Raw genomic sequence first — 50,411 nt, 5'->3', positions numbered from 1 at the left:
CGGCCACCGCGAGATCCTCGGACTGGACGTCGCCACCGCCGAGGACGGCGCCGGCTGGCTGGCGTTTCTGCGCTCGCTGATCGCCCGCGGCCTGTCCGGTGTCCAGCTGGTCGTCTCCGACGCCCACGCCGGCCTGGTCGACGCCATCGGCGCCGTGCTGCCCGGCGCGTCCTGGCAGCGCTGTCGCACGCACTACGCCCGCAACCTGCTGAGCCAGGTTCCGAAATCGGCCCAGCCCTGGGTGGCCACGCTGCTGCGGACCGTTTTCGAACAACCCGACACCGACGCGGTGAAGGCCCAGATGACCCACGTCCTGGACGCACTGGAGGCCAAGTTCCCCAAAGCCGCGGCCCACTTGGACGCCGCTCAGCACGATCTGCTGGCCTTCACTGCCTTCCCGCGTGAGATCTGGCGGCAGATCTGGTCGAACAATCCGCAGGAGCGGCTGAACAAGGAGATCAGACGCCGCACCGACGTGGTCGGCATCTTCCCCGACCGCACCGCCGTGATCCGGCTCGTCGGCGCGGTCCTGGCCGAGCAGAACGACGAGTGGACCGAGGCCCGTCGCTACATGGGCCGTGAGCTACTCACCAAAGCCCGTCTACACCCGATCGAGTCAGAAACCGACGAGACCGTCCTGCCCACCGAACTCACCGCATAGCCTTCAAAACGAGATCACCGAGTGGCCGTCGATACACCACTCCAGCGGACGTGACCAAGCTCGGCAGACGCGTGACAGCATCCGGAACGGCCACCTTGGGCGCATGGCCCAGACAGAGATCTCGCACAACACGTCACCTCCACAAGACGCGGGTGGAGGACGTCAGCCCGGAGGAGATGGAACGCCGTATGGGCGACCCGAAGTAGGCGGAGGCGATGGCTTACGTCCAGGGTGCCGACTTCTTCCCGGAGGCTTCCGGTTCCGGGGGATGACGCACCTCCGTGCGGGTGGCGCCCAGGCCCCGAGCCCCGTACCTGAGCCGCTATGCCGCCCACCGGTGGTCGGCACCACTGCATCCGAGAGGAGCAGGGGCTGCCCAAGAGGCGTCGTGTGACGAACGAGAACCGGGGCACCCTGCTGGGCGCGCCGTATGGGGAGACCGGCGACGAGTTGGTGGCAGACCGGTGGACGGGCAGACCGCCACGCGGTGCGGTCCGTGCCACCGCAGCGAGCCGGGGCCGTGGTCGCCCGTCTGGCGCCGTCCCGGAACTGCGCCACCTGCGCTTCGTCCAGCGGCCGGTGCCCGGGCCCGGACCGCCTGCGGTGATCCCCCACCCCCACCGAACGCGCGCCGGGCCGTGCGAGCGGACGCCCGCACGGCCCCGCATCGGCACCAGCGGCGGGCGTCGGTAGAGGCGACGACCGTCGTCGGGATCGTCAGACGGCGATGATCTGCCGATGCTGCCGCGTCAGTGACGGGTACGGCTGTTGCTCGATGTTGACTCCGTCGGCGGTGCTGCCCTCGTCGACGGCGAGGCAGAGCCCGCTGTAGCGGTTGTTGAGGAAGTAGTAGCCGTCACCCGTGGGCGTGAAGGGCCAGTGCTGCTGGCGGCGTTGGCGTCCCCCCAGATGGCCACGTTGCCGCCGTCGGCGCGGGAGAGACCCGCGGCCTCCAGGAGCTTGCCGCTGCCCAGACCCTTGATCTCGTATTAGCCGTCGCCGGTCTTGGAGAAGGTCCACTTCTCGTTCGCCTTGTTGAGACAGGGCCGCTGCAGGACGTTGGTGCGGTTCGCCGTGCCCCCGCGCTCCACGTCGGCGGACTTGCCGCTGTGCCGCACGAAGCCGACGTTCCGGGCGGGCCATTCGGCCACCTTGAGGGTCTGGTTGCCGGCCCATGTGCCGGAGGCGACCTGGGTGAAAGTTCGTGCCGTCGGTGCTGGTGGAGATGCGAAGGCGTCTTGGAGGTGGCGCAGCCGCTCGGCAGTGAGATCGAGGGCTCCATGTCGGTGCGGCGCTTTTCAGGGCGCGCAGTGCCGTCCTGTCAAGGGCCGACAGGGGCTCGAAGTCGGAGTCTGGGAAGGGATGAGGAACTGCTCGGGCATCTCGGTGCCGGGGTGGAGCGAGGGGGCGTCCCACCCCGGCCGGGTCTCATCGGATGTGCTTCGCCGGCTTGGTGGCGGCGTTGAGAAGGTATTCCAGGGGGCCTCGGCGGAAGAAGCGGGACCAGATCGCGGCGAACACGGTCGCCCCGAGGACGAACATGATCAGCGGCACCCATGATTGCTGGGTGCCGGTCCCGGCGGGCACGGACAGCGCGGACTGGGCGAGGAAGTGGCCGACGTAGGCGGTCAGGGACATGGTGCCCACGGCGATGACCGGCTTCGCCAGGCGGCGCAGTCGCGGCAGGCGGTCCATCGCCACCGTCGCGCCCACGATCACGAGGATCGCGACTCCGACGCTGCCGATGATGTCGAACGTGGTCCCGCTGTGCGGCCCGGCCTTCAGCAGGAACGACGCGGACATCTCGGGGAACGACCCCCCGTCCGGGGGCATCGAACCGCTGGCGGGGGGCATCGAACCGGAGCCGCCGGACGACGACCCGTCTTCCGCCGTGCTCCTCAACGCGCCCGATCCGGCGAGCAGCAGAGACATGCTGTAGGCGGCCGCGGTGAGGGAGGCGCCGAGCGCGGCGAGGCGCTTCTGAACGGTGCCGGAGGACAGGTCGAGGCGGCCCAGCGCCATGCCGGCGATCACGAACGACATCCACGTGAGCGCCGGGTAGAAGCCGGTGAGCAGCAGATCGAGCGCTCCCACCTCACTGAGGCGGCGGAGCGGGTCGTAGGCGTTGATGCTCTCCTGGACCGACGAAGTCAGCAGCGAGGTCAGAACGTACGCCAACTGCGGTGTGACGAGGGCGAACGCGGCCGCGATGATCGCGAGCGTCCCGGCACGCAGTCGCACCAGGGGCAGGGCGAGGAGGAAGTAGACCCCGTAGAAGCCGAGGATGATCACTCCCCCGTACTCCATCGCCAGCACGGTGCCCAGCGCCAGCAGGACCGCGGCGCGGATCGCGATGCGGGCCTTCGCCTGCCGGCCCGCCAGGCCGGTCTTGGGCTCGCGGCGGCCGGCGAGCAGCATCAGCGAGAACCCGGCGAGGGTGGCGAACAGGACCGATGAGTGGCCATCCGCTATGTAGCGGATCCAGCTCGCCACGCCGGTCGTGGCGGACAGCGGGGGGCCGATGTGCACGACGTACATGCCGAACACCGCCAGCGCACGGGCCAGATCCACCCCGACGAGGCGTCCCATCGAGGGACCGGCCGAGGCCGGCACGGCGGACTCGGGGGACGTTCGGGGCGGCGGAGGTGAGTTCTCCGGGAGCGCTGACGTCTCCTGCGGCGGCTGCGTCTGTGTCATACGGCAAACCTCGCGCGGAGCTCAGGGGGCGGGCCATCCGGCAGGCTTCGGTAACGGCCCCGCCGATCGGCGGGTGCCGCCCTGCCGACCGGCGGAACCTCGTCCCCGACCCGGTCCGGTGCGACAGGGCGGTGGTCTTGTCCAGCCACTCGGCGGGGGTGGACCCGACGGTTGCCGGATGGGCGCGGGGCGGCCGGGCTTCCAGGGTGGAGGCATGACACACCGTGCGGGGCACAAGGAGCCCGACACCTCCCTCGCCTCACCAGCCGACGAACCGGGGCGTGACGTGGTCCCTCGCAGGGGCGACTTCCTGGAGTTTTTCGGCCTGGTGCTGGCTGCGGGCGCCCTCGTCCTGGTCGTCGTCCGTCCTGAGGTCTGCGAAGCGTTGGTGCGCGCCCTCTCCTCGAGCACCGGACTCGTCCGCTGAGCCGGCACACGATCACGCCCGGTCCGCCCGGCACCCTAGTTGCGGTGCCGGACGGACCGCAGAAGAAAGCAATGTTGTGAACACCGCATCCGGCCCGACGACGGATGAGACGTCCCACCGCGCCCGTCTTGGCCGGCCCCCTGCGGGAGAAGCTCGTCTTCGCGGCGCCCGGCGCGAGCGACGACGACATCCACGACGTCCTGGCCCGCACGAAGCTCGACACCCTCGTCGACCGACTGCCCCACGGCCTCGACACCCGGTCGGACACCGCGGTTCGAAACTGTCGGGCGGCGAACGGCAGCGCATCGCCATCGCCCGAGCCCTGCTGCGCAAGCCCCGACTGCTGCTCCTCGACGAGGCGTCCTCACAGCTCGACGCCGTCAACGGGCTCGCGCTGCGGGACGTCATCACGGAGGTGGCCCACGAAACCACCGTGCTGGTGGTGGCCCACCGCCTGTCCACGGTGACCGGCGCCGACCGCATCGTCGTCATGGACGCCGGCCGGGTCCGAGCCCTCGGCACCCACGAGGAACTGGTGACCGAGGACCCGCTGTACGCACAACTGGCGGCCACCAGCTCCTGACCCTCGCCCGATGACCCACCACACGCCAGGTCGTCCGGTCGGCCGAGCCCCACCCCGACCGGACAACCACCCACACCCACACCCACGCAGACCAAGACCGCGAAAGGCCCCCCATGTACACCGAGTCCGCCATCGGTCACAGACGTGCAGTATGGAGCTGGCTGGCGCAGCCGACCGCGCTGTTCGGCGGCGTGTACGGGCTGCTGGTGTCGAGTTCGGCCGTCGCCGCGCTCACCCAGTTCGGCGAGACGACTCGAGCGGCACGCATGGACGACGCCCTGTGGGTCCTGTTCACCGCCCTCGCCTCGGCCCTGGCCCATGGTTACGCCCACCAGATTGCCCACCGCGACGCGCACGGACGTCCCGGCGTGCGGGGTGTGGTGCGTGCCGTCCTCGCCGAATGGCCGCTGGTGGTGGCGGCGCTGCCCACCGCACTGCTGCTGTGGGGGGCGGGCCTTGGCTGGTGGCGCTCGGCAGGCATCGAGTACGTCGCCTTCGGCATCAACACCGTCCTGCTGCTGGGCTGGGGCGTGCTGGCTTCCCGGGCCGCGGGCAGCACATGGGGACGAGCTCTCAGGATCGGCTGTGCCGACGCGATCCTTGGAGTGGCCGTCGCCTTGGTCAGCACGCTGCTGAAGTGACGCGGCGACTTGTCACGTGTAGCTCTCGTCGTCCACCGTGGGCGAGGCGGAAACCAGAGCTGTCAGCCTGGTGCCGGGACGTTGACTGTCCGGCCGCAGCACCAGAGACGGTCAGGGCGGGGAGCGGGACGAGCGTGCATGCTCGGCGGAGCGCAGGTCAGGGCGCCAGCGCCCGTTTGCCGGCCGCGGACCATGGCCTCGTGAGCCGACTTCGTCTTCCCACCGCCGCCCTCGCGATCGGGCAGTCGAGGAGAAAGTCATGCTGCTGCAGGAAGAGAACGCCCAGCAACAGCAACCGGTGCATTCACATGCCACGGTCGATCAGGCTCTGCGCGTCCTGATTGCAGTGCACCGGTTGCCGCCCGAGGAAGGGTGGGAGGTGCTGCCGCGGTCTCCCAGCACCTCAACATCAAGCTCCACCTCAGCGCGGACGAGGTCATCGGATGGGCCCTTGGTCGAGCGCGCGACAGGGCGATCTTGGAGAGGCTGGATGCGGAGGTGGAAAAGCACAAGTGCGCTGGCCGTCTGGGCGGCGGGCACCCTCGCACCCGCCCGAACCATCTCGGCGGTGACTCTCGCGCCGTGGCCACGAGGTTCCTCAAGCGCGCCTACGTCTTCCAGGGCACCATGACCGTCGCAGCGATCCGCCTCTGGCTTCCGGGGTAGATCCATTCGTGCGGGGATACACCTTTAGGCTTGCCGGCAACGGACACAACACACTGATCTCATTTGGGAGTTGAGGGTGGCGCACGACGTTGCCGCGCTGGCCGTGGAGCTAACGGACATGGCCGCGGCGGATCACCGGTCCGACGTCCGCGCGAACAGCGACGACACCTGCCGAGCAGCTGGCCTGGCGGCGGCTTACCGCACAGCACGGTGACCGGCTCGGCGAGATCATGGACGAGTATGGCTGGCCGACGGAGGAACTGGTCGGCGAGGAGGCCGCGCGCGCAGCGTGGCTGGTCGCCCAGCACGCTGACCGGCAGCTCGAAATTCAACGACGCGCCCTGAAGCTGATGCGGCAGGCGGTGTCGGCAGGCTCGGCCAGCCCACGCGAGCTGGCCTTCTTGCGCGACCGCACGCTGGACAATGAGGGCCGCAAGCAGATCTACGGCACTCGGATCGCCGGCGTGAAGGACGGGGCACCGGTTCCCTGGCCCTGCGAAGAGCCCGAGCGCATGGACGAACTCCGTGCAGAAGTCGGCATCGAGCCCTTCGACGAGTACGTCGCCGAGTTCGCAGTGGCCTGACGCCTCCGCGCCTTCCGCTTCCGCTTCCGCTTCCGCTTCCGCTTCCGGCGCACCCTGCCCAGGGTTCACCTGCCGTAGGTAATGATCCGCCGGACAGGCCCTGAGTAACAGCTCAGTCCGCGCTGAGCGGGATCCGCAGCCGCACCCGGTAGCCGCCCTCCGTGGTCGGGCCCGCATCCAGGGTGCCGTGCAGGATGTCGGCACGTTCCCGCAGCCCGACGAGGCCTTGCTGGGAGCCGGGGAGGGACAGGGAAGAACGCGTGGATGGGGTGTTGGTGACGGTCACTCCGATGCCCTCGCCGTCCTGCCACAATTCGACGCTGGCCGTGGCGCCAGGTGCGTGTTTGCGGACGTTGGTCAGCGCTTCCTGAACCGTACGGTAGAGGGCACGTTGGGTGGGTGTGCTCACAGTGGGCGGCAGTTCCCCCGTCAGCTGTACGTGAGTGCCGCTCGATTCAACAAGTTTACGCACGTCGGCAAGCGTGGGCTGAGGCGTCAGCTCGGTGGCGTCGCCGCCGGAGGCCCGCAGCAGGGTGACCATGGTGCGCAGTTCGTCGAGCGTGGTGACGCTCAGCGAACGGATCGTGCGAGCGGCCTCCTTGGCGTCCACGTCCCGGGCGGCGACCTGCAACGCCCCGGCCCGTACGGCGATCAGGCTGACCTGATGGGAGACCACGTCGTGCATCTCCCGGGCCAGTTGGGCGCGTTCGCGAGCGAGGACGGCCTGGGCGTGCAGGGTCCGCTCGTGTTCCCTTGCCTCCTCGATCTCGGCCAACCGCCGCGCCAGGTCCCGCTGTGCCTGGAGTAGCTGGCCGAAGAGGACCGGTGCCGCGGCCGTAGCCAGGCCGTACGCGAAGAAGACCAATGTCATGGTCCGGTCGACCTCGGCCAGGGGCCACGGAGTGCTGCTCGCGACGGCGGCCAGGGCGACGCACACGGCGAGGAGACGGCGGTTGCGGGAGCGTTCGGCCAGGGTGAACAGCGCCGCGAGCACAGCGACGGCGACATCCTGCATCAGCGCGACGGGCAGGGTGAGCAGGAACACGACGAGCGGGAACCGGCGCCGGAAGGCCAGCGCGGTGCACCCGACAGCCGCCAGCGCGAGCTCCAGTCGCGTGGGCTCCCAGTTGTTCAGCCGCACGTCCACGGCCGCCGCGGCCACCAGGGCGAGGTCGATGACCGGCGCGGGAACCCGCTGCCACAGGGCGCGTGCACGGCTCATCCGCCGACCTCCGACCGCAGGCGCTCGTCGAGTAGCCCGGCCCGCTGCGCCAGCAGCGCCGCCTGCACCCGGCTCGCCACGCGAAGCTTCGTCAGGATGGCGCTGACGTGGTCCTTCACCGTGCCCGCCCCCAGGTGGATACGCGCCCCGATGTCGGCGTTCGACAGCCCCTCCGCCACCAGGACGAGGACGTCGCGCTCCCGCGCGGTGAGCAGCCGGACCCGCGCGGCCTCCTCGTCGACGGCCCTCCCGGTGCCGGGGTGGCTGTGCAGCAGCGTCCGCGACGCCTTGGGGGACAGCACCACACCGCCCGCGGCCAGGGTGCGCACCAGGTGGGCGAGCTGCTCGGGCTCGGTGTCCTTGAGGAGGAACCCGGCCGCGCCGGAGTGCAGGGCGGTGAGGATGTACTCGTCGGCGTCGAACGTCGTCAGCATCGCCACCACCGGCGGGTCCGGCATCGTGCGCAGTTCCCGGAGCACGGTGAGCCCGTCGACGTCCGGCATCCGGATGTCCAGCAGCACCACGTCGGGCCGCTCCCGGCGGACCGTCTCGACCGCCTCGCCGCCACTCGCGGTCGCGACGACCTCGATGTCCTCGGACGCGCCCAGAATCAGCTGGAAGCCCGAGCGGACCAGAGCCTCGTCGTCGACCACCATTACCCGGATCACGCGCTCCCCCTACCCTTCGTTCATACCGTCCGGCCCATGCCGACTCGACCCTAAAGCCCCGATCGGTCCCGGCGGCCCGCTGAGCTGCAGCTCCAGCCACACGGCGGGGTAGCACCCACCACTCGGCAGGGCCACGGCAGCCATCTGCCGGATGGGCCGTGATCGGCTCGGCCTCCAGTCTGAGGGCCATGACCCATCACCCGGACTCCGCGCTACTCCCCCAGTGCTCCGGCCATAACCACGATCAACGGGCCCGGCCACTGCACGCCGGAGCCATCCCGCCCGCCTGCTGGGAGGGCGGATCCCTGAGGGGCAACGGCCTCACGGCGCCCTCGTGTGCGGAGAGCTGGAAGCCGAGAGGGGCGTCGTCACAGCCCCGCTGATTCAGCAATCACTCGCGAAAGGGAGGAAACTCCATGAGAGAGTGTTGAGTTCTACCCTTGATCACGCTTGTCGCCACCACGCTCGGGGTGACAGCGGCAGGTGTGGCCCCTGTCCTCGTCGCCTCCGACACGCCTTTGCGGGTGATGCCGTTGAAGGGCCGCCCGAGACCTGCCCGCCGGACTCGGACGAGGCCTGCGGCGGTGGAGGTGAGTGCTCCTGCGCAGCCGATTCCTCCTGCGGCGGCTTTATCTGTGTCATACGCAGGATCCTTCGATGCCGTCAGGAAGCGGACCATCCGACAGGCTTCGGCGACCCCCGCCGACCGGCCGGGACTGCCCCGCCGACCGGCGGAACCGCGCCGCGCCGACAGGCCGGCGGGCCCGGCCGGCACACTTCCTCTATTTGATGACGGCGTTGGCCACGACGACCGCCAGCCCGAGCAACGCGTCCACCATGCCGATCTGCAAGGCGGAGTCCCACGTGCGACCGGCGGCGCGGGCCGCGAACAGGCCCATTTTGCCGTGGCCGCGCATGAGGAGAGGACCCCCACCGTCGAGACCGTGGCTCTCTGCCACCCGGGGCCGTCGTAGGCCGTCGGCCCCGGGTCGGAGCGGCTTCGCCGAGTCGGAGGATCAGTGGCCGTTGACGGTGCCGGACAGTTCGTTCGTGCTCTTGGGCAGGGTCACAGAGGTGACCTTCTTGCCCGATTCGATGTCGATGGCGTGCAGTTGGCGCTTGCCCGGCTCGGAGACGTACGCGGTGTTGTCGCGGACGAAGAGGGTGGGCCGGGGCTGCTGCCAGTCCAGGGGCTCCTGCCACTCGCCGACGACGGGGATCTTCTTGTCGACCTTGCCCGTTTCCGGGTCGATGACGTGGAGGGCACCGTTGGTGCCGAGGACGAGGGCCTCGCCGTGGGGTCCGCGGCCGAGTGAGCGGAAGGAGTAGCTGGTGCCCAGGTCGACCAGGCGTAGTTTCGCGGTCTCGGTGTTGATGAGGGAGATGTGGGTGGGCCGCTCCAGTTCGGCCTCCGGGTCGGTCTTGTAGTCGCCCAGGAGGATGGGCGAGGTGTCGCTGCCGCGCTGGTTGCCGATGCGGCCGTAGTCGTCGGGGGCGTCGACCTTGGTGAACTTGCCGTCCTTGTAGATCAGGAGGCCGTCCTCGCAGCCGATGCCGATGGCCTCGTCCTTGGCGGCGGCCTCGCCGTGGACGCCGGGGCAGTTCTCGTTGCGCTTGATCTCCTTGTTGTTCTTGTCCAGGACGAGGGCGCCGGTGCGCTTCTCCTCGGTCCCGAGAGTGGTGAGGAGTTCACCGTTGGTCAGTTCGATGGCGACGCCGTGGTGCGGTTCGGCGGAGGTGTAGGTGCGGCCTTCCGGCTTCTTGCCGCCCTTGAGGTCGGCGGGGTCGAAGACGTTGACCTCGCCGGTGCCGTCGGTGAACAGGACCGTCTTGCCGGCGTGCTGGACGACGTGGCCGGGCTTGGCGCCCTCGTACTCGACGCTGGTGAGGGTCTGCTCGGCGGCGTTCAGGACGCGGAAGCCGGCGTCGGTGGAGACCATGACGTGGGAGTCGTCGCCGGCGGGGTTGAGGCGGTTGAAGCCCGGCAGTTCGATGGTGTTGGCCAGCTTCAGGCTTTCGCCGTCCAGGACGTACAGTCCGCCGTCGAAGGTGGCGACCACCGGGTCCTTGACCGCAACGGCCTTCGTGCTCGGCGCCGCCTTGGCCTGCGTGTCGGACGAGGGGGTGTCCTCTCCTCCGCAGGCGGTCAGGACCGCGGAAGCCGCCAGGGCGAGGGCCGTGCCCGTGAAGGCTCGGTTGCGTATCGGCTTGTTCACCGGTGTGTTCCTTTCTGTGCCGCGTGAGCGCGGCGTGGGGTGGTGAGTGTGGGATGGCCGTGGTCGGCCGGTGTGCAGGTCAGGGGCGCTGGTTCAGGCGCCGTTCAGGCCGTCGGTCATGGCGGTGGTGTTGGCACGCATCATCTGCAGGTAGGTGCCGGCGCCCTTGCCCTTCACTGTCAGGGACTCGGAGTAGAGCTCGACGACGCGCACCTGGCCGCCCAGTTCGGTACGCAGGACCTCGGCCAGGCGCGTGGGCTGGGAGGAGTCCGCGAACACGGTCTGGACGCCTGCCTTCCGCATCGCCTCGGAGAGCGAGCGCAGGTCTGAGGAGCTGGGAGAGGCCAGCGTCGTGCCGCTAGGGATCACCGCGCCGATCACCCGGAAGCCGAAGCGTTCGGCGAGGTATCCGAAGACGTGGTGGTTGGTCACCAACGCGCGCCGCTTCTCGGGTATGCGGTCGAAGGACTTCTCCATCGAGGCGGTCAGGTCGGCGAGTTGTGCGTCGTAGCGGTCGGCGTTGGCGTGGATCGTCTTCTCGTCAACGCCGTCCACGTGCTCGACGACCTGGTCGGCGATCAGGCCGGCGGCCTTGCGGACGCGGTCGGGATCGGTCCAGAAGTGCGGATCGGGCTGCCCGGCCTCCTCCTCGGGGCCGGCGTCGCCATGCGCCTGGAAGGTGAGCGGGTCGACCGCCTTGCCGGCCTCGAAGGTGGCCACCCCCGCCTCGCGAGCGGCGTCCACGTGCCGCAGCACGTTCTCCTCCAGACCCAGCCCGTTGAAGACCACCAGGTCCGCGCGCTCCAACTCGGCGGCCTGCAAGGCCGACAGGCCGAAGGAGTGCGGGTCGGCGTTCGGCTTCATCAGCACGGTGACGTCGGCCTCGTCGCCGACGATCTCCTGGGTGATGTCGCCCAGGATGTTGGTCGTCACGACCACCCGGGGCCGGTCGTCGCTGCTCGTACAACCGGTGCCCGCGCCGGCAAGGGCGAGGGCCAGCGGGACCAGCGGGAGGGTGCCCAGTCGCCGCGCCCCTCGCGTCCGTGTGGTCATCGTCCGGTCTCCACCATCAGGGCCGGCTCGATGTCCAGGGCGAAGGTGCGCGCGATGCGCAGGTTGTCGTTGTAGTCGATCTCGTACACACATTTGCCTTTGGGGTCGTTGAGGTAGGCGCGGCTGCGGTCCACTTCGATGACCGGTCCCGCCTGGCTGCCTTCGCGGCCGGCGTCGGGGGCGCCCGTCAGAAGCCGCTTCGTTCTGGAGACCTGCTTGCCGGTGGCGATGTCGTAGCCGTGGAGTGCTCCGTCGGTTTCAAGGACGATCAGGATGGAGCCTTCGCCGGCGGTGTTGGCGGAGACGACAGGGCCGGTCCTGACCCGTGTCCACGTGCGCTCGCTGACGTCCAGGACCCACACGGCCCGCTTCCCGGCCGGTGCCGTGAGCGTGTCGCTGCCGGGCCGGTGCCGGAAGGCCGTGGCCCGTTCCGCTTCGGATACGTCGCTGCCGTACGGGATTTTCTCGGCGGTGAAGGTGCCGTCGTCCTCACGGACGAGCAGGGCGCCGTCGGCGCAGCCGAGGACGACGCCGCGCCGGGTGACGGCGTCGCCCCGCGCCTCCTCGCAGGCGTCCGGCGACGCAGCTCGCTCGCCCTCGCGGTCGTACACCGCGACCTTCCCGTCGTCCGTGACGCCGAGCAGGTGCTCCGCGTACGGCACGACAGCTCCCGCGTGCGTCCCGGGAAGCATGCGGGCGGTGCCGACCTTGCCCTTCGCCAGACCGGCCCGGCGGTAGATCCTGGCGCGGCCGTCCTCGTCGGTCACCGCTGTCACGGCGGCATCGCTGCGGACGCGGCTGCCCGGCCCTCCGGGCACCCGGCCCACGTCACGTATCGCCGCGCTGTAGTAGTGGACGTGGTCGCCGTGGTCCACCATCCAGGCGCCGCCGTCCAGGACACGTGTGCCGCCCGCGGTGTGGAAGTAGCCGAAGCGGCCATCGGTGGTGAGTCCGGTGGTGCCCGTCGTCCGAGACACCTCGTGCGTCTTGCCGGTGATCAGATCGAGTACCCGGGTGTCGCCGGTGGCCGGGTCGTTGAGCAGCAGCCGCGACTGCTGCTCGGCCTTTTCCTGGGCCCCCTCGATGTAACCGTGCGGAGCCGAGGCCGAGGCGGTGGTCCGCGGGGCGGACGCGGTGTCGTCGTGGCTCGCGCAACCCGTGGTGAGCAGGGAGATCGTCACGAGCGCGGCGGGCGCCCAGGGCATGACGTTACTTCGGACGGACAAAGGGATCGCCTCAGGTTCTTTCAGTCGGTCGCCGTGGCGTGAGCGCCGAGGGAGCGCGCACGGCTGCGGTGGCGGAGGCCGGATGCCAGGTGGGAGAGGAAGAACAGGCTCACCGCGAGGGCCGAGATGGTCGCGCCGGCCGCGGTGCTCAGGTGCCAGGACAGCAGCAGGCCGCCGAAGGTGGCGATGATGCCGAGGAGCGCCGCGAGGGCCATGACGCCCCGCACACTGCGCGCCCAGGGCAGCGCTGCGGCCGGCGGGGCGATGAGCAGGCCCAGCACCAGCAACGTGCCCACGATGTGGAAGGAGGCGACGATGGCCAGTGCCAGCAAGCCGAGCAGCACGGCGTGGGCCAGGCGGGGCCGCAGGCCGAGCGTCTGGGCCTTGCGTGAGTCGAAAGCCAGGGCGAGGAAGGCCCGGTGGCCGAGGAGCGAGACGGCCAGTGCCAGCAGCAGCGCCCCACACAGCAGCAGCAGGTCCTGCTCGCGGACGGCGAGGACGTCACCGAAGAGGAACCCGGTCAGGTCGACCGCGAAGGACTGCGACCGCGACACGATGATGACACCGAGCGACAGCATCCCCACGAACAGCAGCCCGATCCCGGTGTCCTGGGACAGCTTCGGGGCGCGGCCGAGAACCGTGACGCCGGCCGTCATGACGGCCGCGCTCAGCAGCGCCCCCACCAGCAGGTTGCCGCCGAACAGCGCGGCGAGCGCGATTCCCGGCAGCAGCCCGTGCGACATGGCGTCACCGAGGAAGGCCATCCCCCTGAGCACCACCCAGGTGCCGGCCAGGGCACAGATCGCCGACACCAGCATCCCGCCCCACAGGGCCCTCTGCACGAAGGTCACCTCGAAGGGACCCGTCAACCACTCCATGTAAACGCACTATAATGAAAACCATGTTCAAAACACAGGGGCCCCCTCCCGCCGTCGCCGAGATCCGGACGCCCCGCGTCCGCTTCGCGGAGCTCTCCGCCGGATATCCGGGCCGCCGCGTTCTGCATCAACTCGACGCGGAGATACCGGCGTTGGCGATCACGGCACTCGTCGGCCCGAACGGAAGCGGGAAATCCACCCTGCTCGGGGTCATGGCCGGAGTGATCAAACCCACATCAGGCCGGCTCCACCACGCCGGCGACCGGCCGCCGGCGTTCGTCCCGCAGCGCAGCTCCGTCGCCGACGCACTGCCGCTCACGGTCAGGCAGACAGTGGAGATGGGACGCTGGAGCGACCGCGGGCCATGGCGCCGACTGACCCGGCAGGACCAAGCCACCGTGGACCAGGCCATGGAGAGGCTCGCCATCACCGACCTCGCCACCCGCCAACTCGGAGAACTCTCCGGCGGACAACGGCAACGCGCCCTGATCGCCCAAGGACTCGCCCAGGAATCGGACCTCCTCCTCCTGGACGAGCCGACCACGGGCCTGGACCCGGAAGCAAGGGACCGGATCGCCGCGCTGCTGACGGAGCTGGTCGCCGACGGAGTCACCGTCGTCCAAGCCACCCACGACCTGGAAGCCGCACGCTCGGCGGACGCGTGCCTCCTGCTCCGCGACGGTCAACTGGCGGGGCGGGGACACCCCGAGGACGTTCTCACCGCCGCAACGCTCGCCCGGATCTGGCAACCGGTGTGAGGCGCCGGCACCGGCGCCCTTCGAGCGCACTCGCCCAGTCCCGCATCGAATCAGTTCACCGAAGTGGTGGCTAGGGGTGGGCACTAGCGGGCCGCCTGGAACGTACGCCGGTACGCCTGGGATGAGATGCCGATCGCCGCGTGCAGGTGCTGGCGCAGGGAGGTGCTCCTGGGGAAGCCGAACCCGGTCGGCGATCTGGTCCACCGACAGGTCGCTCGGCTCCAGCAGGTCCCGGGCTCGGGCTACACGCTGCTGCGACGACCGCGGTGGCCGTGGCCAGGAGTTCAGGGCCACTGCACGGCGAGCTGGAGGTCATCGGCCGGTTGGGCTTTGGACACCGTTTCCCTTCGTGGACTGCGTCGGTGGGCACGCGATCGGCCGACCCGGTGGCTCCGGTCAACGAGGCATGTGCTGCCCGAGCTCCCGTGCCTTCTCGCACAGTCCCGCACCCCAGGCACGCCCTTCGACCGGAGCGGACATCCCTGTGGCTGCGGAAATCTGCGCACCTTCGAGTGCGCCATCCGGGGCGGATCCGAACTCTGCCCAGTCCACCCTGACCCCGGAGCGCTCCGCGAGAACCAGCACGGTGGCGGTGAACCCCTCGGAGAGCGCAAGCACTATGGCATGGCTCGTTCTTCGGTGCTGCGCCAGTAGGGCGTTGACGAAGATCTCGAAGATGGCCGGGTCGATCTGGCACTCGTCGTTCTCCATCGGACCGATGCCGGATGAGATCTCCAACTCCGCCTCGAAGACCGACACTTGGCGGCGGAACAGACGGGAAGCCCCGTTGGACGGGTTCCACACAGTCTCATCGCCTATATCGAAGTACTGGCTCAACACGGCACCTTTCGGCTGGTCATGACAGGCGAGCGTATCCAGCCGGATCACCGCTGTCGTCGCTGTTACGTCCTGGCCAGAGGCCGGTGACAGATGAGGGCTGCGGCTATTCCGACGAAGGCGAGAAAGTGCCCGGCCTTGCGTTCGTAGCGACGGTGAAGCCGACGGCAGCCGGCCAGCCAGGACACTGTCCGCTCGGCGACCCAACGGTGGCGGCCCAGCCGCTGCGAGGACTCGATGCCTTTGCGGGCGATGCGATGACGGATGCCCCGCTTGCGGAGCCATCGGCGCAGGTGGTCGTAGTCGTATCCCTTGTCGGCGTGGAGCTTGGCCGGTCGCCGGCGACGCGGGCCGCGCCGGGAGCGGATCGGCGGTATCCCGCGTACCAGTGGCTTCAGGCCAAGGCTGTCGCGCAGGTTGGCGCCGGAGATGCCCAACGACAGGGGCAGACCGTTCCGGTCCGTGATCAGGTGGATTTTCGATCCGCTCTTGCCGCGGTCGGTCGGATTCGGTCCGGTCGGGGGCCCCCTTTTGCGGCCCTGAGGCTGACGGAGTCGATCGCGCACCGCGACCAGTCCAGCTCGCCGCGGGCGCCGAGCTCGTCGAGGACGACTCTGTGGAGCCTGGCCCAGACCCGGTCCCGGCTCCACTGCGCGAAGCGCCGGTAGACCGTGGGCCAGGCCGGGCCGAACACCGGGGGCAACTGCCGCCAAGTACAACCCGAGGTCGCCACGAAGATGATCGCCGCCAGGCATTCGCGGTCACCCGCCCGCCGTCGGCCGCCGCCCTGCGGACCTATGACCTCCGTCGGCGGCACCACCCGCCGGAACAGCGTCCATAACTCATCCGGCACCAACCGCTCAATCAGACCCGTCATGCACCGCTCAACGAACGATCAAGCCAAAGGAAACGGCGACTAAGGCCCTCCGACGTGAGGCTACCCATCTGCTTCAGTGGCGCCCTCGACGTTGTCCAGGTAGAACCGCACCGACGCCAGCCGCCCGTCGCGGAGGCCATGGATGGCCGCACCACGAGCCAGGTACGGCACTCCAGACTGCGTATTCCCGCGAATCTCCCACTCGCTCCAGATCTGATCACCGTCCACAACGGACTGCAGGACAGTCCCCACGAGGTCCGGAACGTGCGCGAAGAGTCCACCCCAGTTCTTCCGGACGGTCGCGCGACCGACGAAATTCCGCTGGGGATGGAGGGGAATCTCCGAGACGAAGTCTTCAGTGAAGCAGTCGACAAATTCGTCCAAGTCGTGCGCGTTCATTGCCTTTTCCATGCGCTGCAGGATTTCCGTACTGCTCACCGAGTTCACCGTCTCCATCAATGGGGAATGGCACTGCAGGGGCCGGTTTGACTCCTGGCACGCGCCTTGGCGCCGACCGGCTCACCTTGTCGCTCAAGGATGGCAGCTCGTCTCCGGGGTTAGCCTGGGCCAAACTGTCACACCTTTGAAGTCGGCCCCAGCCCAGAACCGTTGACGAGCTCGCTGAGCCGGTCGGCGTCGCAGGAACCCGGCTGTGCAGTGAAGACCATGGCCCGCAGGTCGCTGTCACGAACCGTCAACAGGTCGCAGTCCAGAACAATGTCACCCGCGTCGGGATGACTGAGTACGGAACGGTCATCATGGTGGGTAGCGGCCCCCGCCCTACTCCACAAGGTGGAGAACGAAGGACTCGTGCTCCGCAGCTCATCGATCAGGGCGGCGAGGGCGTCGTCCGCGGGGTAGCGCAGTGACGCGGTCCGAAGCTCCGCCGCAAGCATCGCTTCGAATCTGGCTGCCTGTTCGGCAGACCTGCGGACGCGACCGGAATCCGGGTTGAATGCCCGCCACGCGATGTTCCGATCCCAGATGTGTGACGTCTGTTCCCCGCACTGCAGCGCCTCCCATGCACTGTTCCAGGCGACCACCGTCCACGTTGCATCGCAGATGCACACCGCCGTGCCCTCAAGACGCTCAAGCAGCCGTTGCGCGCCCGGACCTAGGTCACGAGGGACCGGTCCGTCAGCAGGGGCGTGCCCCGCCAGCGCACAGAAATGCTCGTACTCCGCCCGGTCCACGCGTAACGCGCGGGCGAGGGAGTTCACGACACTGGCCGACGGGTGGCTCCAGCCCTGCTCGAGCCGCCTGATGTAGTCCGCCGAGATGCCGGCCAGGTCGGCAAGCTCCTCTCTGCGCAGTCCGCGAGTGCGACGTCGGCCCCCTGTGGTGAGCGCAATCGCGGCAGGGTCGGTGCTTTTACGCCGCTCCCGAAGTGCGGCGCCGAAGAGATTGGGCTGCCTCATGGACCAAGTGTGGCTCACGAACGCTGCATCACAGTACGGGCGTTCGGCGCGTTCGGCTCGAAGCCCTGACCTCGCAGTGCCCAGCGCGGGGCATCTGTGATCCACTCACCGATCGCAGCCAGGGAGCGGGCGTCGCCAACACACTCGCTGCTGCCGCGGACAGCAGACGATCCCTCTTGACATACGCTCGGATCAGGCGGGAGCCCGTACACCACTTCCTAGGACGCAACCTCGTCTGCCTGCGTGTCTTCCTCGGAGGCTGTTCAGCGGGTATGACATCACGGACCCGAGTTGTCGGCCACGACGACCTCGAGCGACTGTCCGACGACGCACCATCGACTGCCCGCCCGGGAGACGACCACTGCGGCCTGCCCATGGCCCGCCAGGCCCTGCAGCGCCTGAGCCGTGGGCTCTTGGGACTTCAGGCACCGCGGGCCTCACACCGGCGCTCAGGACGGGGCTCGCAACGCCTCGACGGGTTCCATTCGGGAAGCCCGCAGCGACGGGTACACCCCCGCGAGCAGCCCGACCAGTGCGCCGGCGACCGGTGCGCCGAGGGCAAGGCGGCCGTCCAGTACGGGAGTCCAGTCCTTGAGCGCCGACACGGACACCACGACAACCATGCCCAGGGCGGCGCCGATGACGCCGCCCAGCAGGCCGATTGTGGTCGACTCCATGAGGAACTGTCCGGCGATCTGCCGACGCGAGGCGCCCAGGGCACGCCGCAGCCCGATCTCGCCGACCCGTTCCATCACGGTCACCAGCGTGACATTGGCGATACCGATGGCACCCACGATCAGCGAGACCAGCCCCAGCACCAGGAACAGGCCGTTGACATCTCCCTGAACACCTTTGCGGGCCTTCGACAGATCGGGCGGCGCGAGCACGGTGAGCGCCTTCGCGTTGTTGGGCGAGAGAGCTGTGGGCGACTGCCTGGCGACCTGCTGCGCGGCACCGAGTGAGGTGTTGATCAGGACACGGTTCACCAGATCCAGGCCGAGGCGGTCCTTCGCTGTTGTGGGAGGCAGGATCACCGAGGTGGAAAGGCGCTGTTCACGCTCGAATCGGCCGAGGATCCCGATCACGGTGAAAGAGTGTCCGTCGAAGAAGACCGCGGGCGCGTCCTCCACCCCTTTGATGCCGAGGAGGTGAGCGGCCTGGTCTCCGAGTACCGCCACCCGGTCGTGCCTGTCGATGTCTCCGGTGTCGTAGAACCGGCCCGCGGTGACGTCACCGCGCACCGCCGCGGGCAGGGAGGACGAGGCAGCGACGACGGCCAGCGTCTGGCCGGACACGCCACCGGGTGTGACCACATCGTTGGCGCGTACCTGCACAGCAGCCGTCTTGTCGGATTCCGCGAGCGCGGCGGACGACTCCACACCGGCCAGCCGGTCCACGGCGTCGATGCCCTGCCAGTCCACCAGGGGGAGGGCGTCGGACGATGGGGGTGGAGGCGGCACCACCACGGAGACCGAGGTGGCGGTGAGGGCGTCGAACCGGCCCACGATCTGGTTGGCGGCCGTCGACGCCACCCCGATCGTGATGACCAGCGTGCCGATGCCCAGCACCGTGCCCAGAGTGGTGAGCGCGGATCGGACCGGGCGGGCCAGTACGCCCGACAGCGCCTCGGCCCACAGGTCTCTGGGAGAGATCCAGGGACGCTCGACTCCCTTGTCGTGCCCCTCAGCGGAGCGGAGCCATGGACGCCGACTGCGCTGTGGCCTGATCAGCTGCTCCTGGCGGGATGCGGCCGGTCCCAGGTCCGGAGCAGCGGTACGGTGACGGGACTTCATGCGACCTCCTGGCTGAGCCGCCCGTCACGGATGCGGACGCGTCGGCTCGCACGCCTGCTGACCGCATCGTCATGGGTGATCACGGCCAGCGTCAGGCCCTGGGCGCAGAGCTGGTCGAAGAGCTCCAGGACCGAGAGGGTGTTCTCGCTGTCGAGGTTGCCGGTGGGTTCGTCGCACAGCAGAAGAGCCGGTTCGCTCATCAGAGCCCGGGCGATGGCCACGCGCTGGCGTTCACCGCCGGACAGGCGATCGGGCTTGAAGCCGTGCCGGTGTGACAGCCCCACCCGGTCCAGGGCTGCTCTGGCCCGTTCGCCACGGTTCCGCCGCCGCCTGCCTGGACGGGGTTTGCGGTAGAGCTCCGCCAGCATGACGTTCTCTTCCACAGTCCGGTAGGGAAGCAGGTGGAAGGACTGGAAGACGAAGCCGATGCGGCTTCCGCGCAGCGCGGTGCGCTGACGGTCGGCCAGGGCGCCGGTCTTCACTCCGTCGAGCCAGTAGTCGCCCGAGCTCGGCCTGTCCAGCAGCCCCAATATGTTCAGCAGGGTGGACTTCCCGGAACCGGACGGTCCGACAATCGACAGGTGCTCCCCTCGCCGGATCGTCATGTTCACATCCCGCAGTGCGTGCACGGGCGGTTCCGAGTCGAAGGTGCGATTGACCCCGGTCAGCTTGATGACGTGGCCTTCGTGCGGCGTGTCACCGTGTGGGAGTGATTCGGTCACAGCCCGACCACCACAAGGTCGCCCTCCTTGAGCGCGCTGCCCGTTGACTTCACAGCGACGAGCCCGTCGGCGGAGATCCCGAGGTCGACATCGACACTCACCACCTGCTTGCCCCGCTGGACACGCACGCGCGCCTGACCGCCCGCCGAGGTCTGGATCGCGGCGACAGGCACGGCCAGGACCTTGCCGTCCGAGTCGCCCACCTTTATGGTCACCGTCGCCGCGCCGTCCGCCCCAGCGCCTGCCAGCGGTCCGGGTTCCGGAATGGAGACTCTCAGTGGCACAGGCGCGGATGCCCCACCACTGGAACCTGTGGCTGCCTCGGCCTCCCCACCGGTCCCGTCATTCTCCGCGGGACCTTCCGGACCTGCGCCTGAACCACCGATCTCGCCGAGGACACCCTTGGCTTCCTTGCCGTCCGGTGTGGTGACCTGCACCGGCATCCCCTTCCTCAGCGAACCGGCGTCCGTGCCGGGCACCACCGCCTCCACCACGACGTCGGCGCTCGTCACGGTGGCGACTTCCCCGTCCGGAGCGTCGCCCGCGCGCACCTTGGTCTTGTCGACCCGGACCGGAAGCTTCGGAAGGAAGATCACCTCTCCCGCCGGGACCTTGGTTCCGTAGCCGGACTTGAAGGCGCTCAGAGCGGAGTTCGCCAACTCAAGCTGTTTTTCCGCCGACTTGATCTGCAAAGCCCGCGCTTCAGCCGATTCCGGTACGGACCCGCCGTCGCCCTGCTCGTTCTGTGTTCCCTCGCCGGAGCTTTGAGCGGTGAGCAGCGCGAGCTGTGCGTCGGACACCGCGGACTCGAGTTGTCCCAGCTGCTGCCGGTCGGCGGTGCTGGGTTCCTGCGCCGTGTACCCCTTGCTGCGGTACCAGCGGCTGACCGCGGACGCGGTGCCCTGTCCGTAAGTCCCTGTGACGCCGCCGGTCGTGAAGCCCAGCCTGTTCAGGGCGTTCTGCAGCTGTCTGACGTCGTCCCCCGACGAACCGGGGCCGATGGTCCGGTACATCGGTACCGATCCGCGCAGCACCATCACCGGCCTGCCGCTCACCTGCATGAGGACACTGCCCTCCTTCAGTTCGCTTCCGCGGATTGGTGCCTTGGTGACCCGCTGGACCGCGGCATTGCCCTCGCCGCCCTCCTCAGAAACGCCGACGGCGCCGGCCAGGGTGAGACTCCTCGGAGAGCCGTACTCCAGGCTTCCCTGGGCCACCACAGTGGCGGTCAGCGCCCGCTGCTCCACGGGGACGGTCACCGGACCCGCCTTGGGCGGCTGGTGCGCGGCCGCGGCGTCTGCGGGCGACTCCATCCGGGTGCCGGCGAACCAGCCGCCCGCCCCGACCAGAGCGACCACGCCGACGATCACGCCCAGTCGCGTCGTACGACTGCTCTGGCGCTTCTTGTCTCGCTTCACCCGTTGTTCCCTACGAAGGGGTTCTTCTTGTACTTGGGCCAGTACGCGGCCCTGAAGTTCTTGCCGCACTCAAGGTCCTTGAGTGCAAGGTCGATCTCACGGGTGAGCTTCGGCATCGCCTCTTCCTTGCTCAGCGGCTTGGCGTCCGGCGGAATCTGGGCGCTCACCTGGAACTTCACCGTGTCGCCGATGCTGGTCGGCTGAGTGCTGCCGACCGTGATGCCGGCCTTGCGCAGGCACGAGGCGTATTCCTGGGCGAGGGAGACAAGTTGCTGGTCACCGTTGAGAGCCTGCCCAGCCTGCCTGTCGCGCTCTGCCCGCTTAGCGTCCTCCTTCCCCTGCTCCGCCGCCGACTTGGCTGGGCCATACACCTTCAGGTGGGCTTCCGCGCTGCAGCTGCCCTTGGGAGGACCCGCGTACTTGCCGTTGTCCTCGGCCGCCTCCGACGCTCCCAACGCCTCGTCGTACGCACCCTGCTGGGCACTGGGCAGAGAAGCGCGGTAAGGGGCGTTGGGGTCCTTGTTCTGGACGGGGCCGGGTGCAGCCGGATCATTGGGGTAGACGGCTCTCGAGTAGATACCGAATCCGTACTTCTGCCGGTACTTCTTCGCCAGTGCGTAATCCGCCCCGTCGATCGACGAGCTCGCCTCGTTCTGTGTGGAGCCGGGATTCGGCGTGTAGTTGAACCCGCGCTTTTTCATGCAGGCGGCTACGGCGTTCTCGGTGAGGTAGTGGTTTTTCGTGTCCGGGTCGGCGTCCTCGGGAATGGTCAGCGCGCCGGCCGGCGCGGCCGACGGACTGCCTCCGCTCTGGACGTCCCCGTCGTCGCTCACGGCGGAAGGGGATTTGTCGGAGTCGCTCTGGCTGCATGCCGGCAGGGACAGCATGCTCGCTGCCGCGAGCACCATCCAGATATTGCGGAACCGCAATGTGATCACTTGTCCTTCGATGGGGAGTCGTCGTGCGGTGGTTCGGCGCTGCCTGGGCCGGTTGACCGGTACTTCCGGTCACCCGTCGCGTGGTCGTCTGCCCTCGGTCGGGTGCCGCCCGAATCGCACAGGCAGTGACCGACTGCCGCTGCCCGCATCCGGGGGCCCGGAACGTTCTCGCGTCGGGCTTGTGTCGTCGACGCCGTAACGCCACCGCGCCATGGAAAAGGCACTGGCCGTGCTCGTTCCCTGCACGATCGCCATGTGATGCGCGCCACAGTTCGTGTGGTCCAGGCTGCCGTACTCCGTCCCCACCCGGTTACAAGGCTGGAGACACGCGGCGAGGGCCGCACACCCGACCGGCGACGCAGAGTGGAAGAGGCGCAGCGCATGCAGATGAGAAGTGCACCGGAACAGGCATTTGACGATTTCGTGACGGCCCGCCGGTCGGCGCTCCTGGGCTACGCGGGCTCACTGGCGGGCGGGGACCGCCACGCGGCCGAGGATCTGCTGCAGGAAGCACTCGTCAAGCTGTGGCTGGCATGGCCGCGAATCGGAGACGGAGCGCCGGAGGCTTACGCCCGGCGGATACTGATGCGTTCGGCCGCACGAGCGGCAAAGCGATGTTGGCAAGGCGAGCGGCCTACGGAGAGACTGCCGGAACTCGCGGCGACGGCTGACGCGGCCGGCTTGGTGGAGGACCGCGTTCGGCTGGAAGCTGCCCTGGTCCACTTACCGCTGCGGCAACGGACAGCTGTGGTGCTGCGGCACTACTGCGATCTGCCGGAAGGCCAGGTCGCCGAAAACCTGAACTGCGCCCAGGGGACTGTCTCGTCGCTCGTCTCGCGAGGCGTGGCGACATTGCGATCGCTGATCGTCCCCACCGTAGCGAGCGTGCAGGCGTGAGCGGTGAACTGACCGGCACCGCCACCATCCGCAGACCGGAACCGCTCGGCACAGGCGGAGCGGGACGAGTCGCAGTGTGGCTGGCACAAGCTGCCGAGGCATTTGCCCGCGCCGAGGCGATCGGCTCGTCTCTCCCTCCTGCCGACCGCGTCAACGCTCAAGCAAACAGACAGGCGAGTGATGGTGACAGGGCGTCAGTATCGGTGACGGATTCATCGTCGGACTTCGAGGAGTTCGTGACCGCACGCGGTCCACGGCTGCTTCGCGCGGCGTGGCTGCTGACGGGCGACGCCCACCTGGCGGAGGACTTGGTGCAAACGGTACTGGCCAAGATGTGGCCCAAATGGCCCCGGATCGCTGAGGAGAACCCGGAGGCGTACGCCCGCAAGGCCTTGGTCAACACTTTTTCGTCGTGGTGGCAGCGACGCTGGCGCGGCGAGGTTCCGCACGGGGAACTGCCCGAGTTCGCCACCTCGGACGTGTTCGCGGAGGTCGATCTGCAGCACTCGCTCGCTGCTGCGGTTCGTGCGTTGCCGACCCGGCAGCGCGCAGTGGTCGTCCTGCGCTACTTCGAGGACCTGAGCATCGAGGAGACGGCCAAGATGCTCGGTTGCCGACCGGGCACGGTCAAGAGCCAGGCGACCAAGGCACTGCATGCGCTGCGCGGCGTGCCGGCCTTGAAGACGGAGGTGGAGGATGGTGAGCATGAGGCAAAACACTGACGGGAAGGACTCGCAGGAGGAGCAGCTGCGCGAACTCCTCGAACGCACAGTGCCGCTTCTGCAGGCACCGCCAGACCGTATGCGCCAGGTCCACCAGCGGGTGGTGGCGCGCAAACGGCGCCGTAAGGCGTTCGGGGCAACCGTGACAGGCGTGACGGCGATTGCCTTGCTCTACAGCTCCCTCAGCTCACAGCTGTTCAGCGTGCACACGTCTCCGCAAACTCAGGTTACCTCCCCCTCTTCCGCCGAGCGCCGGATCAACCTCTCGGACGGGATGCTCGGCCTCGACCTGCCCCACGGCTGGTACGTCCGTGACCAGGCGGACCAGCTGAGTGCGGCTGCTGTCTTCGTCACCAACCGGCCCTTGAGAGCGACGAAGCCCTGCCCGCCGACGACCACTGGTGACTATGACTGCGCACCTCTGCCCACTCTCGCAGAAGGCGAGGCGCTGATCTCCTTCCGGCAGACGGAACGCCCAGTGGCCCTGGACTCGGGGACGAAAGTCGAGCCCAGTCCGTACTCCAGCCCAAGCGAGGGCTGCCGGTCGCTGGGAGGGAGGCAGGAGCTGGTCCGACAGGGCTGGACAGCGCATTCTGACGAGGCATCATTCCCTGTCGAAGTCCATGTCTGCCACAAAAGCGCCTCGGCCGCGACACTCGCCGAAGTCGCAGGGATACTCGACGCCGCGACCTTTGATCCGAAACGGTAGGTGTTCCGGCTCGTTGAAACTGTCGCCTCCGCCTCCGCCTGCGGCCGGAGACCTTGAACCGCGGGGTGATGCCGCGTCGGTTCCAGGTGCGGCCCTTGGGCGGACAACCGGTCACGCCCACTTCGTCCTCGAAGCAGAGGAATGCGCCGGTCACCGCCCGGAGGGTTTTACCTCCTGCCAGGTCGCCCCCCGCCATGCGGTGATCGCGTCCTCGCCACGTTCGGCGGCGAGCCGGCCGAGTCTGCACGCTGTAGCCCATGCGGTGCAGCAGCCGGGTGACGATTCGAAGACGCTGAAGGAGCGGCGCAACTTCCGCCCGACCAGCGTGCACACCCATGCCGCGGTCCACACCTGGCCGGCCCTCCTGGCCGACCCTTCCTCCAGGCAGGCGGCGAGCTTGGCCTGCAGGTCGGGGCCGAGCCGACCGTAACTCCCTGACGATACACGGGACTTTTACTTCTTCCTCGAAGAGCTTGGCGGCCCGCATGCGTACCTCTTCGCGGCGCTTGCGCTGCTCGCCGGTCAGCCCGCCACCCGTCCGGATCCCGCACACTTCCGGACCACCAGCCAAGATGTGGCCTGTCACCAGGTCCAACGAAGACCCAGTAGTTCTTGTCACCGATCAGCGTCTGTCCGGGGCGGCTGTGGAGGAGGTCGCGTTCGGCGGTGAGGAGGGGTGTTCACGAGTGGGGCTGACGTGCAGTGGAGTGTCCCGTTTGGAGATCGTTTCCCGTGCGCTGGAAGATCGTTACCCGTGCACCTGCTGCCGGTATGTCACGCTCCCCACTCGGCCCCCGAACCGGGCGCTCCGGCCCGTGTCCGGTGTTCGGTCAGCCGTCGTGGGAGCGCTGCCGACCGACGGGGGATCCGTGTGCTCTGCGGAAGGAGGGCTCGGACAGTGCCGCGTGGCGCAGGTGTTCCGCGAGCGCCGTGGTGGCCGTCGATGCGGCGTCGTCCTTGACGCCCCAGGCCAGCAGATGGCGGCGGCTGGCCCAGGGGTCCTGCAGTTCGCATACGTCGAGTGGCTGGTGGGGGTCGATGGCGCGACGCGGTACGACGGCGAGCCCGACGCCGGCGGCGGCGAGGGAGACGAGGATGCCGAGGTTGGCGACGGTGGTGCGGTAGCGCACCACCGGAGCGTGGGGTCCGAGGTGCTTCTCGATCCAGCGGCGTAGCGAGGAGGCGGCGTGGAGCCCGACGAGAGGGTGCTCGGCGACCTCGCTGTAGGTCAGTGCGGTCCGTCCGGCGAGAATCCCTTCCACCTGGGCGATCACGACGAGGGAGTCGTCGCCGAGGGGCTCCATGTGCAGGCCGCAGTCGTGGGCCTCGTCGTCGAGGACGACCCCCAGGTCCGCCTCGCCGTCGGCGAGCATCCGCACCGTTCGAGGGGTACGGCTCTCGGTCACTGTGACGTCGACGTCCGGGTGTGCGCGGAGGAACGAGACTAGGGCCTGCGGCACGAACCGGTGCATCGCGGAGCCGCCGCCCAGCAGGGTCAGCGAAGTGGTCGGGGACCGGGTGTAGCTCGTTACGGCGCTTTCGAGCCTCGCGGTCCGGTCGAGTACGTCGCGTGCGTGGCGAGCCAGGGTTGTCCCCGCCGGCGTGGGCCGCACGCCGCGCCGGCCGCGGATCAGCAGTGCCACGCCGGCGCTGTGCTCCAGTGAGCGCACTCTGGCGCTGGCCGATGGCAGGCTTAGGTGCATCCGATGAGCACCCGCCGTGATCGATCCCTCCGTCACGATGTGGAGAAAGAGCCGCAGGTCGTCCAGGTCGTAGCGCACTGCCCGAGCCTAAGGTCCAGCCGTAGGCTGGGTACACCGATTACGCATTGTGGACCTACTGGTCACGGGGCGATGCTCGGCGTGTGTACGAGTTATTGTTTGTCCTGCTGGCCGGTGTTGCCGCCGGGGTGTTGAACGCCATGGGTGGTGGGGGCACGTTCGTGGCGCTGCCGGCTCTCGTCGCGTTCGGCCTGTCACCGGTGACGGCGAACGCGGTGTCGCGGGTCGCCCTCGTCCCCGGGGCCGTGGCCAGCGCGTGGGTGTACCGACGCGAGATCACCCCGGTCGGGGTGACGTCCACGAAGGCGCTGACAGCGATCAGTGTGATCGGTGGCGGAGTCGGTGCCGGCCTGCTGCTGGTGCTTCCGGCATCGTCGTTCGACGCCGCGGCGCCGTGGCTACTCGCCTTCGCCACGGCGATCCTCGCCTTCGGACGTCGCCTGTCCCAGGCGTTGAGCAGCGCGCTGGGCCGCTCGGTCGGCATGAGTTCCCGAGCCGTTCTGATCAGCCAGTTCTTCCTCGCCGTGTACGGCGGATACTTCGGCGGTGCCGTAGGCATCATGATGCTGGCCCTGTGGAGCATCGGCCTCGGCCTCGACGCCGCGGTCAGCAACCCGATGCGGATCGCACAGCTCGCAGCCATCTATCTCAGCGCGACCGTGCTGTTCCTCATCGCCTCTGACGCACTGACTGCTCCGCTTCTCCTCACTGCCATGCTCACCGGCGCGGTGCTCGGTGGCTTCGCCGGCGCCCACCTGGCCCGCCGACTGCCTGCCTGGCTGCTGCGGGGCGTCATCCTGACCACCGCCGTGACCATGACCGTCCTGTATTTCCTGCGCGGCTGACACGGGGAGCCGCGGTGATCATCCCCGCCCCCCATCGTCGGGAGCTGAGGCTGACTGACATGACCGAAGATGACACGGGAGCCCACCGCACAGTACACGAATGCGGCGCGAGCGAGACTGGTGATGGCCTACGAGGCATGCGAACTGGCCGATCTCACGTGTGCCGCCGTCCCGATCGGCGAGCACGAGCTGAACCCCGACGGCACCATCCGTTCCCCCGGCACCGTGCTGCCCGACGCCGCCCGAGTGCTCGCGGCCGCACAGCGGTTCCTCGAAGCCGCCACCGTGTTCGAGCCCCACCCACCAAGCAGGCAGAACTCTGACCAGCACAAACACCAGCCGAGCCTTGTCATGCCACAGCTACCTACAACGAACCCAGCCCCGCTCAGCACACAAGACATAACTCCAGCTCACACACCCCGGCCTCCCCACCGAAGCCACCCACCCCGCCTCTCGACAAACCAGCAACACACCAGGCCAACCACCATCCCGCACACCAACAAGCCCCCTCCGAGCGTCAGCAGGCGTCCGTCCCTTCACAGGGGCAGGCTGAGTGTGAAGACCGTCTCCACGTTCGGGGTGCTGGTCACCGAGACCGTTCCGCCGTGGGCTTCGGTGAGTTGGCGGACTATGGCGAGGCCCAGGCCGCTGCCGCCGGTCTGGCGGCTGCGGGACTTGTCCGCGCGCCAGAAGCGGTCGAAGACTCGGGGCAGGTCCTCGGCGGCGATTCCGGTACCGGTGTCGGCGACTTCGATCACGACCTGGTTGCCGGCGCCGCGGCAGCGCAGGGTGACGGTGCCTCCGGGAGGTGTGTGCCGGATGGCGTTGGACAGCAGGTTGCCGATGGTCTGGCGCAGGCGCACGGGGTCCGCCAAGAGGGTGGGGGCGCCCTCGGTGTGGGTGGTGAGCGTGACGCCGGCGGTGTCGGCCCGGCCGCGGTGGGCGGTGGCCACGTGGTCGAGGAGCTCGGGCAGGCGCAGGAGTTCGGGGTGCAGCCGGAGCCGGCCCGCGTCGGCCTGTGCCAGGTGCTGGAGGTCGTCGACGATGTGCTGGAGCAGCAGGGCCTCCTCCAGCAGGGAGGCGACGAACGCGTCGTCGGAAACGGCGTAGCCGTCCTGGGCTGCTTCGAGCCAGCTGCGGATCGTGCTGAGCGGGGTGCGCAGTTCATGGGCGACGTCGCTGACCATGGCCTTGCGCTGGCCCTCCACCCGCTCGCGGCGCTCTGACAGGTCGTTGAACGCAGCGGCCAGGTGACCGATCTCGTCGTTGGTGGTCACCGGTACCCGCAGGTGCTGCTGCGCCGGGCGGCGGGCGGCGTCGGTCAGTGCCCGCAGGGGTCTGACAAGCCGGATGCCCACCGCGACAGTGACGGCCACCGTGAGGACCAGCACAAGGGCGGCGACGCCGGCGACCCGAACCGTGTTGCCCGGGGAGAGATCGAAGCCGGGGGCGGCCGATCCGGCCCGGGTGGTGACGAACAACAGCGCGGGCGGAGCGACGTACGGAGCGAGCTGCTCGCGGCGGGCGGTGTCGATGCACCGTTGTACGGCCTCGCCGGCGACTCCGTTGGTGGGCTTGAAGCTGAGACCTACCGTCACGGGGTTTAGGCGCTGGCGTTCCAGACAGCCGCCGACCAGGACGTTGAGCCGGTCGAGCGCCCGTTTCTCGGTGGGCGTGGGGTCGTCGAGCGTGTACAGGGCGCACGCCCCGCTGATTTTCTGCAGGAGGTCATTGTTGGCGTTGATGACGACGGAGGGCCTACCGCTCGGCGTTTCGGTGACTCGGGCGCTGGAACCGGCGAAATGGCGCCAGCAGGGCTGCAGCTTCTCCGCGAGGTTGCGTAGTTCCTTGCGCTCACCTTCCGGCAGTCGATATGGGCCGACCGCTCGCGGGTCGATGCCGTCCGTCTTGATGCCGGGCAGCAGCGCCGGGTCGGCCCGCAGAGGGTCGACGAGCACCGAGGCTCTGGTGGGAAGGGCGGTGGCGGAGCCGGACCCGGCGATGGGCCGGCGGTCTTGTGTGGTCAGGGTGATACGGCGCCCGGTCCGCTCGGCCAGCCGGCTCAGGGTCGGCTTCACCGCGGACCAGTCGGTGTGGTCGGCGGCATAGCCGATGAGCGTGTCGTAGATCTGGGCGTCGTTGGCGAGGACTTGCCCCTGCTCGTCCTGGATGGCGCTCGTCGCGGTGCGCACGGCCAGCCAGGCGGTGGCCGCGACCGACAACACGGCGATCGTGATCGACGCCGCCAGCAGCCGGACCAGCAGACTCCGCCGCAACGGCAGCCTGCCCCGGCCCCCGGCCCTGCCCTTGGCGCTGCCCCTGCCCTTGGCTTCGGTTCTGGCCGCGGCCTGGGCCTCCGTCTCAGCGCCCACGGCTGCCGTCGGTGAGGCAGTAGCCGACTCCGAACACGGTCCGCAGATAGACCGGCTGCCGGGGAACGGGTTCGATCTTCTTGCGGAGATTCAGGACGTGTACGTCGATGGTGCGTTCGGTTATGTAACGGTCGGTTCCCCGTGTCCGGGCCAGTAACTGACGCCGGGTGAAGACCCGTTCCGGTTCGGCGGCCATCGTGGCGAGGACGTCGAACTCACCCGGCGTGCAGGTCACCAGCCGGCCCTCGATCTCGACGATGCGGCGGACGGGGTCGAGGGCGAGAGCACCGATCCGCAGCACCGGGTCGTCCGGCGCCGCGGCGGATGCCCGGGTTCGCCGCAGCAGGGTGCGGGTACGGGCCATCAGCTCGCGGGGGCTGTAGGGCTTGGTCAGATAGTCGTCAGCGCCGAGGTCCAGGCCGAGCAGGAGGTCTTCCTCGGTGCTGCGGGCGGTCAGCATCAACACGGGCACATCGCTTTCGCGCCGCAGGATGCGGCACACGTCCAGTCCGTCGACGACGGGCATCATCACATCGAGGATCAGCAGGTCGGGCCGGTGGCGGCGCACCTCGTCGAGCGCCGCGCGCCCGTCATGGACGACCAGGGCGGTGTGGCCCTCGCCCTCCAGATAGCGGCGGATCACCTCGGCCTGTTTGGTGTCGTCCTCGGCCACGAGAACACGGGCGCTCATGGGGTCACCTTAGGGGGCGGGACAAGACCAGACGGATCTCTGACTGCGCCCTGACAGAATCCTCATATCCGCGGGCCATGGTCTGCGCCATGTCGAATCTCCTCAATCGGGCGTCGTCGGACCGTCGCGGCGAGTGCGCCCATCGCCCGCGGCCCGTGTTCAGTCGTACTCGCCGAGCCGCGGTGTTCACCTTTGTCGGCGCGGCCGCGCTGGTCGTCCTCACCGCATGCGGGGGCGGTGACGGAGGCGGCGGAAGCGATGCGGACAAGAGCGGTCAGGGCGACGTCGCCTCGATCAATACCCCGGCGGCGGGCGGTGGTTCGACGCAGTCGAGCGCCGATCCCGACGCGGGCCGGCCGCGGATCCGGCTGGACACCACCCAGGAAGAGATCAACCGCATGATGGATGCCTGGCTCGCCTGCCTGAAGGAGAACGGGGCGGAGAAGAAGTACAAGACCTCCCCGAACGCCCCCGAGGTGAAGGCGTGTCGGGGGAAGGAACCGCTCGATCCGCCGGAGCTGGACCCGGCCAAGAACCCGGACTACAGCGACGACGTACGGATCATGGTGAAGTGCATGAACGAGCACGGCATCAAGAGCGTGGTCGTCGATGGAGGCTGGGGCTTGGAAGAGGGAGCGAGCTTGAGCGCTCCCAACTACGAGGAAGCCGAGGCCACCTGTCAGGTGAAGGCGTTCGGTGAAGACGACTGATGACACCGGGGCCGCCCGTCCGCGGGGCGGACGACGGGTGGTCCTCGGGGCCGTGGCACTGGCGGTCGTCATCGCGAGCGCACTGACCGTAGCCGCCTGGCAGGACCGCGACGGGAAGCCGGACAAGGCGGCCGGCAGCGCCGCGCGGGTCGCCACCGCCGTCGTGACCAGAACCGATCTGTCCAATGCCCAGACACTGGACGGGACCCTCGGCTACGGCCGGACGACCACGGTGAAGGGCGGCAGGGGCGGCCTGATCACCTGGCTGCCGGCGGCGGGGACCACGGTGCGGCGGGGCGAGCCGCTGTACCGGGTGGACAACGTTCCGGTACCGGTCTTCTACGGCAGCACGCCGCTGTACCGGACGCTGAGGGCCCGGGGCACCACCGGCCCGGACGTGAAGGTGGTGGCGGACAACCTGAGGAATCTCGGCTACGACATCGGCGCACAGCCCGCGGTGGGCACGTGGATCGCTCAGCAACCGGTCAGGCCCGACGAGGCGGACACCGAAGAGACGGCCGGGGACGCAGCGCGGGAGACAGCGGGCTCGGCCACGGCAGGTCCCGCACCGGACGCCACCGGAACCAGGCAGAGCACCCAGCCCGACGCCGCCACCTCCAGCGCGGCGCCCGTCCAGGTCAAGCGTGGCGACGGGGTCCTGACCGCCGGCCTCGTCGCCGCGATCAAGCGGTGGCAGACCACGGTCGGCATGCCCCCCACCGGCGTTCTGGCCGTCGGCGACCTCTCGGTGCTGTCCGGTGCCGTGCGGGTCGACGGCGTACAGGCCCAGCTCGCCGACGCGGCCGACGGGACCCTCATGACCGTCACCTCCACCGTCAAGTCGGTGACCGTACCAGTGGAACCGGACGAGGCAGGCTCCATACGGAGGGGCGACTCGGTGACGGTGAACCTGCCCGACAACTCCACGGCCCAGGGCACCATCACCGCCATCGGCACCACCGTCCAGCTCGGTGACGCGGCGGCCGGCGGCGGCAACGGCGGCTCCGGTCAGCCCGAGCTGACCGTCAGCATCAGGTTGCGCGACACCGCGGCGGTGCGCAAGCTGAACTCCGCCCCGGTACAGGTGAAGTTCACCTCGGAGACTCGCAAAGGCGTGCTCGCCGCGCCCGTCGGCGCTCTGATGGCGCTGCGCGAGGGGGGCTACGCGGTGCAGTTGCCGGGCGGCCGTCTGGTGGCGGTGAAGACCGGGATGTTCTCCAAGGGTGTGGTGGAGATCAGCGGCAGCGGCATCAGTGACGGAACCAAGGTGGTGACGACCTCATGAGCTCGCGCCCGGTCCTGGCGGTGCGCGGCGCGAGCATGGTGTATCCCGGCGGGGTCACGGCGCTCGACGATGTCTCGCTCGCCGTCGAGCAGGGCGAACTGCTCGGCATCGTCGGCCCGTCCGGGTCCGGCAAGTCGACGCTGCTGAACATCATGGGCACGCTGGACCGGCCGACCAGCGGCACGGTGGAGATCGGCGGCCAGGACGTCGCAGAACTCTCCGACCGCAGGTTGTCGGCCTTGCGGGGCCGCCAACTCGGCTTCGTGTTCCAGCAGTTCCACCTCACCGACGGGCTGACCGCCGCCGAGAACGTCGCCACCGGTCTGCTGTACGCCGGGGTTCCGCGCGGCAAGCGCCATCCGCTGGCCCTGGAGGCGCTGGCCCGGGTGGGGCTGGCACGCCGTGCCCGGCATCTGCCACAGCAGCTCTCCGGCGGTGAGCGGCAGCGGGTGGCCATCGCCCGTGCGCTCGTCAACCAGCCCGTCCTGGTGCTCGCCGACGAGCCCACGGGCGCACTGGACACCGCCAACGGCGTGGCCGTACTGGATCTGCTGACCACGTTGAACCGCGAGGGAACCACCATCGCGGTCATCACCCACGACCGGGACATCGCGGGCCAGCTGCCCCGCCGGGTGGAGATCCGCGACGGCCGCCTCCTTTCCGACACCCGCACCGACACCGACACCCGCACCGACGCCCGTACGGAAAGCTGGTCATGACCATCACCTCGACGCGCCCCGCCGCCGGCCGCCCCGCCGAAGGGGTCGCCGACAGCAGGCCGGTGCGACTGGCGCCGCTGGACATCCTGGGCCTGGGGCTGCTGGGCCTGCGGACCCGCAAGGTCCGGGCGGCCCTGTCCGCCCTCGGCATCTCGATCGGCATCGCCACCCTGATCGTCGTCACCGGGATCCCGGCGTCCAGTGAGAAGGCCCTGATGACCAGGCTCTCCGCGCTGGGCACCAACATGCTCCAGGCCGTGCCCGCCCGACAGGACCCACCGGTGCTGCTGCCGCCGGAATCGGTGGACATGGCCGGCCGGATCGGGCCGGTCACGGTGGCCAGCGCGGTCGCCAACACCCATGCCGAGGTCTTCCGCAATGACCGCGTCAGCGCCAGCGAGTACGCGGGCCTGACCGTCCTGGCCGGCAAGCTCAATCTGCTTCAGGCGATCAACGCCAAGGTGGGCTCGGGCCGATTCCTCAGCGCGGAGACGGAGAAGTTCCCCACCGCCGTCCTCGGCTCGGTCGCCGCCTCTCGCCTCGGCATTCCGAAGATCACCGCCGGGCAGCCCGCCCCGCAGATCTACATCAACCGCCGCTGGTTCACGGTGATCGGCATCCTCGAGAAGACCCCGCTGTCGCCGGACATCGACCGCTCGGTCCTGGTCGGCTGGGACGCCGCCCGCAGCCTGCTGAAGTTCAACGGCCACCCAACCGTGATCTACCTCAAGGCCAGAGAGTCGCAGATCGAGGCCGTACGCGACGTGCTGCCCGCCACCATCAACCCCGAACTGCCCGGCCTGGTCCAGGTCAGCCGCCCCTCCGACGCACTGGCCGCCAAACGGGCCACCGAGACCACCTTCTCCGCGATCTTCCTCGGACTCGCCGGGGTCGCCCTCCTGGTCGGCGGCATCGGAGTGGCCAACACCATGGTCATCTCCGTCCTCGAGCGCCGCCGGGAGATCGGGCTGCGCCGCGCTCTGGGTGCCAACAGGAACCAGATACGCGGCCAGTTCCTCACCGAATCCGTTGTCCTGTCGGGGCTCGGCGGCCTGGCCGGCACCGTACTCGGAGTCCTGGCCACCATCGGTTATGCCACTCATCAGAACTGGCAGCCGGTCATCCCCCTCAGCTCGATGACCGCCGGGTTCGCCGGCGCGGTCCTGATCGGCATGCTCGCCGGCGTCTACCCATCCATCCGCGCCGCCCGCCTGACCCCCACAGAAGCCCTCGCGACGACATAGGGCTCCAGCCCATCCCGGTCCCATGGCATCCGAAGCACCGGTAGATCATCGTTGGTTTTTCATGACTGTCCGGGCTCATGGCCATCATCTGGAACGACCGGCTTGAACTGCCATGCAATCGGTACGAGAGCGGGAATCCACACCGGCACCGGCAGCGCCGCGGCGCCCCACAGCAATGGCCGTAACCGCATGGCGGCTCGTTACCGGCGGCCGGTGAGGAACTGCTCGGGGTGCGGGAGACCCTGGAGCTGTATGCCGAGGACATCGGCGTCCCCTGCAACCAGGTCCGGCTCAACCGGCAGACGGCCGGCAAGTGGCCTGCCGAGTTCGCCGCCCTGAGCGCGACCGAGATCCGCAGTCTGGTTCCCATCGCAACTGGCGGATCACCATGGGCAGTCCGACGGGTTCGCGGCCGAGGACACGGCGGATGTACTCATCACGAACACTCCGTTGTCGATCTCCGGTCAGGCAGCGACGATTTCCAGCGCCGCGGCGTGCACGCCCGGGGCGGCGGCGAGGTAGCTCTTGCTGGTCAGCTCCCACGGCTTGCCGTCGAGGTCGGTGACGACGCCGCCGGCCTCCTGGACCAGCAACACGCCCGCCACGTGCGAGCGCACGTGGTCGAACTGCCAGTGCAGGTCCATCCGGCCGGCCGCGACCTGCGCCAACTGGTGCGTCACGGGCACGGAAACCCGCACGTAGATGGCCGCCTTCATCATCGCGGCGAACGAAGCCCCGATCCGGTCGGCGATTTCGGCGTCCTGGCCGGGCTTTGCCTGACCGGTGCCGGCCAGGACACCGTCGAGCGAGGTCTTGTCCGAGACCCGCAGCCGCACGCCATCGCGGAACGCCCCGCCGCCCTCGACGGCCGTGAACATCTCGTCCACCAGCGGGAAATAGACCACGGCCAGCACAGGCCGCCCATCCCGGACCAGGCTCACGCCGATGTTCCAGTCGGTCATGCCGTGGACGGCGTTGATGTTGCCGCCGACCGGATCGATGAGCCACCACTCACCCGTGGTCAGCGGGCCCCAGCCGTGTTCGTCGTTGAGCCAGTCCGCACTGGGCAGGATGTCGGTCAGCGCCGGCCGCAACACCTCGACCACGGCTTGGTCGTTGGCGCGGACGTCCGCCAGGAGTTCGGTGAGCCCGAACTGACGCGCATCGGAGGAGTAGCGGTCCAGCATCAGGGCGCCGGCGCGGCGGACGGCGGCAGTGGTGGCAGACAGAAGTTCGTGCGTCATGGGAAACTCCAGTCATTAACAGTGCGGCATCAATGCGCGCGTACGATTTACTGCTATGCAAGTAGACTTGAACCTGCTCACGGTGCTCGACGCCCTGCTGGAAGAGGGCAGCGTGATGGGCGCGGCCGACCGGCTGCACCTGTCCTCGCCCGCGGTCAGCCGCACCCTCGGTCGGCTCCGCGCGGTGACCGGGGACGACATCCTGGTGCGTACGGGTCACTCGATGACCCCCACGCCCTACGCTCTGGCGGTTCGGGAGGACGTGCACCGGCTGGTCCGGCAAGCGCACGAGGTGCTGTCACCGACCCGTGAGTTGAACCTGGCCGAGCTGGACCGCACCTTCACGATCCAGTGCCACGACGCGCTCGCCACCTCGCTGGGACCCGTGTTGGTCGGCCGGATCCAGGAGCAGGCACCCGGCGTGCAGTTGCGCGTGCTGGCCGAGCACTCCGCCGACACCGACGACCTCCGCCAGGGCCGCGTAGACATGGAACTCGGCGGGGACCGGCCGAGCCTGCCCGAGTTTCGGTCCGAGACTCTGGGACACGACCCGCTCGTCGTGGCGATGCGTCCGACTCATCCGTGCGCGGACGGCTTGGATCTGCGCTCCTACGCGGCGCAGCCGCACGTGCTGGTCTCCCGACGAGGCCGTCTCACCGCACCGATCGATGACGTGCTGGCGGCCGAAGGACTGCGCCGACGAGTGGTCGCGGCGGTCGCGACGCTCGCCATGGCCCTGCAAATAGCCGGCCGTAGCGACGTGCTGGTCACCAGCACCGAGATCCTCAGCCGCCCGCTCATCGAGGTGTTCGGGCTGATCATACGGCCACTGCCGGTGGAGTCGCTGCCGGCGGTGATCAACTGCAACTGGCACCAGCGTTACGATTCCGACCCCGCTCACGCCTGGCTCCGTGACCAGGTACGGGCATCTCTCTCGGAGATCGTCGCCGGCTAGTGGTCCAGCGGCAGGGCGACCGTGCCGGCGAAGCTGGGTGTCTCGGCCTCATCGAGCATGGCCGCGGCGACGGTCTCGCGGCTGACCTTCGCGCTGAGGTCAAACGGGGGCGCGGCCTGCAGGCCGACCGTGCGCCGGGTGCGGCTCTCCGGCCCCATGTCGAGCACGCCGGCGTGGAAAACCGTACCCCCGGCGGCCAAGACGGTGTTGTCGGCCTCGACTTTGTCCGCGAGCCGGTCGCCCAGCAGTTTCCCGAGCACGGCCGCTCCCTCGCCGGCGGCGTCGGCCGACTTGCCCGTGCCGTAGGCGCCGAGCCAGATGATGCGCTGCGGTCCGGCGGCGACAACCGCCTTGGCGCCGGCGAGGAGAGTTCCCGCCTGATCCGCGCCGAGTCCGGACAGGACAACGGAGTTCGCGTCGACGACCGCGGCGATGCCGGCCGGATCGCTCACGTCGGCCGTGACTTTGCGCAGCTTCGGGGAGTCGGGAAGGGCGATGCGCTCGGGGTTCCGCGCGATCGCCGTGACGGAGTGGCCACGTTGTAAAGCTTGTCGAGTGATCGCGAGTCCCGTTCGGCCGGACGCTGCGAGGACGATGAGGTTCATGCCAGGAACACTAGGGAGCAGGTCGATTAACATCAAGTTCTTGTTCGTCAACCAATGATTTACCCACATGCAATTGGCTGTAGCGACGAGTGCGGTCTGCGGATCAACGGTTGCGGGTGCCGACGGCGAAGCGTCGGCACCCGCAACCTGTCAGCCGCGGCACCCTGCGCGACGGCCAGCACCGCGAACAGGAAGGCGGCGGTGGCCGCCGCCGATCGGAGCACGTCGATGGGTGACCAGCGGCGGGCCACGGCCTTCCGGTCGGCCGGCGAAGCGTCCACCTGCCAGTCGTTGACCTTGAACTCGATCGGCACCGTGCCCGGGAACGACAGCAGCCAGAACAGCGCCATCGCGGCTGGATCGCCCACCGCAGCGCCAGACTGGGCCCGGTGACGGTGATCAGCCCGACCACGGCGAACGCGGCCGCCGGGAACATAACGATCGGCACCACCACCCGCAGGTGGCGCACGAGTGCTTGCGGCGCAAGCAGATGGGCCCGATCCTCCAAACTGGACAGTGCCGGATGGATGCCGTAGCGGACGATCAGCTCGTCGCCGGCGAGAACGCCGAGCGGGAACAGGCCGATGTACTGCACCACGTCACCGGTCATGCCGACCGCCCGAGGTAAGCCGCAGCCGCACGAGCCGCGCCGGTTGCGCGTCCCGGTCGCGCGGTCCTCGCATCCCGCCGGTCGTGGTGACGTACAGGACATCGGGGATCGGATCGAGCGCCACCGCGGTGCTGCCCATGAGCCCTTGTGTCTGCCCGGCGAGCTCGACCCGGCGACCGTGCGGATCCAGTTGGAGCACACTGTTGCCGTGCTGGGTGGCGAGGAAGATCCTCCCGTCCGGGTGCGCTGCGAAGGGGCCGGCGGTCAGGTTCTCCGCGACGAGGGTGACATCGTGCACGGTCGAGCAGCGCAGCAGCAATGCCTGCGCGGTGTTGGAGATGTAGACCGATTCCCCGTGCGCGGCAACGCCATTGGCGCCGGGCATGAACCTGTGCGCGCCGGTGGCAGGGTCGATGTCCAGGGCCAGCCCGAGCGCGGAGTCCATCGCCAGCAGGTGTCCGCCGACTCGCTGCATGCCGTTGCCGAACACCAAGTCCGGCTGTTCGCAGACCAATGGCAGTGGCCGCGTTCGGCACAGACCAGTTGCCGGTCGCGCTGCCGATCGCTCCGGCGAGGACCAGGGCACCGACGCTGTGGGCGACGATACCGGTGGGCACGCGGTCCATCTCGGCGAACACCTCGGTGCGTCCGTCGCAGTCCACACGGTCGATCCGGCGGTGCGAGGGGATCGTGACCAGCCACCTGCTGTCGGACGTGGGGCGAGGTTCTCCACGAACGTGCCCGGTTCCCACTCCGCCACGACCCCCTGAGCAGGTCGTCCGAACTTCCCCATTTCCAAGGAAGCGTTGATCCTCGACCTTCCCGCGCGACGACGACCACGCTCCCGCACCGGACTGGCCCGCGTCGATCGCACCGCGATCGACGCGGCGCTGGACATCCTGGCCGGCGAGCTGGACGCACTCATCGTCAACGACGCCCAGATCTACGACACGCTCATCGGCTATGCCGCCGGCCACACCGACTGGTCCGCGGTGAAGCCGACCCTGAGCCGGCTGGCCGCGCGGACCGGGCGCGACAGCGACGATCCCCTGAGCCAGATCGCGGCTACGGCCCTACTCGGGCTGTGACGCGTCCAATGCACTGCCCTGCGGCGGAGCGTGAAAGCACGCCCCGACAGGTCCGCGACGCTGTTACCGCCGACGTGCGCAGCGCGGGGCGGCTGCTCGACGCCGGCCTGGCCGGCTTCGGCCACACGACGATGCCGTGACGGTTCGCGGGCCCGCCGTTCGTTCGCGACAAAGCAGCCGGCTCTGGATCACCCGGTGCCGCCGGCCGCCGCCATGATCTGACGGGTGCGCTCGCGCAGCAATTGGTGCGTGCGGTCGTGGTGGTTGCGGGGATGCCACGCCATGCCGATCGCCGTGTGCGGCAGGGCCAGAGGGATCGGGAAGGTGCGCAGCCCGAGGGTGTCCAGCATCGACCGGCCCAGCTGGGCCGGGGCGACGCACACGACGTCGGTTTCGCGGGCGAGGTACAGCGCGCTCGCGAAACTGGGGACCACGGCGATCACGCGCCGGCTCAGGCCCAGGTCGGCGAGTTGCTCGTCGATCGGGCCGTGCGCCCGGCCCCGCCGGGACACGACGATGTGATCGGCCGCGGCGAATCGCTTCGGCGTGACGGTCTTCACCCTCGCGAGTGGATGGTCCGGTCGCACCGCGCCGATCAGCGTCTCTGTGACCAACGTTTCCGAGTGGATCTCCGGGTCTCCCGGGCGGATGACCCCGATCTCCAGGTCCACGAGTCCTTCCCGGAGGGCTGGGGTGTCCTCGACGCTCTCCGGCCGCAGCCGCAGCGAGACGCCGGGGGCTTGGACCCGCAGGTCGTCGATCAGCGACGGAATGAACGTCGTCGACAGCATGTCGGCCACTTGCAGGTCGAACATGCGCACCGTGGTGCGTGGATCGGCGGTGTGCGACGGCGTGAACAGCGCTCGTGCTCGGGCGGCGACCGCGTGCACCTCACCGCGTAGCTCCAGCGCGCGGGCTGTGGGCACGAGGTCGCGTCCGGCCCGCACGAGAAGCGGGTCGTCGAAGGCGCGGCGCAAGCGGGCCAGGGCGCGGCTCATCGACGGCGGCGAGGTGTGCAGGCGTGCCGCGGCCTTCGTCACGCTGTTCTCGGCGAGCAGTGCGTCCAATGCCTCGATGAGGTTCAGGTCGTAGTCCACCTACCGATTATCACCAGCGAAATAAGTGTGTACCAAGGTTGCACTGGAGTGAATCGGGTTGCGTCCCTACCGTCGAACACAGGACGACGTCAGGAGTACACAATGGACATCCGCACGTGCCCCGCAGGTCACCAAGCGCTTGTGGCCGTGGTGCAAGTGGCTGAGGGTGAGCTCTGATGCGGGCTGTGGTGATCGGGGCCGGGATCGTGGGCCTGACCAGCGGGCTAGCCCTGCGGCGCGCCGGTGTCGACGTGGTGATCTACGAGCAGGCGCCGGAGATCCGCGCCGCCGGGGCCGGGTTGGGGCTGTGGGCCAACGCCTTGGCGGTCTTCGACGAACTCGGCATCGGCGCGCAGGTGCGGGCCATCGGCAAGCCCAGCGAGATGTACTTTCACGACCCGGCCGGGCGGCTGCTCGCCACCCCGGAGTTCGGCCCCGAGGACCATCAGTTCCTGCTGGTACACCGGGCCAAGCTGAACGACCTGCTGGCCGACGCGGTCGGCCGGGAGAACATTCGCCTGGCGACCGGGTTCGGCCAATACCAGGAGCACTCGGACCATGTCACGGTCCGGCTGACCGATGGCAGCGAGGACGACGCCGACGTACTCGTCGGCGCGGACGGGGTGTACTCGACAGTGCGCGGGCAGTTGGTGCCCGGCAGCCCGGCGCAGGAGCACCCCGGCCATCACGCCTGGCGGGCGGTCATCGCCAACCCCCGCATCACCCTGTCCGAAGACCGGCTGATCCTGGGCGCCCACGGCTGCCGCGGCGGCTACGTACGCACCTACGACGGCGGTGTCTACTGGCTGGTGAACCAGTTCAATTCGCCCGAGCTGACCGGCAGCGTCAAGCAGCAGGCCCTGGACCGGGCCGCCCACCTCGACCAGGGGAAGCGGAACCGGGTCCTGACCGAGCTGATCGCCGCGACGCCCGAGGAGATGATCCTGCAGAACAAGATCATGCTCGCGCCGTCGCTGCCGCACTGGGTTTCCGCACGTGTCGTGCTGGCCGGGGACGCGGCCCACGCGATGTCGCCGCACATCACCGCCGGTGCGACGCTGGGCATCGAGGACGCCGCCCTGCTCGGCCGGCTGCTCACCCCCACGAGCGACGTGCCCGCAGCACTGGCCGCCTACGAGGCCGACCGAATCCCGCGCTACGCCCATGTCGCGGAGCTGTCGGCCGCGGTGGAGCATGCGCCCACGGCGCAGCAGTTCGCACAGCACTACGCCGCTTTCAGCCACTGGATGATCACCACGGCGACGGCGATATCCGGCACGCGCCAGGTGCGGGCATGACCTTCACGGTGGAGGTGGACGTGTGGGTGCCGATGCGTGACGGCATCGCGCTCGCGACCAACGTGTGGCGGCCGGAAGGACCGGGGCCGTTCCCCGCGCTGCTGGTCCGCACGCCGTATGGCAAGGACGACGCGGGCTTGTATGGCAACCCGAAGCTCCCGGACGTGTTCGCGTTCGTCGACGCCGGTTATGCGGTGGTGGCCCAGGATGTCCGCGGCACCTCCCACTCACCCGGCACGTTCGCACCACAAACTCACGAGGGCGCGGACAGCCTCGACACGCTCGCATGGCTGGCCGATCAGCCATGGTGTGACGGCGCGGTCGGCATGTGGGGCGGGTCCTACATGGGATTCGCACAGTGGCAGGCGGCCCCCCACAACCCGCCGGCGCTGCGTGCGATCGCACCCGTGATGAGCTCCGCCGACCCCTACGCGGCACCGTGGCGCTCTCCGGGCGGCGCGTTGTCTCAGGACGCCGTCCTGACCTGGAGCACGCTCTCCGCAGTGCGCAACCTCAGCCGTGGCCTCGCCGACGGACACGGTGACCCCGCCGACGTCCACGCGCTGATGTCGGGCCTGGCTGACCCACGATCGCTGCACAACCCGCTGCCGCTGGCCGACCGCAGCGCGGTGACCCGTTACCTGCCCTGGCTCGGCGAGGTTCTCGACCATCCCGAGCGGGACGAGTTCTGGCAGGAGATCTCCGCGATCGACCACTGCGACCGCATCACCGTCCCGGCCCTCCAGATAGGTGGCTGGTACGACGTGTTCATCGGCGAAACCGTGCGGTCCTACACGATGATGCGCCGTCACGGTGGCAGCGCCGAGGCCCGCAACGGCCAACGGCTGCTCATCGGCCCGTGGTCGCACGCCGACGGCACCGACCTGGGCACCTACCCCGACCGGTCGTTCGGGCTCGCCAGCAGCATCAAGACCGTCGGAGTCACCGAGGCACACCTGCGGTTCTTCGACCGCTGGGTCCAGGGCCGGACCGAGACGTCCGACGACGCCCACCGGGTCCGGATCTTCGTCATGGGCATCGACCGGTGGCGTGACGAGGTGGACTGGCCGCTGCCCGACACCCGTTACACCGACTTCTTCCTCGCCGGGGGCGGCCGCGCCAACACCGCCGGTGGTGACGGCGTCCTGACGCGCGACGCCGTGTCGGGGGAGACGGCGGACACGTTCCTCTACGACCCACGCCGCCCGGTCCCGAGCCTGGGTGGCACCGTGCTCGCTTCCGCCTCCGGCACCTTCCCCGGACCGGCCGACCAGACGGCCGTCGAAACGCGCGAGGACGTGCTGTGCTTCACCACTCCCGTCCTTGAGCATCCCGTCGAGGTCACCGGCCACGTCACCCTGGTCCTGCACGTCTCCTCCTCCGCACCGGACACCGACTTCACCGGCAAGCTCGTCGACGTGCACCCCGACGGCAGGGCGATCCTGCTGTGCGAGGGCATCCAGCGCGCCCGCTACCGCACGTCACTCACCGACCCGGAGCCCTTGGAGCCGGGAACGGTCTACGAGTTGGCCATCGATCTGAGCGTCACCGCGAACGTGTTCCTGCCCGGGCACCGCATCCGGCTCGAAGTCTCCAGCAGCAACTTCCCCCGCTACGACCGCAACACCAACACGGGCAGGACGATCGCGGGCGACAGCGAGGACGACCTGGCCGTCGCGGTCAACCGGGTCCACCACGGCCCGGCCCGCCCGAGTCGTCTGGTCCTACCGCTGGTCGAACGACCGGAGACCGAACACCCCACGGCAACGGAGGAGCCGACATGAGCGCACTTCAGGACCTGGTGGACCGGGCAGCCGTCGCCGATGTCGTCGCCGGTCTCGCCCACGCCCAGGACGACCGGGACTGGACCGCTCTGCGGCGGCTGTTCGCCGACGCGGTGCATCTGGACCTGTCGGCCCATCACCACGGCAGCCCGCCGACGACTGTGCCGGCCGCCGAGCTGGTCGAGCTCGCCCGTAGGACCCTGGAGGGCTTCGACAGCACCCACCACGCGGCCACCGACCTCGTCATACAGCTGTTTGGTGACGAGGCCGAGTGCCGCGCGCACATGGTCGCCTACCACCACGTCCCCGCGGACCCCGGTGTCACCGACCACTGCACGATGCGTGGCCTCTGGCGGCTCAGGCTCCGCAGATCCGGCGGACGCTGGCTGATACACCACTGGGCCGTGGCGCGCACCGCCCCGTGGGAGGGCTCCTCCGGCGTCTACGAGCTCGCCGCCGCCCGCACCGGACCTCCGTCCTGACGACAACCGCGAAGGACGCAACGGAGAGGAACCCATGTTCTACGAGATACGCACGGAACGCGCCCGCGCCGGCCGCGGCACGGAAATGGCCCGCTACATGGACGAGACCGTCATCCCGCTGCACCAGGAAATGGGGATGCACGTGGTGGGAGCGTTCACGGTGGCCGATGACGAGGACGCCTTCGTCTGGATCCGGCGCTTCGAGGACGCCGCCGACCGGGAGCGCGTCCTGGCCGCCGTCCATGGGCATTCCCGGTGCGCAACCGTCGTCGACACCCTTTCCGCGCTGTCAGGCGGGACGGCTTCCGCGGTCCGGCTGGAACCTGCCCCACGGTCCGGGCTTCGCTGACCCCGCCCGCGCACCTGCCCGTGCCGCGGCGCGGGCAACCACATCCCTCCCGGCTGCCGCGGACCGGGGCCGCCGTACCCGACCTGGATCGATCGACGACGCGAAGGGAGGCTTCGAATGGTTCGACACGAACTGCCGGCGACACGGGACACCGTGGTAAACGTCTTCAGCCGGGACACCCCACCGGTTCTCACCGTGGACGCCGGCGACTCGGTGGTGGTCGGCTCGCTGGACGCCGCAGGGTACCTGGAGCCGATGCGAACACCCGGTGACCCGAGGCCGAGGATGTTCGAGGACCGGACCGGCCACTGTCTCACCGGGCCGATCGCGGTTCGGGGCGCGCAGCCGGGCATGGTCCTCGAGGTGCGCTTCGGGTCCGTCAGGGCCGGCACCTGGGGGTGGACACTCGCCGGGGCGAGGGACAACCCGCTGACGCGCCGACTCGGCGTCGCCGACGGACCCGCGTCATGGCTGTTGTGGGACATCGGCGACGGGACGGCCACCAACGACCGCGGCCGGACCGTGGACATCGCGCCTTTCCTGGGTGTGGTCGGTGTCCCTCCGGTGGAGCCGGGCCCGCATTCCACCATCCCGCCGCGAGCGGGGAGCGGGGGAAACATCGACTGCCGTGAACTGGTGGCGGGTTCGACGCTGTACCTGCCGGTGACCGTGCCCGATGCGATGCTCCACCTGGGAGACGGCCACGCGGCGCAGGGGAACGGTGAGGTCGCGGGCACGGCGATCGAGTGTCCCATGACGACGGAGATGACACTGAACCTCCGGGAGCGGGCCCCGGTTCCCGGTGTCCACGCCGAGACACCTGAAGGGCGGGTCACCTTCGGTTTCGACGAGAACCTGAACGTGGCGACGGGGGATGCGCTGGACGCCATGCTGGTCTGGCTGTGCTCACTGTTCGATCTGGACAGGACGGCCGCGCTGGCCCTGGCCGGCGCAACCGTCGACCTGCGGATCACCCAAGTGGCCAACGACACGTGGGGGGTGCACGCCGTGCTGCCGTACGACGCCGTCCGGTGACCCCCACGGCACACCGGATGGGCCTGTCGCGGGCCTTGTGGAAGCGAGTAGAAAGCAACCTGAATGATCACTCATGACCATCACTCGACCAGCGGTGACGCAATCTCCGAGACCCGTCCCCGACGGATTTCCTTCGCGGAGGTACGCGCCCGGATCGGCGAGCCCGAGGACCTGATCAAGGGCAAAATACACGACCGCCTCGACCGGTACTGCCGCCGTTTCATCGCCCACTCCCCTTTCCTGGCGATGGCCACGTCGGACGCGACAGGGCTCCCCGACAGTTCACCGCGCGGTGACTATCCGGGATTCGTCAAAGTACTCGATGAGCGCACGCTCGCCATTCCCGATCGGCCAGGCAACAAACTCGCCGACTCTTTTCGCAATCTCGCCGAGAACGACGGGATCGGGCTGATGTTCGTCATCCCCGGAATGCGGGAAGTGCTGCGTGTCAACGGTCGTGCCTATCCCACCGACGAACCGGACGTGCTCGCCCGGATGCGCACCGAGGGAAAGGAGGCCGAGCTGGCGATCGTCGTGGAATTGACGGAGGTCTTCTTCCACTGCGGCCGCGCGCTGATCCGCTCCCGGCTGTGGGATCCGGCGAGCCAGGCCCTGGCCGAAGAACTGCCGTCGATGGGTGAGATCGCCATCGACCAGATGGGGCTCGACGACGCAGATCCGACGGTGCTGGAAGAGATGCTCGAAGACGACTACCGGCACCTGTACTGAAGGCGGTATGGCCATGCAACGAACCATCCTTGAGAAGGCGGAGCCGGTCGCCGAGGGCGCGGTCTCGCTCCTCCTGCGCGGCGCCGACGGCCCGCTGGCCCCCTGGGAACCGGGCGCGCACATCGATCTGGCACTGCCCAACTGGCTGACCCGGCAGTACTCGCTGTGCGGGAACCCTGCCGACCGCGATACGTACCGTGTCGCCGTCCGTCACGACCGGCTCAGCCGAGGCGGCTCGGAGTACATCCACCTGTTCCTCAACGAGGGCCGCACACTCGACGTCTCGGTGCCACGCAACAACTTTCCCCTGCTGCCCGCACCGGAGTACCAGTTCCTCGCCGGCGGGATCGGCATCACCCCCATCGTGCCGATGCTGACGGCGGCGGTCGAAGCGGGCGCCTCGGCGACGTTGGTGTACGTGGGCAGGTCCCTGGCCACCATGCCGTTCGCCGACGAACTGCGGGCTGCGCACGGCAGCCGGGTGCGCATCCACACCACCGAGCAGCACGGCAGGCCCGACTTCGCCGCGGAGGCAGCAGCGCTGAGCCCTCGCGCGCTGGTTTACTGCTGCGGCCCCACGTCGATGCTCGACGCGGCCGAGGCGGCGTTCCCCGCACAGCAGCTGCACATCGAGCATTTCCGGCCGGTGGCCAAGGAGTTCGCGCCCAACAAGCCCTTCGATGTGCGCTGCGCCCGGTCGGGACGGACTGTCCGGGTCAGTGCGGAGGACTCCATGTTGGACGCGTTGAACCACGCGGGATTCCGCATACCGTCCGGATGCCGTGAAGGCGTCTGCGGCAGTTGCGAGATCGCCCTCGTCGACGGAGAGCCGGAGCACCGCGACGACATCGGCGCCCCGCCCGGTCGCATGTACTGCTGCGTCTCACGGGCCCTGTCGTCCGACCTCACCGTCGACCTCTGACCCGACCCGTACCACCCCTCATGTGCCGAACGCCGTGATCGCCGATCATCCCGGGAGAGATGCCCCGTGACCATCCATCCGCACCTGACGACGAAGGTCTGGCGCTTATGATCGACTGGCTCGAACTGGCCGAATCGGTCATCACCTCACCGTGGTTGTACGCGGTGCTCATCGCGGTGTCCTTCCTCGACTCCTTCCTCCCGCTGATCCCGAGCGAACCCGTCGTAATCGTCGCAGGCGTCTACGCCGCCACAGGGCAGACCGACATCGTGCTCGTCATCGCCGCCACGACGTTCGGCGCCCTTCTCGGCGATCTCGTTCCCTACGTGGTCGGACGACTCTTGAGTGAACGCATACTCAAGCGCCTGCCACCCGGCTCCAAACGCCGGACGGCGCACGACTGGTTCGCCCGCGAACTCGACGCTCGCGGCGGCTTCATCCTGGTGACTACACGGTTCATCCCGGTGGGGCGCTACCTGGCCACGTTGTCCACCGGGCTCGTGGGCTACCCGTTGGGCAAATACGTACTCTTCGTCGCGTTCGCCACCGCCACGTGGAGCGCCTACACCGCACTCACCGGCTATTTCGGCGGCGTCGTGTTCCAGGAGAACACGCTGCTGGCCATCGCCGTCGGTGTGGGGCTGGCGTTCGTGGTGACCGGTGCCATCGAAGGCATACGTCACCTCCGCCGCCGCAGGAGTGCCGTCGCAGCGGACGCAGCCGTCGACTGACCGTGAGGATGCGACGTGGTGGCGCTGCGGATGGGTCTGACTCGCCGACCGCCTGACGCGGCCGGCTTGGTGGAGGACCGCGTTCGGCTGCAAGCTGCCCTGGTCCACTTACCGCTGCGGCAACGGACAGCTGTGGTGCTGCGGCACTACTGCGATCTGCCGGAAGGCCAGGTCGCCGAAAACCCGAACTGCGCCCAGGGGACTGTCTCGTCGCTCGTCTCGCGAGGCGTGGCCACATTGCGATCGCTGATCGTCCCCACCGTAGCGAGCGTGCAGGCGTGAGCGGTGAACTGACCGGCACCGCCACCATCCGCAGACCGGAACCGCTCGGCACAGGCGGAGCGGGACGATTCGCAGTGTGGCTGGCACAAGCTGCCGAGGCATTTGCCCGCGCCGAGGCGATCGGCTCGTTGCAAACTCAGGTTACCTCCCCCTCTCTTCCGCCGAGCGCCGGATCAACCTCTCGGACGGGATGCTCGGCCTCGACCTGCCCCACGGCTGGTACGTCCGTGACCAGGCGGACCAGCTGAGTGCGGCTGCTGTCTTCGTCACCAACCGGCCCTTGAGAGCGACGAAGCCCTGCCCGCCGACGACCACTGGTGACCATGGCTGCGCACCTCTGCCCACTCTCGCAGAAGGCGAGGCGCTGATCTCCTTCCGGCAGACGGAACGCACCAGCTGATCGCACAGCTTGTCCGCTCCCGCCCCGGTACCGACCTCGCCGACCCGACTTGCGCGGTCCGGACCGCCCTGCGCCGTCTTGCCCGCCACTGGTAGTGCCCAGTTGCCCTGTACTCGGGGACGAAAGTCGAGCCCAGTCCGTACTCCAGCCCAAGCGAGGGCTGCCGGTCGCGGGGAGGGAGGCAGGAGCTGGTCCGACAGGGCTGGACAGCGCACTCTGACGAGGCATCATTCCCTGTCGAAGTCCATGTCTGCCACAAAAGCGCCTCGGCCGCGACACTCGCCGATCTCCGCCAGCTCGGGACGGACCAACCGCCACCGTCTCAACCGAGGCGGCGACCGTCAGGCCAACCACGCACCCCACACGATCGCCTCGTGCGGATGTGCTACGCCCCCCCACACACGGCTCTACGTCGCGCGGCACACAGCTGAAGGCATGTCAACAAGGACATCCTCCGCTGCCTGGAACGCTTCATCGCGCGGGAGGTATACAACCACCTGACCAGCATGAACATCTCACAGCAAACCCGAACAAGCAGCGGAGGGTGCGGCCGGGGCGACATCCTGAAGACCCGAGCCCGGCGCCGCTCCCGGGCGGCCGGATCGTTTACCGGGATGAGGCGCCGGGCCGGGGAGAGCCTGGCCAAGCGCAAGGAGGGGTTGTGTCGCTGGCCGAGGCATATCCGCAGGTCTCGGCGGTGTGGTTGCAGGAGCGCAACGGGGGTCTGAACCGCAAAATGCGACGCCGCAGATGCAGTCGAGGAGCGCGGTGAGGCGTGTTTCGAAGGCCCGGACGGGCTTACCTCGTGAGGGGCACCACCCCGAGGAGGGCTGCCGTCTTGGTGTAAACGGTTCCGGCAAGGGTGTCGTTCAGAGCCAGGCGCGAAGGGGCGTCCGGCTGAGACTTGCTAAAGAAACCGCCACTGGGGTGTGGTGCGGACGAGGCGGTGGCGAGCCAGACAGGGGTCTGTACCCCTTCGTCCGGGGTGATTGAGAACGGTCGGAAGAGCGGGGCGCTCAACCGCATCAGCCCGCCGGCGTTGCTGTTCATCGCGGTGCCCTTGACCATGCCGGGATTGGCGTTGTAGACGCTCATACCGTCGGGCAGGCGTTGTGCAAGTTCACGGGCCGCCAGGAGGCTGACGAGTTTGCTCGTCGCGTAGACGTTGATCTGGTTGTAGAAACGGTTGCTCCACGATGTTCCCGCGACATCCGGATCGGTGGCGTCGAGTTTGCCTCGCCTTTCCGTAAAAGAGGACATGTTGATGATCCGCGCCTGGGGTGTGAGCGCTCCTTCGGCCAGCAAGGCGTGAGTGAGCAGGAACGGAGCGTGGTGGTTGAGCGCGTAGGTGCGTTCCGCGCCGTCCGCTGTCTGCTCGTACCGGGGGAAAGCTGCCCCTGCGTTGTTGATGAGGATGTCCACTGGGTGGCTGTCGGCAGCCAGTTCCGCGGCCAGTGCCCGCACCTGCGGCCACTGCTCCAGATCGGCGGTGTACGTCCTCGGCAGGACTGCTTCACGGTGCGAAGAGCCCATGCCATGCAGGCGTTCAGCAGCATCCCGGGTGCGCGTCGCGTCCCGGCCGACAAGGACGACGCTGTGCCCGGCCTTGACCAGTTGGCGTGCCATCACCAGACCCAGGCCGGAGGCGCCGCCCGTGATGACCGTGGTCTTGCTGCTCATCGCCGTTCCTTTTCCGGGGTGCCCATGACGTTGGCGGCCTCACCTGTCGCGTGGGTGCCGTCGATCGCTTGGCGGAGAAGTGCGAGCAGGCGGAGCCTGCTCTCCTGGTCGAGGCGGACGAAGGGTGAGTGCTCGGTGGTGTGCTGGATGACGCGATCACGCAGCGCACATCCCATGGAGGTGAGCTGGATGACTTTCACTCGGCGGTCGGTGGGGTGGGGCACGCGGCGGACCAGGCCACGCTTCTCCAGCCGGTCAATCATCGATGTGGCGGTCGAGGCGTCGCACTGCAAGCGGTCGGCCAGTCGGCGCGCGGTCATCTCCTGCCCGCGACTCAGCCTCCACAGCGCATCGGTCTGGGTATCGGTCAGCCCCGCTTCCCGGGCCAACTCCTTGAGCTCGGTATGTACCTGGGCGCGAATCGCGAACAGACAGTCGTGGAGCTCTTCGTTTAGCTGGCGATCATCCATGACCACCATTATACATTGAAAATCCAGTCATTGGAAAATCCATGGATTACCGCGTTTCCACCCGACGCGGACTGGCCCGCGAGGACGGACCATACTGATCTCGGCTCGTTGGGGTGATGTTTGCTGAACGTCCTGTGTGGGTGCGCTGTTGCCGGTAGTCCGTGGTGGGTGAGATATGCGGATGGGGGCGGGCTGACGCCTACAGCACGGCGGCGCCGGGAAGCGGTGCGGATGCAGGCGGCGGAGCTGTTCGCTCAGCAGGTCACCGAGCGCGACGAAGAGGCCGTGACCGGCTGGAAGGAGGCGACCTGGGTGGAGGTAAAAGGGCCCGGGCGGCCTGCGGGGGTTACATCTGCTTCGAGGACGAGGCGGGCTTCACCCGCAGGCCGCCC

52 protein-coding genes and 5 pseudogenes are annotated in these 50,411 nt (G+C 68.9%); 27 read left to right on the top strand and 30 right to left on the bottom strand.

From position 1 onward, the window contains the following. Positions 1-661 (top strand): IS256 family transposase (locus EF387_RS41540; RefSeq protein ID WP_128381784.1); only part of this gene is annotated, 661 nt, incomplete at its 5' end. Positions 662-1,378: 717 nt separating this feature from the next. Here EF387_RS41540 and EF387_RS49815 read toward each other — a convergent pair. From EF387_RS49815 to EF387_RS41530, 3 genes are all read right to left on the bottom strand, one after another. Continuing rightward, positions 1,379-1,681: an RICIN domain-containing protein gene (locus EF387_RS49815; protein WP_338058156.1), complete on the bottom strand. Its 303-nt coding sequence runs from the start codon at positions 1,679-1,681 to the stop codon at positions 1,379-1,381. After that, positions 1,651-1,812 (bottom strand): RICIN domain-containing protein, encoded by a 162-nt coding sequence (locus EF387_RS49810; RefSeq protein ID WP_338058155.1) that lies wholly within the window; start codon positions 1,810-1,812, stop codon positions 1,651-1,653. Before EF387_RS49810 ends, EF387_RS49815 begins: the two co-directional genes overlap by 31 nt. Positions 1,813-2,089: 277 nt before the next feature. Then, positions 2,090-3,358: a heparan-alpha-glucosaminide N-acetyltransferase domain-containing protein gene (locus tag EF387_RS41530; protein WP_238431996.1), complete on the bottom strand. Its 1,269-nt coding sequence runs from the start codon at positions 3,356-3,358 to the stop codon at positions 2,090-2,092. Positions 3,359-3,572: 214 nt separating this feature from the next. On the opposite strand from EF387_RS41530, the gene EF387_RS41525 reads away from it, so the two are divergent. The 4 genes and pseudogenes from EF387_RS41525 (at position 3,573) to EF387_RS41505 (ending at position 6,259) form a co-directional block, all read left to right on the top strand. Beyond that, entirely contained in the window at positions 3,573-3,785 is a 213-nt protein-coding gene (locus EF387_RS41525; protein ID WP_128381783.1) for a hypothetical protein, read from the top strand. Positions 3,786-3,904: 119 nt separating this feature from the next. Further along, positions 3,905-4,368, top strand: a pseudogene (locus EF387_RS41520) (ATP-binding cassette domain-containing protein); the annotation flags it as partial. 113 nt (positions 4,369-4,481) lie between these two features. Further along, on the top strand, positions 4,482-5,009 hold the full coding sequence (locus EF387_RS41515; RefSeq protein ID WP_128381782.1) for a hypothetical protein: 528 nt from the start codon (positions 4,482-4,484) through the stop codon (positions 5,007-5,009). A 742-nt stretch (positions 5,010-5,751) separates the two neighbouring features. After that, positions 5,752-6,259 (top strand): annotated as a pseudogene (locus EF387_RS41505) (DUF6624 domain-containing protein). A 112-nt stretch (positions 6,260-6,371) separates the two neighbouring features. On the opposite strand, the gene EF387_RS41500 reads toward EF387_RS41505, so the two are convergent. From EF387_RS41500 to aztB, 7 genes are all read right to left on the bottom strand, one after another. Next, positions 6,372-7,481 carry a sensor histidine kinase gene (locus EF387_RS41500; protein ID WP_128381780.1) on the bottom strand — a complete coding sequence of 370 codons (1,110 nt, stop codon included), beginning with the start codon at positions 7,479-7,481 and terminating at the stop codon, positions 6,372-6,374. After that, a complete protein-coding gene (locus EF387_RS41495; protein WP_128381796.1) occupies positions 7,478-8,137 on the bottom strand; it encodes a response regulator in 660 nt (219 codons plus the stop codon). The genes EF387_RS41500 and EF387_RS41495 overlap by 4 nt, the downstream gene beginning before the upstream one ends. 794 nt (positions 8,138-8,931) lie before the next feature. Further along, positions 8,932-9,108 (bottom strand): hypothetical protein, encoded by a 177-nt coding sequence (locus EF387_RS46900; RefSeq protein WP_155589822.1) that lies wholly within the window; start codon positions 9,106-9,108, stop codon positions 8,932-8,934. A 57-nt stretch (positions 9,109-9,165) separates the two neighbouring features. Further along, on the bottom strand, positions 9,166-10,365 hold the full coding sequence (gene aztD, locus EF387_RS41490; RefSeq protein WP_128381779.1) for a zinc metallochaperone AztD: 1,200 nt from the start codon (positions 10,363-10,365) through the stop codon (positions 9,166-9,168). 93 nt (positions 10,366-10,458) lie between these two features. Further along, entirely contained in the window at positions 10,459-11,418 is a 960-nt protein-coding gene (aztC, locus tag EF387_RS41485; RefSeq protein WP_128381778.1) for a zinc ABC transporter substrate-binding protein AztC, read from the bottom strand. Next, a complete protein-coding gene (locus EF387_RS41480) occupies positions 11,415-12,623 on the bottom strand; it encodes a hypothetical protein (RefSeq protein ID WP_128381777.1) in 1,209 nt (402 codons plus the stop codon). The genes aztC and EF387_RS41480 overlap by 4 nt, the downstream gene beginning before the upstream one ends. Positions 12,624-12,664: 41 nt before the next feature. Beyond that, positions 12,665-13,522 (bottom strand): zinc ABC transporter permease AztB, encoded by an 858-nt coding sequence (gene aztB / locus EF387_RS41475; protein ID WP_128381776.1) that lies wholly within the window; start codon positions 13,520-13,522, stop codon positions 12,665-12,667. A 14-nt stretch (positions 13,523-13,536) separates the two neighbouring features. Here aztB and aztA point away from each other — a divergent pair, with 14 nt between their 5' ends. Continuing rightward, the gene (aztA, locus tag EF387_RS41470; protein WP_128381775.1) at positions 13,537-14,280 is read left to right on the top strand and encodes a zinc ABC transporter ATP-binding protein AztA; all 744 of its coding nucleotides are present in this window, start codon (positions 13,537-13,539) and stop codon (positions 14,278-14,280) included. Positions 14,281-14,363: 83 nt separating this feature from the next. Here the strand turns inward: aztA and EF387_RS48930 are convergent. From EF387_RS48930 to EF387_RS41425, 9 genes and pseudogenes are all read right to left on the bottom strand, one after another. After that, positions 14,364-14,535: pseudogene (locus EF387_RS48930) on the bottom strand (helix-turn-helix domain-containing protein); the annotation flags it as partial. A 141-nt stretch (positions 14,536-14,676) separates the two neighbouring features. Then, positions 14,677-15,168: a DUF6086 family protein gene (locus tag EF387_RS41460; RefSeq protein ID WP_238431995.1), complete on the bottom strand. Its 492-nt coding sequence runs from the start codon at positions 15,166-15,168 to the stop codon at positions 14,677-14,679. A 14-nt stretch (positions 15,169-15,182) separates the two neighbouring features. After that, positions 15,183-15,994 (bottom strand): IS5 family transposase gene (locus EF387_RS41455; RefSeq protein WP_420802693.1). Its coding sequence is split into 2 segments (ribosomal slippage): positions 15,183-15,640 and positions 15,640-15,994, totalling 813 coding nucleotides; the frame shifts between segments, so codons are not numbered across the junction. A gap of 60 nt (positions 15,995-16,054) precedes the next feature. Next, on the bottom strand, positions 16,055-16,450 hold the full coding sequence (locus EF387_RS41450; RefSeq protein ID WP_238431994.1) for a nuclear transport factor 2 family protein: 396 nt from the start codon (positions 16,448-16,450) through the stop codon (positions 16,055-16,057). A gap of 119 nt (positions 16,451-16,569) precedes the next feature. Continuing rightward, positions 16,570-17,412, bottom strand: a complete 843-nt coding sequence (locus tag EF387_RS41445; RefSeq protein WP_128381773.1) for a helix-turn-helix domain-containing protein — start codon at positions 17,410-17,412, stop codon at positions 16,570-16,572. A 449-nt stretch (positions 17,413-17,861) separates the two neighbouring features. Beyond that, on the bottom strand, positions 17,862-19,205 hold the full coding sequence (locus EF387_RS41440) for an ABC transporter permease (RefSeq protein WP_128381772.1): 1,344 nt from the start codon (positions 19,203-19,205) through the stop codon (positions 17,862-17,864). Then, a complete protein-coding gene (locus EF387_RS41435; protein ID WP_238431993.1) occupies positions 19,202-19,927 on the bottom strand; it encodes an ABC transporter ATP-binding protein in 726 nt (241 codons plus the stop codon). Before EF387_RS41435 ends, EF387_RS41440 begins: the two co-directional genes overlap by 4 nt. Then, positions 19,924-21,345 carry a peptidoglycan-binding protein gene (locus EF387_RS41430; protein ID WP_238431992.1) on the bottom strand — a complete coding sequence of 474 codons (1,422 nt, stop codon included), beginning with the start codon at positions 21,343-21,345 and terminating at the stop codon, positions 19,924-19,926. The genes EF387_RS41435 and EF387_RS41430 overlap by 4 nt, the downstream gene beginning before the upstream one ends. After that, the gene (locus EF387_RS41425; protein WP_128381771.1) at positions 21,342-22,283 is read right to left on the bottom strand and encodes a hypothetical protein; all 942 of its coding nucleotides are present in this window, start codon (positions 22,281-22,283) and stop codon (positions 21,342-21,344) included. Before EF387_RS41425 ends, EF387_RS41430 begins: the two co-directional genes overlap by 4 nt. A 387-nt stretch (positions 22,284-22,670) precedes the next feature. Between EF387_RS41425 and EF387_RS41420 the strand changes: the two genes are divergently transcribed. The 3 genes from EF387_RS41420 (at position 22,671) to EF387_RS41410 (ending at position 24,611) form a co-directional block, all read left to right on the top strand. Beyond that, positions 22,671-23,180 (top strand): SigE family RNA polymerase sigma factor, encoded by a 510-nt coding sequence (locus EF387_RS41420; protein ID WP_128381791.1) that lies wholly within the window; start codon positions 22,671-22,673, stop codon positions 23,178-23,180. A 203-nt stretch (positions 23,181-23,383) separates the two neighbouring features. Further along, positions 23,384-23,902, top strand: a complete 519-nt coding sequence (locus EF387_RS41415) for a SigE family RNA polymerase sigma factor (RefSeq protein WP_128381790.1) — start codon at positions 23,384-23,386, stop codon at positions 23,900-23,902. After that, on the top strand, positions 23,886-24,611 hold the full coding sequence (locus EF387_RS41410) for a hypothetical protein (RefSeq protein WP_155589821.1): 726 nt from the start codon (positions 23,886-23,888) through the stop codon (positions 24,609-24,611). Before EF387_RS41415 ends, EF387_RS41410 begins: the two co-directional genes overlap by 17 nt. Here EF387_RS41410 and EF387_RS50280 read toward each other — a convergent pair. Together EF387_RS50280 and EF387_RS41400 are read right to left on the bottom strand one after the other, a co-directional pair. After that, positions 24,508-25,155, bottom strand: a pseudogene (locus EF387_RS50280) (winged helix-turn-helix domain-containing protein); the annotation flags it as partial. The gene EF387_RS41410 and the pseudogene EF387_RS50280 overlap by 104 nt on opposite strands. Before the next feature lie 286 nt (positions 25,156-25,441). Then, positions 25,442-26,392, bottom strand: a complete 951-nt coding sequence (locus tag EF387_RS41400) for a LysR family transcriptional regulator (protein ID WP_128381769.1) — start codon at positions 26,390-26,392, stop codon at positions 25,442-25,444. 83 nt (positions 26,393-26,475) lie between these two features. Between EF387_RS41400 and EF387_RS41395 the strand changes: the two genes are divergently transcribed. Then, positions 26,476-27,237 (top strand): sulfite exporter TauE/SafE family protein, encoded by a 762-nt coding sequence (locus EF387_RS41395; protein WP_128381768.1) that lies wholly within the window; start codon positions 26,476-26,478, stop codon positions 27,235-27,237. 536 nt (positions 27,238-27,773) lie between these two features. Here EF387_RS41395 and EF387_RS41385 read toward each other — a convergent pair. Both EF387_RS41385 and EF387_RS41380 read right to left on the bottom strand, forming a co-directional pair. After that, positions 27,774-29,609, bottom strand: coding sequence for a sensor histidine kinase (locus EF387_RS41385; RefSeq protein WP_338058154.1), 1,836 nt, complete (start codon positions 29,607-29,609; stop codon positions 27,774-27,776). Continuing rightward, positions 29,599-30,300, bottom strand: coding sequence for a response regulator transcription factor (locus EF387_RS41380; protein ID WP_128381767.1), 702 nt, complete (start codon positions 30,298-30,300; stop codon positions 29,599-29,601). The genes EF387_RS41385 and EF387_RS41380 overlap by 11 nt, the downstream gene beginning before the upstream one ends. 182 nt (positions 30,301-30,482) lie before the next feature. Here EF387_RS41380 and EF387_RS41375 point away from each other — a divergent pair, with 182 nt between their 5' ends. Genes EF387_RS41375 through EF387_RS41360 form a run of 4 tightly spaced genes read left to right on the top strand, consistent with a single transcriptional unit; the run spans position 30,483 to position 34,258 of the window. After that, a complete protein-coding gene (locus EF387_RS41375; protein WP_155589820.1) occupies positions 30,483-31,010 on the top strand; it encodes a hypothetical protein in 528 nt (175 codons plus the stop codon). Beyond that, positions 30,997-32,295, top strand: a complete 1,299-nt coding sequence (locus tag EF387_RS41370) for an efflux RND transporter periplasmic adaptor subunit (protein WP_238431991.1) — start codon at positions 30,997-30,999, stop codon at positions 32,293-32,295. Before EF387_RS41375 ends, EF387_RS41370 begins: the two co-directional genes overlap by 14 nt. Next, positions 32,292-33,014 (top strand): ABC transporter ATP-binding protein, encoded by a 723-nt coding sequence (locus EF387_RS41365; RefSeq protein WP_128381765.1) that lies wholly within the window; start codon positions 32,292-32,294, stop codon positions 33,012-33,014. Before EF387_RS41370 ends, EF387_RS41365 begins: the two co-directional genes overlap by 4 nt. Further along, positions 33,011-34,258 carry an ABC transporter permease gene (locus EF387_RS41360; protein WP_128381764.1) on the top strand — a complete coding sequence of 416 codons (1,248 nt, stop codon included), beginning with the start codon at positions 33,011-33,013 and terminating at the stop codon, positions 34,256-34,258. Before EF387_RS41365 ends, EF387_RS41360 begins: the two co-directional genes overlap by 4 nt. A 464-nt stretch (positions 34,259-34,722) precedes the next feature. Here the strand turns inward: EF387_RS41360 and EF387_RS41355 are convergent, their stop codons facing one another. After that, the gene (locus tag EF387_RS41355) at positions 34,723-35,502 is read right to left on the bottom strand and encodes an inositol monophosphatase family protein (protein ID WP_128381763.1); all 780 of its coding nucleotides are present in this window, start codon (positions 35,500-35,502) and stop codon (positions 34,723-34,725) included. 55 nt (positions 35,503-35,557) lie between these two features. Between EF387_RS41355 and EF387_RS41350 the strand changes: the two genes are divergently transcribed. Next, the gene (locus EF387_RS41350) at positions 35,558-36,457 is read left to right on the top strand and encodes a LysR family transcriptional regulator (protein WP_128381762.1); all 900 of its coding nucleotides are present in this window, start codon (positions 35,558-35,560) and stop codon (positions 36,455-36,457) included. On the opposite strand, the gene EF387_RS41345 is transcribed toward EF387_RS41350, so the two are convergent. The 3 genes from EF387_RS41345 to EF387_RS41335 all read right to left on the bottom strand — a co-directional run bounded on the left by EF387_RS41345 (position 36,454) and on the right by EF387_RS41335 (position 38,165). Beyond that, a complete protein-coding gene (locus tag EF387_RS41345) occupies positions 36,454-37,113 on the bottom strand; it encodes an NAD(P)-dependent oxidoreductase (RefSeq protein ID WP_238431990.1) in 660 nt (219 codons plus the stop codon). The genes EF387_RS41350 and EF387_RS41345 overlap by 4 nt on opposite strands. A gap of 8 nt (positions 37,114-37,121) precedes the next feature. Further along, positions 37,122-37,412 (bottom strand): hypothetical protein, encoded by a 291-nt coding sequence (locus EF387_RS47700; protein ID WP_202918537.1) that lies wholly within the window; start codon positions 37,410-37,412, stop codon positions 37,122-37,124. A gap of 249 nt (positions 37,413-37,661) precedes the next feature. Continuing rightward, on the bottom strand, positions 37,662-38,165 hold the full coding sequence (locus tag EF387_RS41335) for a PQQ-dependent sugar dehydrogenase family protein (protein WP_128381761.1): 504 nt from the start codon (positions 38,163-38,165) through the stop codon (positions 37,662-37,664). A gap of 313 nt (positions 38,166-38,478) precedes the next feature. Here EF387_RS41335 and EF387_RS41330 point away from each other — a divergent pair, with 313 nt between their 5' ends. Next, positions 38,479-38,760, top strand: a complete 282-nt coding sequence (locus tag EF387_RS41330; protein WP_128381760.1) for a hypothetical protein — start codon at positions 38,479-38,481, stop codon at positions 38,758-38,760. A 188-nt stretch (positions 38,761-38,948) separates the two neighbouring features. Here the strand turns inward: EF387_RS41330 and EF387_RS41325 are convergent, their stop codons facing one another. After that, positions 38,949-39,857 carry a LysR family transcriptional regulator gene (locus EF387_RS41325; protein WP_128381759.1) on the bottom strand — a complete coding sequence of 303 codons (909 nt, stop codon included), beginning with the start codon at positions 39,855-39,857 and terminating at the stop codon, positions 38,949-38,951. A gap of 176 nt (positions 39,858-40,033) precedes the next feature. On the opposite strand from EF387_RS41325, the gene EF387_RS41320 reads away from it, so the two are divergent. The 10 genes from EF387_RS41320 to EF387_RS41275 all read left to right on the top strand — a co-directional run bounded on the left by EF387_RS41320 (position 40,034) and on the right by EF387_RS41275 (position 47,869). After that, complete coding sequence (locus EF387_RS41320; RefSeq protein ID WP_128381758.1) at positions 40,034-41,155, top strand: FAD-dependent monooxygenase; 1,122 nt, start codon at positions 40,034-40,036, stop codon at positions 41,153-41,155. Next, positions 41,152-42,939: a CocE/NonD family hydrolase gene (locus tag EF387_RS41315; protein ID WP_128381757.1), complete on the top strand. Its 1,788-nt coding sequence runs from the start codon at positions 41,152-41,154 to the stop codon at positions 42,937-42,939. The genes EF387_RS41320 and EF387_RS41315 overlap by 4 nt, the downstream gene beginning before the upstream one ends. Next, the gene (locus tag EF387_RS41310) at positions 42,936-43,421 is read left to right on the top strand and encodes a nuclear transport factor 2 family protein (RefSeq protein ID WP_128381756.1); all 486 of its coding nucleotides are present in this window, start codon (positions 42,936-42,938) and stop codon (positions 43,419-43,421) included. Before EF387_RS41315 ends, EF387_RS41310 begins: the two co-directional genes overlap by 4 nt. 34 nt (positions 43,422-43,455) lie before the next feature. Next, positions 43,456-43,770 carry an NIPSNAP family protein gene (locus tag EF387_RS41305; RefSeq protein WP_128381755.1) on the top strand — a complete coding sequence of 105 codons (315 nt, stop codon included), beginning with the start codon at positions 43,456-43,458 and terminating at the stop codon, positions 43,768-43,770. Between the two features lie 117 nt (positions 43,771-43,887). Beyond that, positions 43,888-44,805 carry an acetamidase/formamidase family protein gene (locus EF387_RS41300; protein WP_128381754.1) on the top strand — a complete coding sequence of 306 codons (918 nt, stop codon included), beginning with the start codon at positions 43,888-43,890 and terminating at the stop codon, positions 44,803-44,805. A 63-nt stretch (positions 44,806-44,868) separates the two neighbouring features. Next, complete coding sequence (locus EF387_RS41295) at positions 44,869-45,534, top strand: MSMEG_1061 family FMN-dependent PPOX-type flavoprotein (RefSeq protein WP_128381753.1); 666 nt, start codon at positions 44,869-44,871, stop codon at positions 45,532-45,534. A 13-nt stretch (positions 45,535-45,547) separates the two neighbouring features. Further along, positions 45,548-46,456, top strand: a complete 909-nt coding sequence (locus EF387_RS41290) for a PDR/VanB family oxidoreductase (RefSeq protein ID WP_128381786.1) — start codon at positions 45,548-45,550, stop codon at positions 46,454-46,456. Positions 46,457-46,563: 107 nt separating this feature from the next. Further along, positions 46,564-47,187 carry a DedA family protein gene (locus EF387_RS41285; protein ID WP_162467312.1) on the top strand — a complete coding sequence of 208 codons (624 nt, stop codon included), beginning with the start codon at positions 46,564-46,566 and terminating at the stop codon, positions 47,185-47,187. Between the two features lie 15 nt (positions 47,188-47,202). Further along, a complete protein-coding gene (locus EF387_RS41280) occupies positions 47,203-47,469 on the top strand; it encodes a sigma factor-like helix-turn-helix DNA-binding protein (protein ID WP_238431989.1) in 267 nt (88 codons plus the stop codon). A gap of 190 nt (positions 47,470-47,659) precedes the next feature. Then, entirely contained in the window at positions 47,660-47,869 is a 210-nt protein-coding gene (locus EF387_RS41275) for a hypothetical protein (RefSeq protein WP_128381751.1), read from the top strand. Between the two features lie 798 nt (positions 47,870-48,667). On the opposite strand, the gene EF387_RS41270 is transcribed toward EF387_RS41275, so the two are convergent. Further along, complete coding sequence (locus tag EF387_RS41270) at positions 48,668-49,549, bottom strand: SDR family NAD(P)-dependent oxidoreductase (protein ID WP_128381750.1); 882 nt, start codon at positions 49,547-49,549, stop codon at positions 48,668-48,670. Beyond that, a complete protein-coding gene (locus EF387_RS41265; RefSeq protein ID WP_128381749.1) occupies positions 49,546-50,019 on the bottom strand; it encodes a MarR family winged helix-turn-helix transcriptional regulator in 474 nt (157 codons plus the stop codon). The genes EF387_RS41270 and EF387_RS41265 overlap by 4 nt, the downstream gene beginning before the upstream one ends. Positions 50,020-50,187: 168 nt before the next feature. Between EF387_RS41265 and EF387_RS50275 the strand changes: the two are divergent. Next, positions 50,188-50,411, top strand: a pseudogene (locus EF387_RS50275) (IS630 family transposase); the annotation flags it as partial.

Origin of the sequence: Streptomyces cavernae (genome assembly GCF_004023625.1) — a bacterium.
In the GTDB taxonomy this organism is placed as follows: domain Bacteria; phylum Actinomycetota; class Actinomycetes; order Streptomycetales; family Streptomycetaceae; genus Streptomyces; species Streptomyces cavernae.
This window is presented reverse-complemented; position numbering and strand designations above follow the sequence as displayed.

What these genes read in the sequence shown, in the direction of transcription:
- EF387_RS41530 (WP_238431996.1), bottom strand. Translation starts at nt 3,358, where the DNA reads ATGACACAGACGCAGCCGCCGCAGGAGACGTCAGCGCTCCCGGAGAAC.
- EF387_RS41525 (WP_128381783.1), top strand. Translation starts at nt 3,573, where the DNA reads ATGACACACCGTGCGGGGCACAAGGAGCCCGACACCTCCCTCGCCTCA.
- EF387_RS41515 (WP_128381782.1), top strand. Translation starts at nt 4,482, where the DNA reads ATGTACACCGAGTCCGCCATCGGTCACAGACGTGCAGTATGGAGCTGG.
- EF387_RS41500 (WP_128381780.1), bottom strand. Translation starts at nt 7,481, where the DNA reads ATGAGCCGTGCACGCGCCCTGTGGCAGCGGGTTCCCGCGCCGGTCATC.
- EF387_RS41495 (WP_128381796.1), bottom strand. Translation starts at nt 8,137, where the DNA reads ATGGTGGTCGACGACGAGGCTCTGGTCCGCTCGGGCTTCCAGCTGATT.
- aztC (WP_128381778.1), bottom strand. Translation starts at nt 11,418, where the DNA reads ATGACCACACGGACGCGAGGGGCGCGGCGACTGGGCACCCTCCCGCTG.
- EF387_RS41480 (WP_128381777.1), bottom strand. Translation starts at nt 12,623, where the DNA reads ATGCCCTGGGCGCCCGCCGCGCTCGTGACGATCTCCCTGCTCACCACG.
- aztB (WP_128381776.1), bottom strand. Translation starts at nt 13,522, where the DNA reads ATGGAGTGGTTGACGGGTCCCTTCGAGGTGACCTTCGTGCAGAGGGCC.
- aztA (WP_128381775.1), top strand. Translation starts at nt 13,537, where the DNA reads ATGAAAACCATGTTCAAAACACAGGGGCCCCCTCCCGCCGTCGCCGAG.
- EF387_RS41450 (WP_238431994.1), bottom strand. Translation starts at nt 16,450, where the DNA reads ATGGAGACGGTGAACTCGGTGAGCAGTACGGAAATCCTGCAGCGCATG.
- EF387_RS41445 (WP_128381773.1), bottom strand. Translation starts at nt 17,412, where the DNA reads ATGAGGCAGCCCAATCTCTTCGGCGCCGCACTTCGGGAGCGGCGTAAA.
- EF387_RS41440 (WP_128381772.1), bottom strand. Translation starts at nt 19,205, where the DNA reads ATGAAGTCCCGTCACCGTACCGCTGCTCCGGACCTGGGACCGGCCGCA.
- EF387_RS41420 (WP_128381791.1), top strand. Translation starts at nt 22,671, where the DNA reads ATGAGAAGTGCACCGGAACAGGCATTTGACGATTTCGTGACGGCCCGC.
- EF387_RS41410 (WP_155589821.1), top strand. Translation starts at nt 23,886, where the DNA reads ATGAGGCAAAACACTGACGGGAAGGACTCGCAGGAGGAGCAGCTGCGC.
- EF387_RS41380 (WP_128381767.1), bottom strand. Translation starts at nt 30,300, where the DNA reads ATGAGCGCCCGTGTTCTCGTGGCCGAGGACGACACCAAACAGGCCGAG.
- EF387_RS41365 (WP_128381765.1), top strand. Translation starts at nt 32,292, where the DNA reads ATGAGCTCGCGCCCGGTCCTGGCGGTGCGCGGCGCGAGCATGGTGTAT.
- EF387_RS41360 (WP_128381764.1), top strand. Translation starts at nt 33,011, where the DNA reads ATGACCATCACCTCGACGCGCCCCGCCGCCGGCCGCCCCGCCGAAGGG.
- EF387_RS41355 (WP_128381763.1), bottom strand. Translation starts at nt 35,502, where the DNA reads ATGACGCACGAACTTCTGTCTGCCACCACTGCCGCCGTCCGCCGCGCC.
- EF387_RS41350 (WP_128381762.1), top strand. Translation starts at nt 35,558, where the DNA reads ATGCAAGTAGACTTGAACCTGCTCACGGTGCTCGACGCCCTGCTGGAA.
- EF387_RS47700 (WP_202918537.1), bottom strand. Translation starts at nt 37,412, where the DNA reads ATGGCGCTGTTCTGGCTGCTGTCGTTCCCGGGCACGGTGCCGATCGAG.
- EF387_RS41320 (WP_128381758.1), top strand. Translation starts at nt 40,034, where the DNA reads ATGCGGGCTGTGGTGATCGGGGCCGGGATCGTGGGCCTGACCAGCGGG.
- EF387_RS41315 (WP_128381757.1), top strand. Translation starts at nt 41,152, where the DNA reads ATGACCTTCACGGTGGAGGTGGACGTGTGGGTGCCGATGCGTGACGGC.
- EF387_RS41310 (WP_128381756.1), top strand. Translation starts at nt 42,936, where the DNA reads ATGAGCGCACTTCAGGACCTGGTGGACCGGGCAGCCGTCGCCGATGTC.
- EF387_RS41305 (WP_128381755.1), top strand. Translation starts at nt 43,456, where the DNA reads ATGTTCTACGAGATACGCACGGAACGCGCCCGCGCCGGCCGCGGCACG.
- EF387_RS41300 (WP_128381754.1), top strand. Translation starts at nt 43,888, where the DNA reads ATGGTTCGACACGAACTGCCGGCGACACGGGACACCGTGGTAAACGTC.
- EF387_RS41295 (WP_128381753.1), top strand. Translation starts at nt 44,869, where the DNA reads ATGATCACTCATGACCATCACTCGACCAGCGGTGACGCAATCTCCGAG.
- EF387_RS41290 (WP_128381786.1), top strand. Translation starts at nt 45,548, where the DNA reads ATGCAACGAACCATCCTTGAGAAGGCGGAGCCGGTCGCCGAGGGCGCG.
- EF387_RS41285 (WP_162467312.1), top strand. Translation starts at nt 46,564, where the DNA reads ATGATCGACTGGCTCGAACTGGCCGAATCGGTCATCACCTCACCGTGG.
- EF387_RS41275 (WP_128381751.1), top strand. Translation starts at nt 47,660, where the DNA reads ATGCTCGGCCTCGACCTGCCCCACGGCTGGTACGTCCGTGACCAGGCG.
- EF387_RS41270 (WP_128381750.1), bottom strand. Translation starts at nt 49,549, where the DNA reads ATGAGCAGCAAGACCACGGTCATCACGGGCGGCGCCTCCGGCCTGGGT.
- EF387_RS41265 (WP_128381749.1), bottom strand. Translation starts at nt 50,019, where the DNA reads ATGGATGATCGCCAGCTAAACGAAGAGCTCCACGACTGTCTGTTCGCG.